The sequence below is a fragment of the Natronococcus pandeyae genome, from assembly GCF_008122205.1.
Taxonomy (GTDB): domain Archaea; phylum Halobacteriota; class Halobacteria; order Halobacteriales; family Natrialbaceae; genus Natronococcus; species Natronococcus pandeyae.
Genome location: NZ_PHNJ01000009.1, coordinates 55665 through 113335 on the forward strand (window position 1 = coordinate 55665; position 57671 = coordinate 113335).

Annotated in this window: 47 protein-coding genes and 1 tRNA gene (1 of these 48 only partly in view); 28 read left to right on the top strand and 20 right to left on the bottom strand. The window is 63.7% G+C overall.

The genetic code is table 11. The features are described from left to right. The first annotated feature begins 221 nt into the window (after positions 1–221). The 3 genes from CV102_RS16100 to CV102_RS16110 all read left to right on the top strand — a co-directional run bounded on the left by CV102_RS16100 (position 222) and on the right by CV102_RS16110 (position 3582). Positions 222–575: a hypothetical protein gene (locus CV102_RS16100; protein WP_148859037.1), complete on the top strand. Its 354-nt coding sequence runs from the start codon at positions 222–224 to the stop codon at positions 573–575. Positions 576–931: 356 nt separating this feature from the next. Further along, positions 932–1417: a helix-turn-helix transcriptional regulator gene (locus CV102_RS16105; protein ID WP_148859038.1), complete on the top strand. Its 486-nt coding sequence runs from the start codon at positions 932–934 to the stop codon at positions 1415–1417. A gap of 188 nt (positions 1418–1605) precedes the next feature. Beyond that, a complete protein-coding gene (locus CV102_RS16110; protein WP_449289632.1) occupies positions 1606–3582 on the top strand; it encodes a DUF7282 domain-containing protein in 1977 nt (658 codons plus the stop codon). Positions 3583–3728: 146 nt separating this feature from the next. Here CV102_RS16110 and CV102_RS16115 read toward each other — a convergent pair whose 3' ends face one another. Both CV102_RS16115 and CV102_RS26655 read right to left on the bottom strand, forming a co-directional pair. Continuing rightward, entirely contained in the window at positions 3729–4232 is a 504-nt protein-coding gene (locus CV102_RS16115) for a DUF7344 domain-containing protein (protein WP_148859040.1), read from the bottom strand. Positions 4233–4431: 199 nt separating this feature from the next. Beyond that, the gene (locus tag CV102_RS26655; RefSeq protein WP_148859041.1) at positions 4432–4623 is read right to left on the bottom strand and encodes a DUF7563 family protein; all 192 of its coding nucleotides are present in this window, start codon (positions 4621–4623) and stop codon (positions 4432–4434) included. Between the two features lie 523 nt (positions 4624–5146). Here CV102_RS26655 and CV102_RS16125 point away from each other — a divergent pair. The 3 genes from CV102_RS16125 (at position 5147) to CV102_RS16135 (ending at position 7219) form a co-directional block, all read left to right on the top strand. Next, positions 5147–5479 carry a winged helix-turn-helix domain-containing protein gene (locus CV102_RS16125; protein WP_148859042.1) on the top strand — a complete coding sequence of 111 codons (333 nt, stop codon included), beginning with the start codon at positions 5147–5149 and terminating at the stop codon, positions 5477–5479. Positions 5480–5679: 200 nt separating this feature from the next. Continuing rightward, entirely contained in the window at positions 5680–5955 is a 276-nt protein-coding gene (locus CV102_RS16130) for a PadR family transcriptional regulator (protein WP_148859043.1), read from the top strand. 259 nt (positions 5956–6214) lie between these two features. Then, positions 6215–7219 (top strand): DUF1616 domain-containing protein, encoded by a 1005-nt coding sequence (locus tag CV102_RS16135; RefSeq protein ID WP_148859044.1) that lies wholly within the window; start codon positions 6215–6217, stop codon positions 7217–7219. Positions 7220–7734: 515 nt separating this feature from the next. Here the strand turns inward: CV102_RS16135 and CV102_RS16140 are convergent. Next, positions 7735–8271: a DUF7344 domain-containing protein gene (locus CV102_RS16140; RefSeq protein ID WP_148859045.1), complete on the bottom strand. Its 537-nt coding sequence runs from the start codon at positions 8269–8271 to the stop codon at positions 7735–7737. Positions 8272–8688: 417 nt separating this feature from the next. On the opposite strand from CV102_RS16140, the gene CV102_RS16145 reads away from it, so the two are divergent. The 5 genes from CV102_RS16145 to CV102_RS16165 are packed head-to-tail and all read left to right on the top strand — an operon-like array spanning position 8689 to position 14002. Continuing rightward, positions 8689–9267: an acyltransferase gene (locus tag CV102_RS16145; RefSeq protein ID WP_148859046.1), complete on the top strand. Its 579-nt coding sequence runs from the start codon at positions 8689–8691 to the stop codon at positions 9265–9267. After that, positions 9264–10463 carry a DegT/DnrJ/EryC1/StrS family aminotransferase gene (locus tag CV102_RS16150; protein WP_148859047.1) on the top strand — a complete coding sequence of 400 codons (1200 nt, stop codon included), beginning with the start codon at positions 9264–9266 and terminating at the stop codon, positions 10461–10463. Before CV102_RS16145 ends, CV102_RS16150 begins: the two co-directional genes overlap by 4 nt. Then, positions 10460–11440, top strand: a complete 981-nt coding sequence (locus CV102_RS16155) for a Gfo/Idh/MocA family protein (RefSeq protein ID WP_148859048.1) — start codon at positions 10460–10462, stop codon at positions 11438–11440. The genes CV102_RS16150 and CV102_RS16155 overlap by 4 nt, the downstream gene beginning before the upstream one ends. Then, a complete protein-coding gene (locus tag CV102_RS16160) occupies positions 11437–12924 on the top strand; it encodes a nucleotide sugar dehydrogenase (RefSeq protein ID WP_148859049.1) in 1488 nt (495 codons plus the stop codon). The genes CV102_RS16155 and CV102_RS16160 overlap by 4 nt, the downstream gene beginning before the upstream one ends. Then, positions 12917–14002 (top strand): glycosyltransferase family 2 protein, encoded by a 1086-nt coding sequence (locus tag CV102_RS16165; RefSeq protein ID WP_148859050.1) that lies wholly within the window; start codon positions 12917–12919, stop codon positions 14000–14002. The genes CV102_RS16160 and CV102_RS16165 overlap by 8 nt, the downstream gene beginning before the upstream one ends. 552 nt (positions 14003–14554) lie before the next feature. Here the strand turns inward: CV102_RS16165 and CV102_RS16170 are convergent. After that, positions 14555–15655: a DUF354 domain-containing protein gene (locus tag CV102_RS16170; RefSeq protein WP_148859051.1), complete on the bottom strand. Its 1101-nt coding sequence runs from the start codon at positions 15653–15655 to the stop codon at positions 14555–14557. Between the two features lie 226 nt (positions 15656–15881). Here CV102_RS16170 and CV102_RS16175 point away from each other — a divergent pair, with 226 nt between their 5' ends. Continuing rightward, the gene (locus CV102_RS16175) at positions 15882–16844 is read left to right on the top strand and encodes a glycosyltransferase (protein WP_148859052.1); all 963 of its coding nucleotides are present in this window, start codon (positions 15882–15884) and stop codon (positions 16842–16844) included. 56 nt (positions 16845–16900) lie between these two features. Continuing rightward, the gene (locus CV102_RS16180; protein ID WP_148859053.1) at positions 16901–17179 is read left to right on the top strand and encodes a hypothetical protein; all 279 of its coding nucleotides are present in this window, start codon (positions 16901–16903) and stop codon (positions 17177–17179) included. Positions 17180–17249: 70 nt separating this feature from the next. On the opposite strand, the gene CV102_RS16185 is transcribed toward CV102_RS16180, so the two are convergent. From CV102_RS16185 to CV102_RS16200, 4 genes are all read right to left on the bottom strand, one after another. Beyond that, the gene (locus CV102_RS16185) at positions 17250–18218 is read right to left on the bottom strand and encodes an NAD-dependent epimerase/dehydratase family protein (RefSeq protein WP_187433000.1); all 969 of its coding nucleotides are present in this window, start codon (positions 18216–18218) and stop codon (positions 17250–17252) included. After that, complete coding sequence (locus CV102_RS16190; protein WP_233710712.1) at positions 18218–19153, bottom strand: DUF362 domain-containing protein; 936 nt, start codon at positions 19151–19153, stop codon at positions 18218–18220. Before CV102_RS16190 ends, CV102_RS16185 begins: the two co-directional genes overlap by 1 nt. Beyond that, the gene (locus CV102_RS16195) at positions 19150–20253 is read right to left on the bottom strand and encodes a Gfo/Idh/MocA family protein (protein WP_148859162.1); all 1104 of its coding nucleotides are present in this window, start codon (positions 20251–20253) and stop codon (positions 19150–19152) included. Before CV102_RS16195 ends, CV102_RS16190 begins: the two co-directional genes overlap by 4 nt. A gap of 138 nt (positions 20254–20391) precedes the next feature. Next, positions 20392–21345, bottom strand: a complete 954-nt coding sequence (locus CV102_RS16200; protein WP_148859055.1) for a polysaccharide deacetylase family protein — start codon at positions 21343–21345, stop codon at positions 20392–20394. 268 nt (positions 21346–21613) lie between these two features. On the opposite strand from CV102_RS16200, the gene CV102_RS16205 reads away from it, so the two are divergent. Beyond that, positions 21614–23209 carry an alkaline phosphatase family protein gene (locus CV102_RS16205; protein ID WP_148859056.1) on the top strand — a complete coding sequence of 532 codons (1596 nt, stop codon included), beginning with the start codon at positions 21614–21616 and terminating at the stop codon, positions 23207–23209. Positions 23210–23328: 119 nt separating this feature from the next. Further along, the gene (locus CV102_RS16210) at positions 23329–23721 is read left to right on the top strand and encodes a hypothetical protein (protein ID WP_148859057.1); all 393 of its coding nucleotides are present in this window, start codon (positions 23329–23331) and stop codon (positions 23719–23721) included. Positions 23722–23845: 124 nt separating this feature from the next. Here the strand turns inward: CV102_RS16210 and CV102_RS16215 are convergent, their stop codons facing one another. Both CV102_RS16215 and CV102_RS16220 read right to left on the bottom strand, forming a co-directional pair. Continuing rightward, complete coding sequence (locus CV102_RS16215) at positions 23846–24589, bottom strand: hypothetical protein (RefSeq protein ID WP_148859058.1); 744 nt, start codon at positions 24587–24589, stop codon at positions 23846–23848. A 153-nt stretch (positions 24590–24742) separates the two neighbouring features. Then, positions 24743–26050, bottom strand: coding sequence for a hypothetical protein (locus CV102_RS16220; protein ID WP_148859059.1), 1308 nt, complete (start codon positions 26048–26050; stop codon positions 24743–24745). Between the two features lie 439 nt (positions 26051–26489). Between CV102_RS16220 and CV102_RS16225 the strand changes: the two genes are divergently transcribed. The 3 genes from CV102_RS16225 (at position 26490) to CV102_RS16235 (ending at position 32065) form a co-directional block, all read left to right on the top strand. Further along, positions 26490–28280 carry a hypothetical protein gene (locus tag CV102_RS16225; RefSeq protein WP_148859060.1) on the top strand — a complete coding sequence of 597 codons (1791 nt, stop codon included), beginning with the start codon at positions 26490–26492 and terminating at the stop codon, positions 28278–28280. Positions 28281–28901: 621 nt separating this feature from the next. Beyond that, positions 28902–29846 carry a hypothetical protein gene (locus tag CV102_RS16230; RefSeq protein ID WP_148859061.1) on the top strand — a complete coding sequence of 315 codons (945 nt, stop codon included), beginning with the start codon at positions 28902–28904 and terminating at the stop codon, positions 29844–29846. Between the two features lie 407 nt (positions 29847–30253). Further along, entirely contained in the window at positions 30254–32065 is a 1812-nt protein-coding gene (locus tag CV102_RS16235; RefSeq protein ID WP_148859062.1) for a hypothetical protein, read from the top strand. A gap of 588 nt (positions 32066–32653) precedes the next feature. On the opposite strand, the gene CV102_RS16240 is transcribed toward CV102_RS16235, so the two are convergent. Then, a complete protein-coding gene (locus CV102_RS16240; RefSeq protein WP_148859063.1) occupies positions 32654–33250 on the bottom strand; it encodes a DUF7344 domain-containing protein in 597 nt (198 codons plus the stop codon). A 737-nt stretch (positions 33251–33987) separates the two neighbouring features. Between CV102_RS16240 and CV102_RS16245 the strand changes: the two genes are divergently transcribed. Further along, positions 33988–34947 carry a transcription initiation factor IIB gene (locus CV102_RS16245; protein WP_148859064.1) on the top strand — a complete coding sequence of 320 codons (960 nt, stop codon included), beginning with the start codon at positions 33988–33990 and terminating at the stop codon, positions 34945–34947. On the opposite strand, the gene CV102_RS26065 is transcribed toward CV102_RS16245, so the two are convergent. Continuing rightward, positions 34940–35116, bottom strand: a complete 177-nt coding sequence (locus CV102_RS26065; protein WP_187433001.1) for a hypothetical protein — start codon at positions 35114–35116, stop codon at positions 34940–34942. The genes CV102_RS16245 and CV102_RS26065 overlap by 8 nt on opposite strands. A gap of 105 nt (positions 35117–35221) precedes the next feature. Here CV102_RS26065 and CV102_RS16250 point away from each other — a divergent pair, with 105 nt between their 5' ends. Then, positions 35222–37144, top strand: a complete 1923-nt coding sequence (locus CV102_RS16250; protein ID WP_148859065.1) for a DEAD/DEAH box helicase — start codon at positions 35222–35224, stop codon at positions 37142–37144. On the opposite strand, the gene CV102_RS16255 is transcribed toward CV102_RS16250, so the two are convergent. Both CV102_RS16255 and CV102_RS16260 read right to left on the bottom strand, forming a co-directional pair. After that, positions 37141–37479, bottom strand: coding sequence for a hypothetical protein (locus CV102_RS16255; RefSeq protein WP_148859066.1), 339 nt, complete (start codon positions 37477–37479; stop codon positions 37141–37143). The genes CV102_RS16250 and CV102_RS16255 overlap by 4 nt on opposite strands. 2 nt (positions 37480–37481) lie before the next feature. Then, positions 37482–37554: transfer RNA gene (locus CV102_RS16260), tRNA-Glu, on the bottom strand. Between the two features lie 473 nt (positions 37555–38027). Here CV102_RS16260 and CV102_RS16265 point away from each other — a divergent pair. Further along, complete coding sequence (locus tag CV102_RS16265) at positions 38028–39716, top strand: ATP-binding protein (RefSeq protein WP_148859067.1); 1689 nt, start codon at positions 38028–38030, stop codon at positions 39714–39716. A gap of 99 nt (positions 39717–39815) precedes the next feature. On the opposite strand, the gene CV102_RS16270 is transcribed toward CV102_RS16265, so the two are convergent. Further along, the gene (locus CV102_RS16270) at positions 39816–40235 is read right to left on the bottom strand and encodes a hypothetical protein (protein WP_148859068.1); all 420 of its coding nucleotides are present in this window, start codon (positions 40233–40235) and stop codon (positions 39816–39818) included. A 258-nt stretch (positions 40236–40493) separates the two neighbouring features. Between CV102_RS16270 and CV102_RS16275 the strand changes: the two genes are divergently transcribed. Beyond that, positions 40494–42119 (top strand): alkaline phosphatase family protein, encoded by a 1626-nt coding sequence (locus CV102_RS16275; RefSeq protein ID WP_148859069.1) that lies wholly within the window; start codon positions 40494–40496, stop codon positions 42117–42119. A gap of 2 nt (positions 42120–42121) precedes the next feature. Continuing rightward, positions 42122–43132 (top strand): lipid II:glycine glycyltransferase FemX, encoded by a 1011-nt coding sequence (locus CV102_RS16280; protein WP_148859070.1) that lies wholly within the window; start codon positions 42122–42124, stop codon positions 43130–43132. 72 nt (positions 43133–43204) lie between these two features. Here CV102_RS16280 and CV102_RS16285 read toward each other — a convergent pair whose 3' ends face one another. Continuing rightward, a complete protein-coding gene (locus tag CV102_RS16285; protein WP_148859071.1) occupies positions 43205–43462 on the bottom strand; it encodes a MarR family transcriptional regulator in 258 nt (85 codons plus the stop codon). Positions 43463–43942: 480 nt separating this feature from the next. Here CV102_RS16285 and glmM point away from each other — a divergent pair, with 480 nt between their 5' ends. Continuing rightward, positions 43943–45277 (top strand): phosphoglucosamine mutase, encoded by a 1335-nt coding sequence (gene glmM / locus CV102_RS16290; protein WP_148859072.1) that lies wholly within the window; start codon positions 43943–43945, stop codon positions 45275–45277. A gap of 92 nt (positions 45278–45369) precedes the next feature. Here the strand turns inward: glmM and CV102_RS16295 are convergent, their stop codons facing one another. Next, a complete protein-coding gene (locus tag CV102_RS16295; RefSeq protein WP_148859073.1) occupies positions 45370–45579 on the bottom strand; it encodes a DUF7563 family protein in 210 nt (69 codons plus the stop codon). A 381-nt stretch (positions 45580–45960) separates the two neighbouring features. Between CV102_RS16295 and glmU the strand changes: the two genes are divergently transcribed. Then, on the top strand, positions 45961–47142 hold the full coding sequence (gene glmU / locus CV102_RS16300) for a bifunctional sugar-1-phosphate nucleotidylyltransferase/acetyltransferase (protein ID WP_148859074.1): 1182 nt from the start codon (positions 45961–45963) through the stop codon (positions 47140–47142). Between the two features lie 325 nt (positions 47143–47467). Here the strand turns inward: glmU and glmS are convergent, their stop codons facing one another. Then, the gene (glmS, locus tag CV102_RS16305; protein ID WP_148859075.1) at positions 47468–49282 is read right to left on the bottom strand and encodes a glutamine--fructose-6-phosphate transaminase (isomerizing); all 1815 of its coding nucleotides are present in this window, start codon (positions 49280–49282) and stop codon (positions 47468–47470) included. An 807-nt stretch (positions 49283–50089) separates the two neighbouring features. Here glmS and CV102_RS16310 point away from each other — a divergent pair. From CV102_RS16310 to CV102_RS16320, 3 genes are all read left to right on the top strand, one after another. Then, positions 50090–52159 carry a cation:proton antiporter gene (locus CV102_RS16310; protein WP_148859076.1) on the top strand — a complete coding sequence of 690 codons (2070 nt, stop codon included), beginning with the start codon at positions 50090–50092 and terminating at the stop codon, positions 52157–52159. A 126-nt stretch (positions 52160–52285) separates the two neighbouring features. Further along, the gene (locus CV102_RS16315) at positions 52286–52468 is read left to right on the top strand and encodes a DUF5786 family protein (RefSeq protein WP_148859077.1); all 183 of its coding nucleotides are present in this window, start codon (positions 52286–52288) and stop codon (positions 52466–52468) included. A gap of 201 nt (positions 52469–52669) precedes the next feature. After that, positions 52670–53776, top strand: a complete 1107-nt coding sequence (locus CV102_RS16320) for a hypothetical protein (protein ID WP_148859078.1) — start codon at positions 52670–52672, stop codon at positions 53774–53776. Positions 53777–53790: 14 nt separating this feature from the next. Here CV102_RS16320 and CV102_RS16325 read toward each other — a convergent pair whose 3' ends face one another. Both CV102_RS16325 and CV102_RS16330 read right to left on the bottom strand, forming a co-directional pair. Then, on the bottom strand, positions 53791–54516 hold the full coding sequence (locus CV102_RS16325; RefSeq protein ID WP_148859079.1) for a helix-turn-helix domain-containing protein: 726 nt from the start codon (positions 54514–54516) through the stop codon (positions 53791–53793). Between the two features lie 226 nt (positions 54517–54742). Next, on the bottom strand, positions 54743–57671 hold the 3' portion of the coding sequence (locus tag CV102_RS16330) for a bacterio-opsin activator domain-containing protein (protein ID WP_148859080.1). 203 nt of this gene lie beyond the right edge of the window; 2929 of the gene's 3132 nt are visible here — the last part of the coding sequence; the start codon falls outside the window, past its right edge; it ends in the stop codon at positions 54743–54745.

Here is a 57671-nt window from a genome sequence, read left to right on the forward strand (position 1 = left end):
CACACCTTCTCGAACGATCGGCTCACCCTGCGCAAGTGAACGGTTTCCCGCTGAAACCCTCTGCTCGCTGTACCTGTAAGAGCCACTTTACACAGGTATCTGGAGATTGTGCCCCTCAGCGACCGAAACCGGAAGAATCGATGTACAGCAGTCGGTTCAACGTCCCTTCGCATTCGCGTAGGTGAGAGATAACTAACGGTTCCGACATCCTTCGGTCACTCATGATAGAGAGCCTCATCGTATTCCTCGTCAGCCTCCTGATCGGTGCGTTCGGCATCTTCCTCGGTGCGAAGGTCGTCGTCGATACCGAAGACTACACGTACGCACTAATCACCGCCCTGATCGGTGCAATCGTCTGGGCCCTCGTCGGGTTCTTCTTCGGCTGGATTCCACTCCTGGGTCCGCTCCTGGTCTTCATCGCGTATCTCGCGGTCATCAACGCCCGCTACCCCGGCGGCTGGGTGGATGCCGCTGCGATTACGATCGTCGCCTGGCTCTCCGTGCTGGTCGTCCTCTACGTGCTCGCGTTCTTGGGCGTAACCGGATTCGAGGCCGCCGGCGTGCCGGGCGTCTGATACTATCTCTCCGTTCGCTACGGAGACGCGATCACCGTCTCGCAGAAACTGACGAAGCGATCGGCGAAAGTGAACGAACGGTGAGTGTTTTCTGGCGAACACTGGAACCGACAGCTAATCCATAGAGTCGGTGGTCGTCGCCGTTGAAAGAACACTGCTCGGAAACGGTTGTGTTTCGTTTCAGTCTTCACTCATGTTCGGTCGGATCGGCTGAGACTACGTTTTCTATGACATAACGATGAAACAATAACAATATATGAATTATAAAAAATACTTTGTGCGGTGCTGTCGACGGTTCTCCGTAAGACGACCACTCCGCGGTACACAGTGACCACCCAATGATCTACCCAGATACCATGAGCAACCACCTCCCTGTTCCCCTCGCGCACGTACCGTCGACCAGTGGATCAACCAACCCGGCATCCGTGTCAGTTTCCGACGGCACCGTTTTCTCGACAGTTCTCCAACTCACCTGGAATCCACACTTCGCGGCCGTCGTCGGCATCGTCGCGCTCGCACTACTCGGTGGGGCCCTCGCGGCTCGAAATCGGCTCCTGGAGAGCAGTTCCATCACGAGCGATTCGGAGCCACAGCAACACGAGGACTTCGTGACAGATCGGGAGAGGGTTCGTCAACTGCTCAGCGAAAACGGCGGACGAATGAAACAATCGAAGATCGTCGACTCGGTCGACTGGTCGAAAGCGAAAGTCAGTCGTCTCCTCGCTGAACTCGAGGACGACGACCAGATCACGAAGCTTCGTCTCGGGCGGGAGAACCTGGTCTGTCTACCGGGCCACGAACCGACGGCGTCGAAATCTCCCGAACAGCCGAAAAACGAGTAGGATCGTTCTATCTGCAATCGTGGTTTTCCCGTCGTAGCGGTGACGCTGTAGATCATCAGCTCGACAAATTGTATACTTTCCAGACGAGACGGTTGCAGCACTTTATGCGTTCGACCGCTGACTGGCGATTGCCAGTATGGCATAATATGAACGCACGCAATCAGTTACTCGTACTACTCACTGTACTGATGTTGGTGAGCTCGAGTGGGGCGATGGTCGTCGGCGCGACAGCCGCGACGACCGTCGACGAGCACGACACTGACGCCGGTGAGGACGAGACCGAGGTTCCGGACGAAGAGTCGGACGAAGAGCAGGATGAGACGGCCGAAGGCGAAACGGACGATGCTGACGAGGTACCGGACGATGAACCCGACGAACAGCAGCCTGCACACGTAACCTTCGAAGATCAGGAGAGCGACGGTGAGAGCGTCGTCGTCGACGAGGTTTCGATGGTCGACGGTGGCTTCGTGACGATCCACGACAGCAGCCTGCTCGCTGGTGACGCACTCGGAAGCGTCATCGGTGTCTCGGAGTTCCTCGAGGAAGGCACCCACGAGGACGTCGAGGTCGCACTCGACGAGCCGCTCGAGGAAGCGGAAACCCTGATCGCGATGCCACATCGCGACACGAACGATAACCAGGAGTACGACTTCGTCGAGACCGAAGGCGAGGAGGACGGTCCGTACCTCACGGCTGACGACGAACCCGTCACCGACGAGGCGGTCGTCACCCTCGAGGAGGAGCTAGCGGAGGAGCCAGTTGAAGAAGAGCCGGTCGATGAGCCGGTTGAAGAAGAGCCGGTCGATGAGCCCGAAGAACCCGTCGAGGAGGAGCCGGTTGAAGAAGAGCCAGTCGACGACGAGCCCGTAGAGGAGGAGCCGGAAGCCGTCGATGAGGACGCGATCTCCATCCTCATCGAACGGGCGGACATCTTCACGTACGTCGAGGGCCTCGACGAGATGCCCGGTGCGGGCGAAATGCCTCACGACGACGCCGAGGCAGACGAGCCCGAAGCAGACGGCGAGGACGTGACCGACGACGAACCAGACGAGGATCGCGAAGCGCCGCCTGCTGACCACCAGATCGAACTCACCATCGAACAACCGACGATTACGCCGATCGGTGACGACACCGTCGACGCGTCCGAGGAGGAGTTGATGAACGACGTTTCGATCGGACAGGCGACCGTCTTCGTCGTCGTCCACGAACTCGGAGAGATGCCGATGGAGGACGACACTGGTGACGGTCTCACGATCGAACGCGCGACGATCTTCGTCGTCGTCGACGACGTCCAGCCGGCTGACGAGACGGTCGGCGACGAAGCCGAGGCGGACGATGAGATCGAGGACGAAGCCGCTGACGACGAAGAACCCGATGCGGACGAGGTCGAGGACGACGCGGATGCGGTAGACGAGCGACAGATTACCATCGAACAGGCGACCGTCTTCGTCGTCGTTCAGGACGGCGCGATGAACGGTGAGATGGCCGACGACGACCTCGAGGAGAACGGCGTCGAAGACGATGCGGCCGATGACGAGTACGACGCCGACGACGAGATGGCCGATGACGACGAGGCGGCTGCGGACGACGAACTCGAGGACGACGCCGACGACCAGCGCCTCGAGATCACGATCGAGCAGGCGACCATCTTCCTCTTCCTCGACGAGGTCCCGGTTACGGAGGACCCAGTCGACGAACCGGTTGAAGAAGAACCAGTCGAGGAAGAACCGGTTGAGGAAGAACCCGTGGAGGAAGAGCCAGTCGAGGACGAGCCCGAAGCGGCCGTCTTCGAGGTCGCTGATCTCGAGCCCACGGACGTGACCGTGACGCAAGGCGACGTCATCGACGTCTCGGCGACGATCACGAACGCCGGCGAGGAGGAAGCCACACAGACGGTCGAGTTCCGCGTCGACGGTGAGGCGCTCGCGAGCGAGGAGCTGACTCTCGGTGCGGGTGACAGCGAGACGATCACCTTCGAGGAGATCGATACGGCAGCACTCGAGCCGGGTGACTACACCCACGGCGTGTTCACCGAGGACACGGAGCAAACCGCGACGCTAACCGTCGAAGAGGGGCCGGCTGACGAGGAGGATGCAGACGATGCGCCAGCTGAGGACGACGAGGACGACGTCGAGACCGCCCTCGGATTCGCCGGCGCGGTCTAGGTCGTTATCGTCCAACGGACGGCACGTTTTTTATGTGGCGCTGACGGAGCGCCGACTCTCAGTACGAACCCAGGAGTACGACCCGAGGAAGATTTCAAAAACCGACCGAGTGGTGTTGCGTTATTTCGAGCCGCCGCGCTGATCGCTTACCCCAGCAGTCGGTAGAGGCTGCTCGCGGCGACGGCGAGCAAGACGAGCACGCTCGAGAGGACCGGATCCAGACTCGAGAGCGGCAGGGCGTCGACCCCGGCGAGGGCGATCAGGAACAGCCCGAGCAGGCAGAGCCCGAGGTGGAGTTGCAGGATAGACGAGTGGTTGGTCGTGCTCCCGTCGACGTACCCGAGAACGTCGTCGAAGTTCGGACCGGGTCGGATCGTCTTCGCGTCCGAGTCGTACTCGATGACGGCGTCTTCTTGCAGCTGTGGCAGGTGTGTCTGCTGCAAGGAGACGTAGACGCTCTTGTAGAGGTTGTTCGGAACGGGTGTCGAGTCCGATTCGGCCGCCGCGATCTCCGTTGCGACGTCGGAAACGTCGACCTGGCCCGACTCCTCGGCGAGTAGTTGGACGATCGACCGGCGTCGGTCGTTGCCGAGGATGTGAAACACCTCGCTTTCCTCGAGCGACTCAGTTCGGTTCGTCTGGACAGACATTGATCAAGCAGAACCCGAAAACGCGCTCTCGTCAACCGTTCCACCACCCTCGGACATATACGTACCTTTTCGCTGACCACTAACTTTAACCTGAGGTATTAATTCCCGAATCATCAGATCAGAAACATTGTCTTCCATCAAACAGTACCGATGCAGAAATGAATTATTGGAACGGACGAAATAGCGTGCTAGCAACTACTCAGTCACCCGGAAGGTGACCGCCGGATTGCATCTCTCGATACGTCGTGCAGGCGGGACAGCCGTGGACGACGTCGCCGTTGTCTCCAAACACACGAGCGAACTGCTGAGTCACGTGTGTCCCACAGTTTCGACAGCGGGCGCCTGCTGTCGACGATTCCATCGGTTTCCAGTCGTGCTGTGTGGATCTCATGGATTGATAGGGGGTGTGTGTACGCGGACGGGTAGCGGTATGACCTGCCGTGACCATCGTTACGCCGCTCGTCCGGCCTCAGTTTGGTGCAGGGGGGTAGATGCGAATAAAGGACGTTGACTGTTCACTCGATGTCCGGGTCTAAAATCCTGGAAATCCGTTGTTTCCTGCCGTATATCAGCAGCAGGAGCCTCGAACCGCCGATTCTATGATACGGAACAGTGTCAGCCTCAACGTGAATTCAATCGTATTGGCTTGCATTCTTTACCGATCGTCGTGAGCTATCGTGTTTCGTGATGGTCGAAATCACCTGTTTCTCAACCGAAATCAGAAATTTCCTCGAAGACGGATTTTGCAACTCGGTGTAAGGTCCATCGTTATAAAATACCGTTATCGCTTACTGATCGTCTCGCTAGAGCGTGGCGGAGATTCCCGCGACGGCAGCATGCCACGGGTCAACCTGCTGGGATCGCCCCCCTCGTCAGCGATCGAACACGACCCGGAAAAATGGGTGAACACGACTATGTCAACACAAGCGAGCAATACACGAACGGAATCGACTCCCGACCCTTCGGCGCAGCTCGACGTTCTCGGCGACGACTGCGCCCGCATGATCCTCGTCGCGACGAGCGACGGACCGAAAACAGCGAAGGAGTTGACGAAGCAGACGGAAAGCTCCTCGGCGACCGTCTATCGGCGGATCAACAACCTTCTCGAGAGCGACCTCCTCACGGAGTGCGTGCGGTTCGAGGAGGACGGCTCTCATACGACCGCCTACGAAGCGACGGTGGACAGGCTGCGTGTACAGATCGACGCGAGCGGGATCGACGTTTCGATCTCGAAGGTCGACGGCTAACGGCTGTATCGATCGGCTGTTCCGGTCGGTTTCGTCCGGAGGGTCGTCCGTTCGACGGCTGGTGGTGATGTTCTCGAATCGGTGGCGTTCACGAAAATACCATTTTAATTCGGGTGAACAATTCTGAAAGGAGTACTAACAGAGCTGTATGATACGGATAACAAATATCCACTCAATGGAACGGTCACTGTGATTGAGCAATGCACGATCTGACCGGCTTCCAGCGTGACCTCCTGTACGTGATCGCAGGCGCCGACCAGCCGTCCGGGCAAACCGTCAAGGACGAGGTCGAAAAGTACTACAGCTCCGAGATCAACCACGGTCGGCTGTATCCGAACCTCGATACGCTCGTCAACAAGGAACTCGTCGAAAAGGGGCAACTGGACAGGCGAACGAACTACTACGCGATCACGGATGCCGGCCGACAGCAGATCGACGATCGGCGCGAGTGGGAAGAACAGTACGTCGAGTTCTGACCCTGGTCGGGTAGTGCCTCTCAGATCGATCTCGCTGGCAGAGCATCCGCGCTCAGTCGACTGGAGCGCCGCGAATCGACACCGATTCGAGATCCGCGGCTCGTCCCCTCCTTCTTTAGGAGCGAAGATCACCGTCAGAACCCGGTAATACGGGCATAACAAAGCAACAGAGGGCGAATTAATTCAACGATTCGAGAATGGTTTCGGCATCCTTAGCCGTCGAGTCGAGTCGTATTCGATCAACCGTGGTGTGTCGACAATGAGCCACCCAACCAACACGGAGACTCGGTTCGGATTTCTCCGTCGATATCCGTTCGACCTCGCCGTCGTCTCGCTCGCCGCGATCCTTTCGTATTTCGTCGTCGTTTCGTTCGACGCAGGAACGCTCCCCCGCCTGCTGGTGATGTTCCCGATCGCGCTGTTTTTTCCGGGGTACGCCCTCGTGTCGATGCTGTTTCCGGCCAGTGAGCGGACCGCCCGGCAGACGGCCCCGGTGGCGACCGACCGCCGACCCGGCGGAATCGACGGGATAGAACGGCTCGGTCTCGCGTTCGCACTCTCGCTCGCGATCAGTCCCGCCGTCGTGATCGCACTTCCGTTCGCCGGTTGGGGACTCGATCCGGCCGCGATCGCGGGCGGCCTCGCGGTCGTCACCGTCGTCCTGGCGCAACTCGGCGTCATCCGGCGACTGCAGACACCCGAACGGGAACGGTTCTCCGTCTCGCTGCGATCGTCGCTCGAGCGACTGCGCGGGACCGAGAGCCGTGCCGCGATGGTGTCGTCGGTCGTCCTGACGCTGGCGATCGTGCTGGCGGTCGGTGCCCTGCTGTTCGCGTTTCTGATGCCGGCGTCGACCGGCGGCTACGACCAGTTATCACTCTACACCGAGGACGAGGACGGCGACCTCGTCGCCGGTGAACTGCCAGACGAGGTCGCACCGGGAGAGTCGGTTCCCGTAACGATCGCAGTCGAAAACGGCGGTGACGACGACCGCGAGTACACGATCGTCGTCCAGGAGCAGACTATCGAGAACGGGGAGGTCGTCGACCGCACGGAGCTGGGACAGGTCGATGCGAGCATCTCGGCGGGATCGACCGGAACCGGCGAACAGATGATTACGCCGGCCGCCGAGAGCGGGGAGACCGTTCGGATCAGCGTGCTCCTTTTCGAGGACGAACCACCGACAGAGCCGACGAACGAGAACGCAGACGAGGACACGTACTTCTGGGTGACCGTTACCGACGACCCGGAATCTGACGATTGACATTCTCCCCGCACTACAGCCGAGGATTCCTCCGTTGGGGGATTCGGCTATGGCGATCGGTTCGAGAGAGCTTCGCTCTCTCGTCACGAAGCGGGAGTGTCGCTCCCGCGAGGTCCGCGGATCCGAAGGGGTCTCTCGATCACGAGACGGCGTCGCCGTCTCGAACGACCACGGAGGCAACGTGCGGGTTCGTGTGCACTTTCTGAACGGTGTTCGTGAGATCGCGGTGACTCCGACCAGTCGTGGTCGTCCTCCCTGATCGCACGGACCGTCCCATCGGCCCGACCTCCATATCGCTGTGTTCTCGACGGAACGCCGCTGACGCCACAGCACGAACGGATCGGCCTTGTTCCGGCTCGTTCGAGTGAGACGACGATAGGCATCGGTCACTGTCAGTCGCTGTCGTGCCGAGAGAAGTCGATTCACAGCGCTGTCACGGTCGGTCGTGATCGACAGACGCAGGATCGGTCCGGCTGCCGGAACCGTCGGTCAAATCGTTTCGAAGGAGAGGCAGGTTACCGGCTCGTGGTTCCAAACGGCAGGCGAAGGTCGGGTCGCCTCGAGACGTGCTGAGCGACGGACACCGCGAGGATGGCGAGACAGAGCGCCAGTGCGACGAGTGGTGCAACGGCGGTCGTCACCGGTCCGACGGAGAGCCACGAGACGACGAGTCCGATCACGCCGAGCGCCGTGACTGCCGCGTAGAGCCGGTGCCAGGGACGCTGGTGGTCCAGCCGGCGATCGAGGTACGGCTCGAACACCTCGTTGCTCGGAACGAGTTCGATCGCGTGCGCGTCCGGATCCCAGTCGACGATCCCGTGATCCTCGAGCATCGGCAGGTGGGTCTGGTACAGCGAGATGTAGACCCGACGTCGCTGTGTGCGCGTTACCTCGTCGGATCCGATATCGTTCTCCCAGGCGGCGACCTGTTCGACGAGCGGCGCGAGATCGCACTCGCCGCCCTGTCGTTTCAGGTACCTGACCGCCTGGCGTCGTCGCGCGTTGCTAAAGACGTCGAACAGTTCGGCTTGACTGAGTTCTCGGTCACTCATGGCTGCCCTCGCGATCCGGAATCCCGTGCCCGTGAACCGGGTGTAGTCGGATAACTCACAACACCGAGTGCCACACTGTGGCCCTTTACTATCTCGCGGCTACCCTCTCGAAACCGATTTGTACCGGTTGGGACTCGTGACTGACGTCTCTCTCAACGGTTTCGGGTAGCTGACCGGGTCTGACGCCAGTGTTCGACTCCGACAGATCCGATCGATATCGACCCGCGTCGCGTCCCTCGGCGCCGGTGTAGTTCGGGACTACGGAGCCGTCAGGCCGGGGATAACAAAGCCTCGTTACCGGCTGTATTCGGATGATTGCCCACGCGGGTATCGAGTATCTATGATAGACCAACACGGACACAGCGGACGAGTTCTGGGACGTCTCACGACCGATTCCCCGAACGGAGGTGCGCGCTCGTGAGCCGATTCGTTTCCGACGACGGCTGTACGATCGACGACGGTGCGACGGTCGACCACGGCGAGTTCGACGAACCGACCAGAATCGGTGCTAACGCGACGATCAGGGCCGGTTCGATCGTCTACGGTGACGTAACCATCGGTGAGGAGTTCACGACCGGCCACGACGTTCTGATCCGCGAGGGGACGACGATCGGTGACGACGTGCTCGTCGGGACGAAGACGGTCATCGACGGCCAGACGACGATCGGCTCACACGTCAGTCTCCAGACGAACGTCTACGTTCCGACCGAGACGACGATCGGGAGCAACGTCTTCGTCGGTCCCGGTGCCGTCCTGACGAACGACGAATACCCCGTTCGGACCGACGACGGTCTCGAGGGACCGACGATCGAGGACGGCGCGTCTGTCGGCGCGAACGCGACGGTACTCCCGGGCGTGACGATCGGTGAGAACGCGTTCGTCGCCGCCGGCGCCGTCGTTACGGAGGACGTACCGGCTGACAGTCTCGCCGTCGGAGCGCCGGCCAGAGTGCAGAGGCTGCCCGACCCCCTGAAGGGACCGAATCAACTCGTATGACCGACGCTGAAACGAACTCGAAGATCGACGCTGAGACGGGTATCGAAGCGGAAACCGACATCGAAGCGACCGACGCGACTGACGGCGACGATCGCGTGCCGATCGCCGACCCCGAACTCAGTGCGGACGCCACCCAGCGCGTCCGGTCGGTACTCGAGAGCGGTGCCCTCGCCGACGGCCCCGAAGTCAGGGCGTTCGAGCGCGAGTTCGCGACCTTCTGTGGCACCGACCACGCCGTCGCAACCTCCAACGGGACGACCGCGCTGGTGACCGCGCTCGAGGCGCTCGGTCTCGAGGAGGACGACGCCGTGGTCACCTCCCCGTTCTCGTTCGTCGCGAGCGCGAACGCGATCCGACTCGCCGGCGGGACGCCGGTTTTCGCGGATATCGATACCGAGACGTATACGCTCGACCCCGCGGACGTCGAGCGCGTCGTCCAAGAGCGAGACGATGTCGTCGGCCTGCTGCCGGTCCACCTCTACGGGCTCCCCGCCGACATGCCGGCGCTGTGTGACCTCGCGGACGCACACGACCTGTTCGTCCTCGAGGACGCCTGCCAGGCCCACGGGGCGAAGTGTAACGGGAAGCGAGCCGGATCGTTCGGCGACGCCGCCTGTTTCTCGTTTTACCCAACCAAGAACATGACCACGGGTGAGGGCGGCGTCGTCACGACCGATCGCGACGACGTCGCCGAGCGTGCGGCGCAGTACGTCAATCACGGTCGAGGCGAGACCGGGACCGGCGACTACGATCACGTCGAGCTCGGGCACAACCACCGGATGACGAGCGTCGAGGCCGCCATCGGCCGCACGCAACTCGAGCGGCTTTCGACGTTCAACGAGGCGCGCCGGGAACACGCGGCCGCCTACGACGAGGCGTTCACCGAGTTGCCGCTCGAGACGCCGACGGAGCCGCCGCGGTATCGCCACGTCTACCACCAGTACACGATCCGAGCCGCGGATCGTGACGCGCTGGCGGCATCGCTCGAGGACCAAAATATCGGAACGGGAATCTATTACGAGACACCGATCCACCGCCAGCCAGCCTACGAGACCATCAGCGCGGCCGCGGCGACGTTCCCGGAAGCGGAACGAGCCGCCGACCGCGTGCTTTCGATTCCTGTCCACCCGAACGTCTCGGCTGACGACCGGCGGACCGTCATCGAGGCGGTGCGGAACCACTACGACCAGCAATGACAGACCAATCTACCGTCAGGGCCGGCGTCATCGGCGCCGGTTCGATGGGCGAGAACCACGCGCGGGTGTACAGTGAACTACAGAACGTCGACCTCGTCGGCGTCGCCGACCGCGACCGCGAGGTCGCACGCCGGGTTGCCGGCGAGTTCGGCACCGAGGCCGTCACACTCGAGGGACTCCTCGGGCAGTGTGACGTCGTTACCGTCGCGGTCCCGACGCACGTACACGTCGACGTCGTCTCGACGTGTCTCGAGGCCGGCGTCCACGTTCTGGTCGAGAAACCGATCGCGGACTCCCTCGAGGGAGGACGCGCGCTCGCCGATCAGGCTCGGGAGTCCGATCTCGTCTTGCAGGTCGGTCACATCGAGCGGTTCAATCCGGCAGTTCAGATGGTACACGACCTGATCGACGACCTCGACGTCATCAGCATCGAGGCGGAGCGACTCGGCCCGCCGATCAACCGAACGGCACCCGGAAACGTCGTCTTCGATCTGATGATCCACGACGTCGACATCGTCGGCTCGCTGCTCGACGAGCGCCCGACGTCGATCTCGGCCATCGGGACGGCCGACGGCCGGTACGCGACGGCGACGATGGAGTACGACGACGTGGTGGCGACGCTGACCGCGAGCCGAGTGACCCAGAAGAAGGTTCGAAAACTCACGGTGACCGCTCGCGAGTGCCTCGTCGAGGTCGACTACCTCGAGCAGTCCGTGCTGATCTACCGGGACTCCTACCCCGAGTACCTCACGGACGACGGGCAGAACCGCTACCGTCACGAGAGCGTCGTCGAACGACCGCGAATTTCCGTCAGCGAACCGCTGCGGTGCGAACTCGAGTCGTTCGTCGAGGCCGCCAGGACGGGTACCGAACCGGAAGTGACCGCCGAAGACGGGATCGACGCGCTCGAGACGGTCCAGGCGATCGACTCGCGGATCGAGACGACACCGCGAGAACAGGAGGTGAACGCCCGATGACCGGGACGCCCGAACTGTACGGCTCGACGCTCTCCGAGGAACTCCTCAGAGAACAGTTGGCGGACGGCGAGATCCCGGTCGCTGTCTACGGCCTCGGAAAGATGGGCCTCCCCCTGGCGAGTGTCTACGCCGAGACGACGGGCAACGTAACCGGCGTCGACATCGATCCGACCGTCGTCGAGCGGCTGAACGACGGCGAGAGCCACGTCGTCGGCGAACCCGGCCTGGGCGACCTCGTCGCCGACCAGGTCGAACGCGGTCGGCTCGGAGCGACGACCGACGGATCAGCAGCCGCCGAGGACGCCCGGATCCACGTCATCATCGTGCCGACGCTGCTCTCAGAGGACCACGAACCCGACCTCACGACGGTCGAGGCTGTCGTCGAAGACATCGCCGCAGGACTCTCGCCGGGCGACCTGGTCGTCGCCGAGTCGACGCTGCCGCCTGGCTCCTGCCGGGACGTCCTGCTCCCGCACCTGCTCCAGGAGAGCGATCTCGAGCGCGGCGAGTTCGGCCTCGCGTTCTGCCCGGAGCGAACCAAGTCGGGCAGAGCGCTGCAGGACATCCGCGGGGCGTACCCGAAAGTCGTTGGCGGCGTCGACGCGGAGAGCACCCGCGCGGCCGAAATCGTTTACGACGAACTCTCGAGCAACGAGATCCACACCGTCTCGGACGCGACGACCGCGGAGGCCGTGAAGGTGTTCGAGGGGGTCTACCGCGACGTCAACATCGCGCTGGCCAACGAGCTGGGTCGGCTCGCTGACGAACTCGAGATCTCCGTTCGGGAGGCCATCGACACCGCGAACGGACTGTCGGTGTGTCAGCTCCACGAACCCGGCCCCGGCGTCGGTGGCCATTGCATTCCGTACTATCCGCACTTCCTGCTCTCCCGGCTCGAGGAGCCGATGCCAGTGATGCAGACGGCGCGGGATCTCAACGACCGAATGCCGTCGGTCGTCGTCGACAGGCTCGCGGACGAACTCGCGGCGACCGGCACCGACCTCGTGGACGCGTCGGTCGTCGTCCTCGGCGTCACCTACCGTCCCGGCGTCGAGGAGACCCGCGCGTCACCGGCACTCGGCGTCATCGACGCGCTTTCGGTGGCCGGCGCGGACGTCGCCGCCGTCGATCCGCTGGTCGACCCGGCCGACTACGGCGCCCGGCCCGTCTCCCTCGAGGAGCTCCCGGACGAGTCGTTCGACGGCGCGATCGTCGTCACACCCCACGAGGAGTTCGACGGGATTCCGTGGGAGCGACTCGAGCCGATGGTCGTCGTCGACGGCCGGGACGCGCTCGACCTCTCGGAGACGCCCCACCGCCAGTACACGTTCGCGGGATCGCACGACGGCTCGGCCCCGACGGTCGACGCTCGAGGCGGCGATCTGGGCGGCGACGACTCGGACGGGGAAGCGGCATCGGCGCGACGCGAGACTGGCGAACCGGAACCCGAACCCAGCAGAACGGACGGAGGGGCCGATGTATAAGGGACAATCCATCGGCGTGGTCGTCACCGCCTACAACGAGGACGCGTTCGTCGGCCGAGTCATCGAGACGATTCCATCGTTCGTCGACCGCATCTACGTCGTCGACGACGCCTCCCCGGACAACTGCTGGGACGTCATCCAGGACGTCGCCACCCGAATCAACGAGAGAGAAGCTCTCGAACCGGAACGAGCGGTGGCCGACGGCGGCGACGGCCGGCGGGTCGTGCCGATCCGCCACGACGAGAACCGCGGATACGGCGCCGCGGTCAAGACGGGATACGAACGCGCCGTCGCCGACGGGATCGACGTGGTCGCCGTGATGAACGGCGACGGCCAGATGGATCCGGCGATCCTCGACCGGATCGTCGACCCGGTCGTCACCGGCGAGGCGGATTACGCGAAGGGGAACCGGCTGCTGACACCCGAGGATCGCGCGTCGATGTCGACGTTCCGGTTCGTCGGGAACGCCATGCTCACCGGGCTCTCGAAGTTCGCCTCCGGCTACTGGACGATCTCCGACCCCCAGAACGGGTACACCGCCATCTCGAGCGAGGCGATCGAGGAACTTGATCTCGAGTCGGTTACGGATAACTACGGCTTTCTCAACCACGTTCTGACCCACCTCAACGTCAACGAGTTTCGAGTGGCCGACGTCCCGATGACGGCGGTCTACGGCGACGAGCAGAGCAGTATTGGCTACTCGTCGTTCGTCCGGTTCGTCTCGATGCTGTTGCTCCGGAGTTTCCTCTGGCGGCTGAAAACCAGCTACGTCGTCCGGACGTTCCACCCCGCCGTGATCTTTTACGGGGCCGGAACGGCCGGACTGGCGGGCGGTACCTTCGGGCTGATCGCCTCACTCGCCCGGCGCGTGCGCGGGACCGAGAGCTTCACCGCTGGCGTCGCGTCGTTCGTCGCGTTCTTGATCGGGACGGTCGCGCTCGGGATCGCGATCTGGCTCGACGCCGAGGAGAACGCCCATCTCGAGGTGACGAAGTACGAACAGGACGTCCCGGACGAACGGACGAGTGACCGACCGGCCGACCAGTTCGAAGAGCCGGCGCCCCAGTCGGACGACTAGCGTCGTCCCGCGCCGCACGCACTGTCGGTGCAGAATTCGATCGATCGCTACTCGAGGAAACCGAGCGGCTCCCGCGCGGTCCTTTTTTATCCAAGATTTCTCGTAGCCACTGACGTCGATGCACTCCCATCGCACGACGGGAGCGCGGTTCGGAGTGAGCGCGGTTCGGAACGTGCGCGGTTTGGAACGAACGAAGTGAGTGAGAACCGCGAAGCGAACGGGGAGGAACGACCCGTGAGCGCGAAGTGAGTGAGAACCGCGGAATGCGAACGAGAACCGCGGACAGTGTGACCGGTGTGTAATTCGTTTCAGTTGGTACTCTCGTCCGGTAGCAACTCCGTCACGCGCGCGCGTCGGTCCCGACGCGCGCCATCACAGGAAGGTTTATTGCTCCACTGGGGGCAGTGCACCTGTTCACGACGGTGTTCAGAGTACACCGACTCGCTGAGAGAATCGAACACCATAAAAGGGGCTTTCGTGGTGGTCTCACCGGAATCGGAGTACTCACGGTAGTAGTTGAATACGGCCCTGTTCACGCGCGTAAGACCAATATTACATCGACTGCGACCGCGGTCTGATCGACTGTCTCGTCGAGGAACTGAGCCGATCGACCGCGCCGCGAGAGGTCGCGACCTCGACGAGCAGGTCCGTCAGGTTCACCAGGTCCCCGGCGTACTCCCGGCGGCGCTCCTGCCAGCGGGCCGCGGCGCCATCGTCCTCGAGGATATCGAGCGAGCGATCGCGGATCGCTCCGTAGTCGTCGAACTCCTCGGCGAGTCCGGCCCGCTCGAGTTCCTCGAACTCACCGTACTCGTGCTCGTCGTTGCCCCGGTAGCGGAACGCAGGTGTGCCGAGCAGCGCGGCCTCGGTGGCCATCGTCCCCGTATCGGCGACCAGGAGGGACGCCTCCGACATCGCGTCGTGGATCAACGCGGGGTGGAGGTCGTAGGGGCGGGCGGGGTAGTCTCGCAGGTCCATGTCGCCGCCCTCGTCGGAGACGAAGACCGTCGCCCGCTCGCTCAAGTGCTCGATCAGATCGCGACGCTGTTCCCTGGTAAAGCCCTCGAGGTCGGTGTCGTGGAGCGCGTCGAGGGCGTTGAACCGGACGAGCACGTACGGCTCGTCGGGGTCGACGCCGAGGTACTCGCGGACGTCGGCGTCGGGTTCGAAGACGTCGGGGTGGAGATACGCACACTCCTTGAACCCCTCGAACGTGTAGTGGTCGTCGCCGAGATCGCGGCGCGTGACCTCCGGCGAGAGGATGCAGTCGGCGAACGGCCGCGAGACGGTGTGGTTGAAGTCGCCGGGCTCGTCGTCCAGGACGAGCACGACCGGCGTGCGCGTGACCGTTCCCGCGAGGGCGGCGTACGGACCGCGGCCGAAGACGACGTCCGGCCGGAACCGAATCGATTCCCGCACGATCGTTCCGAACTGCCCGCCGAGTTCGCGGGCGAACCGGAGCTTCGAGTACGCGTCGGTTCCGTGGTCGCCGTACACCCGGTACGGCAGCTCGAAGAACTCGAGTAGGTCCGTCGTACAGGCGTACTCGCGGGTCAGGACGAGAACGTCGTGATCCGCTCGTTCGAGTCTGTCGACGGCGTGGCGGTACAGGTGGACGTGGGCAGGCGTATTCGCGAAGACGAGAATCCGCATCGATTCTTCGTATCCGGTGGCGACCCTTTGTAATAGTACAGCTACCGATAGCGGACGTGACGGAACGGGGCGCCGTCTCGTGGTTCGGAACAGTCCCGCGAAACCGCTCGAGCCGCCGCGATTCGGGGGTTTCGATCCCGTAACCGGCTGTACCCTCCCCGTAAACACCGTAGGGTCGAAATTTTCGCGCGAATAACAAACCGTCGGGAGACTGTCCGTCCAGGCAATGAATGTCCTGATCCTGACGGCGAACGCCGACGCCCCATTTATGACCCAGCAGGTGGCCGCGCTCGAGGAGCGCGGCGTCTCGTTTTCCACGCTGCCGGTCGCTGGGGAGGTCAGCACCGACACCGACCGCAGCCCGCTCGACTACCTCCGGACGGTTCCGCAGGTGATCCGGGAGGCCGGCGACGGGTACGACCTGGTTCATGCCCACTACGGGCTGACGGCGCCGATCGCGCTCGCCCAGTTTCGAACGCCGGTCGTCCTCTCACTGTGGGGATCCGACGTTCACGGCCCGATCGCACCCGTAAGCAAGGCCTGCGCGCCACTCTGCGACGAGGTCGTCGTCATGTCCGAGGAGATGCGCTCGGTACTCGGTCGGGACTGCGAGGTGATCCCCGACGGCGTCGACTTAGAGCGGTTCCAGCCTGAATCGAAGTCGCGTGCTAGAGCCGCCGTTCGCTGGCCCGACGACGAGTACCACGTGCTCTTTCCCTACGCTCCCGCACGCGGGGTGAAGAACTATCCGCGGGCCCGGCGGGTCGTCAACGCTGTGAGCGGGCTGGTCGATCGGCCGGTTCGACTGCAGACCGTCTTCGGGGTCGACCACGACGCCGTTTCGACGTACATGAACGCCGCCGACGCGCTGTTGCTGACCTCCGACAGCGAGGGGTCGCCGAACTCGGTGAAGGAGGCGCTGGCCTGCAACGTCCCCGTCGTCGCGCTCGATGTCGGCGACGTCGCCGAGCGACTGGCCGGCGTCGATCCGTCGTTCGTCGCGACGAGCGACGAGGAACTGATCGACGGACTGCTCGAGGTCATCGAGCGCGGCGAACGATCCAACGGCCGCGAGGCCGCCCGCGAGGTGAGTATCGAACGAACCGCGGATCGGATGCTCGAGGTCTACGAGCGTGCTGCCGGAACGACGATAGCGAAGCGCGAGCGGACGGTCGTTTCTCCGGAGTAGTAGCCATCGCCCTGCACGGTACGTTTATGATTTTCTGGAGTCTGTTATTCTTGGTTTTGGTTGACACTATCGCACCGTTGCACTTGCATACCCTCTGGAACGGACTCGTCACGGCTTCCGTTCTCGGGGTCGTGCTGTCGGGATTCTTCTGGGTGTCAGTGCTACTCGCAACGCTACTCGGTTATCTCGACTGGCAGTATCTGGACCCCGTCGAACTGACGCTCTCTCTGGGGTCTTCAGTTCCGGCATCGCTGGTGGACTCATCCTCCGGAGGCTGCGACGCGATCAACGGCGGGAACAGCCTCGAGAGGCGTCGGAAGAATGACAATATTTGAATGGGACCGACGCAGGACGATCCAGACTGCACTCCGTACACCACCCTCGTCGGACGACCGTCGCCAAGCGCTACTGGAGTTCCTCTCGGTACCAGTCCATCGTCTCGGGGAGGTGCGCCTCGAGCGGCCGGTAAGTGTACCCCAGCTCCTCGTGGGCCTTCCGCGAGCTGTAGAACAGCCGCTGGGTCGCGAGTTGGGCCATCTGGCGGTCGAACGGGAACAGCCGTCGGTTCGTGACGGCGCCGACGGCCTCGGCCACCGGCCCCGCGGCGTGGATCGCGGTGGCCGGAACCGGAATCCGGGCCGGCGAGCCGTCGACGTGGTCGGCGATCCGCGAGACCGCCCGGTCGTAGGTGAGGTTCTCGCCGCCGAGGATGTAGTGTTCGCCGCGCTCGCCGCGCTCGTAGGCCGCGAGCAGGCCGTCGACGACGTCGTCGACGCCGACGATGCTCAGTCCGCCGGGAAGGTAGGCGGGCATCGTCGGTTCGGCTCCCATCGCGATCAGTTGAGCCGTGAAGTTCTCGTCGCCGGGACCGAAGATCGAGGTCGGGTGAACCGTCACGGCGTCCCCCGTCGTCTCCGCGTATCGATCGACGAGCTGCTCCGCGCTCGCTTTCGAGGACTGGTAGGCTCCGATCGGCTCGGCGACGTCCGTCTCGTCGGCGACCGGACCGGACCCGTTGGACCGTCGCGTCCCCGACGTGCTCGTAAAGACCAGTCGGCCGGCATCGTGCTTCGCACAGGCCTCGATCACGTTCCTGGTCCCGTCGTGGTTGACCCGGTGGACGGTTTCGGGACCGGCGCTCCAGAGACCGATTCCGGCGAGGTGGAAGACTGCGTCGGCGCCGTCGGTTAGCTCCTCGAGCGTCTCGTCGTCGAAGAGGTCACCGACGTACCAGTCGACGTCGTCGAGGCCGTTCCGGTCCGAGGTGGGTCGACTGAGTCCGCGGACGTGCCAGCCCTCCTCGAGCAGGCGTTCGCAGAGGTGCGATCCGAGGAAGCCGGTCGCACCGGTGACGGCTGCCGTTCGTTCCTCCATCATCGTCCCTCGAGCTGTGGTGGCACCGCGTCGCCGCTCGCCGCCGCGTAGATGCGGTAGGCGGTCGAAACGGCCGGATGGGTCTCGTCCGTCGGCGGCAGCTGTCCGCCGGAGAGTCGCTCCCGAATCGACGCGAGATCCACCTCGTCCGGGTTCTCGACGGCGACCGGCGTCTCACCCTCCTCCAGGAGTGTCGAGAGCGCGTCGTTCTCGTCGGTCTCACGGCCGAGCAGTGACGTTCCGACCGCGTCGACGGCCGGCACCGAGCCGGAGAGGAGGACGTTCGCCGCGACTGGATCGCGTCCGTACGCGATCGTCCCGTCGAGGAGGACGAGTTCGGGGTCGATCGCTCGAGTCGCAGCGACCGCCGTTCGCGCTGGGTCGGCGGTGCAGTTCACGAGCGATGCGAGCGTCCGCATCGCACCCCCAGCAGACCCGTCGGCACTCGGTCGAAGCGTCGGGACGACGATCACGGTCCGATCGAGCAACGGTTCCGGCACCGACAGGGCGACCGACCGGCCATCGGCTGCCCGGTACTCGTTTCGCTGCGGAACCGATTCGTCGGCCACGTCGACGACGTCTGTGCCGAACCGGTCGAGGACGCGTTCGTAGCCGAGGTACGACGCCGTTCGGTCGAACGCGATCCGGTCGTCGCTTCGTCCGACGACGGTGAGATCGGTGTCGGTTTCCCGGTCGAACCACGCAGCGATCGCGCCGACCACCGCAGGGTCGGTCACCATTCCAGTCGACGGGTGAAACGGGTAGTGAACGTCGGGCGCGATGGTCACGCGGTCGGTGGCTGCGATCGACTCCCGATGCCGATCGAGAAGCGATGCGATAGCCGACTCGAGCGTCGCCATTCTGGTGTCGATTCCGGGCCGCCAGCCGCCGCGGCGGTCCGCGCCGTCGACCGCGGCGAGGCGAACGGCGTTCACGACATCACCTCCGGGGCCTCGAGTTCGTCGGTCTCGGTCTCGGCGGCCAGATCGTAGGCGGTTTCGGCGAGCGCGAGCGAGCGCCGCCCGTCGAGTCCGCTGATCGGCGGCGTCTCGTTCTCGCGGATCGCGTCACAGAAGTCCTCCAGCGCGTCGTAGTGTGCCTGCAGGTAGAAGGTCGGTCCGAAGACGTTCGGCTCGCCGTCCCGGAACCGGCTGGCGACGTTCGAGAGCGCTTCGCGGGCCGCGCTCGCGTAGAAGTTCCCGGGAAGGTGGTCCCGGTTGCTGATCGTGCCCGTGATTCCTTCGAGGCGAAGCCGCGTGTTCACCTCGGGGAGCTCCTCCCACTGGTAGGAGCCACAGTGGAGCGTGATCGTCGTCTCCGTCTCCGGCGCCCGGAGGAGCACGGTCGCAGCGTCCTCGACGGGTATCTCGAGCGTCCGACCCATCGTCGCGTCGCGAACCTCGAGGTCGCCGAACAGCCACTCGAGCACGTCGAAACAGTGGATACCGAGTTCGAGCAGCGAACCGCCGCCGACGGCGTCGGGGTCGAGCGGCCAGGAGGGTGGTGCGGCGTCGGCGGGGGGCCGTCCGAGCGGTCCGTCGTTGAGCCGCGTGATCGAGGCGTAGGGAACGTGGCCGACGCCGCCCTCGACGTAGGCCTCCTTCACGCCGACCATATCGGGCTGGTAGCGGAGGGTGTGATCGACACCGACGGCGATCCCCGCCCGTTCCGCGGTCTCGAGCATCCGGTCGGCTTCCTCGGTCGAGCGAGCCAGCGGTTTCTCGACGAAGACGTCGATCCCGTACTCGGCGGCCCGCTCGACGGCCTCCGCGTGGAGAAACGGTGGGAGAGCCACGATTGCGGCGTCGATATCTTCCGACGCGAGCAGCGTCGCGTAGTCGTCGTACGTTCGTGGGACCCCTGCGCGTTCGGCCCGGTTACGGTTCTCGGGAACCGCATCGGCGGCTGCGAGGACCTCGACGCCGGGCATCGCGAGCGCCGATTTCAGGTGCACCATGCCGATGTTTCCAACGCCGAGTACGCCGATCGAGAGCGCACTCGAGGCGGTCCACCGACTGCGAAACTGTGAGAGCATCTGCCCGAGAACGGGGTGGCTGCGGGCTTTGTTATCATCGACGTACCACCACGGGACGTCGAGTAGACTACGCATTCTGTGGGAATTCGGATGGTAAACGCGGTCGAAGGAGGAGTTAGCGGCACTCTGCGGTCGCAGTCAGTACTGTCTCGCCGTCGCCTGTCCGTCGACGCCCTTCGCGGGGCCGTCGATTCCGTCGCAGTCGTCGACCTGTCGAGCAACGTCCGCCATCGTCTCGACGGTGAGATCGGTTTCGGCCCGGCGCTTGTCGATGTACGCGAGGATCGCTTCCATTCGGCGGTCGTCGCGCTCGTGCGTGAGATTATTTGGATGGAGCCACATGTGGAAGATACCGTCGGACGCGGCGGCCTCGTCGATCCCGCGTCGGGCCAGGACGACCATCGGATCGTTCCAGATCGACTCGGCGACCGTTCTGGCAGTGCCCTCGAATCCGAACAGAAAGAGCGACGCCGGCACGTTCACCAGGCCGTGCTCGTCGACCGTCGGATCGACGACCATCGACCGGTCTCGGAGGGTCGAATCGAAGACGCCGCGAATTCCGTCACGAGTCGGCGACCGTCCCCGATAGGCGCTGACCCCGGATTCGGCGAGGACGTCGCGGTGACCGACGTCGTTTCGTGGATACACGAACGAGTCGATCGTCTGGTCCCACTCCGTAGCCAGTTCGATACTTCGGTCTAGTTCGGCGACGGCGAGCTCTCGATCCGTCTCGGGCCGACCGAAGAGCACGTGAGAGAACGAGTGGCTGGCGAACTCGTGGTCGACATCGGAGTCGATAATTCCGCGCACGAGATCGGGGCCGAAGCGGAGATCCTCGCGATCCCGCCACTCGCTTCGTTCCCGGGCGAACCACCCCTCCGGTGACGGGTGATCGGCGTGCGTTCCGTCACAGGACTCGAGCATGAGGTGACCGACGACGGCCCAGGTCGCCGGAACGTCGTACTCGGAACACAGTTCGAGCATAACCGACCACCCGCGACGACCGGACTCGACGCGATCGATAGGCGGCGACTCGAGATCGTGGAATCCCCAGCCAAGTTCGGCATCCAGCGAAATCACAATGCTGCCCACAGTTCCCACCACCGTTGGATCCGTCTCATGTACGAGTCGGTAATCGACTGGACTGTTTTGTTATGGGTCACATTCCGGGGATGTGTCGGAGCGGTCCCCTACAGTAGGCCGAGAGATACTTTACGAGCGAGAACCGTGGAGGCAATCCAGTTAGGCGGAGCGAACGAGACGGCGATCGGTCCGACAGTCGCCGAAGTCTCTCTATAACAAAGCCGTCGTCGGGCAACCTCCAGCACAGTAGGCGTCTCGGACGTCTCATTAATCAACTATGAGCGGATCTTCCCCAGCATCCGAGCGAGCGTTCGTGCTCGGACTCGACGGTGTGCCGTGGAGACTTATCGAACAATGGACCGACGAGGGCGAACTCCCGAACTTCGCCCGGATGCGCGAGGAGGGTGCCTCCGGCATCCTCGAGAGCACTCGCCCGCCGACGACGCCGCTCGCGTGGCCGTCGATCGCGACCGGCGTCTGGCCGGACAAACACGGAATATACGGGTTCCAGAATCTCTCGTCGGAGTACTCCCAGCGGATGTACACGAGCCACGACCGCAGACAGCCCGCACTCTGGGAGCAGCTATCGCCGGCCCACGTCGGCAACGTTCCGATGACGTATCCGGCTCGAGAGATCGACGGGACGATGGTGACCGGGATGATGACCCCGTCGACCGAGCGGGAGTTCACATATCCACCCGAATTACAGTCGGAGATCGATCGACGAATTCCCGACTACGAAATCAGTCTCGACTATCCGGACTACGCCAACCGGATCGACGAGTTTCCGGATGCCGTCGACGACATCCTCTCGAAGCGACGCGAGCTGATGCGCATCCAGATGGAGGAGGCGGGTGACGACTGGCAGCTGTTCTTTTTCGTCTACACCGCGCCGGACCGGTTCCAGCACCTGGTCTGGGAGATGGACCTCCTGCTCGAGCACTACAAGCGTCTCGACGACGTTCTCGGCGAGGTGATGGAGTACACTGACGAACACGACGCCGACCTCTACGTCGTCTCCGACCACGGCTTCGGCCCCATCGACCAGCTGATCTACGTCAATCACTTCCTCGAGCGGGAGGGGTACCTGTTCCAGCAGGAGGACGAGGGGGCCCGTGGCGCCCTCGCGAGCCTCGGCATCTCCCGGGACAAGATCACGAGCACGCTCAACCGCGTCGGCATCTCCGAGGAGATGCTCGTCTCGACGCTCCCCCGTCGGTTGGTTGACTCCGTCGCCGAACAGATTCCCGGCGATCACGCCCTCTACGACGTCGACTACGAGCGAACCGTCGCGTTCGTCCACGGCGCGGGCAACTGTTACATCAACGACACCGAGCGCTTCGAAAACGGTCTCGTCGATCCGAGCGACGTCCCCAGGATCAAAGACGAACTGGTCGACGTCTTCGAATCGGTGACGGACGAGGACGGGGCGTCGATTCTCCGGGTGTTCGACGGTGACGAACTGTTCCCGACCGACGAGAGATCGCCGGATCTGGTGGTCAACGGCCGGGATGGCTACGAGTCGCGAAACTCCATCACGAACGAACCGTTCGGGGACACGGGCCCGACGACGGCGAGCCATCGCAGTAAGGGGATCATGCTCTGTCGCGGCCCCTCGATCGACGACGGGGCGACTCTGCGCGGCGCCCGTGTCGTCGACGTCGCGCCGACGCTTCTCCACGGCATCGGCGAACCGATCCCGGAGAACGCCGACGGTCGCGTCCTCTTCGATGCGTTCGACGAGACCGCGACTCCCTCGACCACGAAGGTCCAGCGTACCACCGTGTCGGCAGGGAAAAACGAAGGGGACGAGGTCGACGAGGACTTCACCGACGTCGAGGATCGGTTGAAGGGCCTCGGCTACATGGAGTAAGGGTTCGACGCGAACGAACGGACACGCTCGATCGAGTACGCTGCTTCTGCCGTCACTCCTCAAAAGTGCCGATCCATGCAAGCACAGCGACTACTAGTCGTCGGGTTAGATTACTTCCTATGGTTGACGAGGATCTCGAACTCGAGCGAGACGTCGGTGAAGCGACGATCGTCTACGACGAACCGGACGACGGGACCGTCGAGAAGACGGTCCCCAACGAGCACATCGCCTACTTCCAGGACCACTGGATCATCAAGACCAACGAGGACGAGGAGGGACACGACATCGTCCGCCGGATCCCCTCGAGACGGGTCCACTACGTCGAGCGATCCGTCGAGGAGTTCGAGGAGGAAGTCCAGACGCTGGTCGATCAGGTTCAGTCGTTCGCCTCGGATCTCCGAACGAAGATCCCGGTCGGTTCGGGCGGCGAGAGCGAACGCAACGACGAGGCCGTCCAACCGATCAACGTCGACATCGACGACTCGGACGAGGACGCCGACCTGAACCGATAACTCGCGACTGACGCCGTACTACCAGCGGTCGGAAGACTCCTTCGTTATTTGATACTCCTCGAGATAACGCTTCGTTACGGTCAAATCAAAGAGGTAACGGGCGCCTTGGTATGTGATTCTCCTGCTACGATACAGGGGCTTCTCTCGGAAGCGGCCCTATCTCGACCGTTCTATCCCGAGTGACGTATATTCCAACCCCTCTCGATTGGTCCTGAACGTCCCATTTGAACGTCTCCGAGTCCCAGTTACGCGTCGCTGAGTGGTCGCCATCATTCAGTTCGACAGCGAGTTCATACTCTGTTCCCACCGTCAGATCAAATCGCCTTTCGACGCCTGTTTCGCCATCGAGCGCGTACTCGCTGGCACGTATTTGCTTCTCCTTGGAGTCAGTGTGAGGAGTAATGGTGAGGACGAGTTCGTGTTCGGTAGCAGCGAAGTTGAGCATTCGAAAGACGTAGTCTGCACCCTGCCGCACATCCCTATCGACTTCGACACGTTGGACATGTTGCTCGTTCACTCGATACGTTGGTGCGTAGGTTTCGTAGTGGCCAACAGACGCCGAACCGAACAACGGTTCGTGGGTAGCTGAACCTCCGCAACTGGTGATGACGTAGAACGCAGATTCCACCTCACGGTCGAACACGGCATCACAAACGACGTTGATCGAATCGACGCGAGATTCGTTTTCGAGAATGTAGTTATGCTGTTCGGCTGTCTCGTATTCTTTCACGAAGTCAACAACCGTCTCTCGTGTGAGGGGTTCAGGAATCTCGGGGTATCCCTCCGGTTCGACGGAACTATTTAGACAGCCTGCTGCCGAAAATAAGAGGGCAGTTCCAGTGCCAGCGAGGACTGTTCGGCGCTTCATGTAAGTTCATATTGTTGATGTGTTTAAGTACCTTCTCCAAAATTAACCACGAATTGATCCATGCAGTCCGTTCAGTGCGCGCTCGTCCGCAACGAACCGCTCCTCCGGATTCAATCTCGAGACTGAACGACGAAACCGCGTTCCTCACTACTGCTACCGATCCGATCGAACCAATCGGAGCCCCGCTTTCGCCGTCGTCCAGGCGGGATACAGCGCATTGTAGACGCTGTTCGGGGCGTTTCTTGCGCCCGCTCGAAGGAGTCGATGGGTCAGCGGCGGCCCCGACTCCGAGACGAGGTCCTCGAGATCCGCTTCCTCGAGCCACTCGAAGAAGGCCCGTTCGGCGGGCGACGTCGGATTAGTCTCTCGCGCGCGCCCGCGAATGTCTTCCCACATGTAGCGCTCGTCCTGGCCGAGCACCCACTCGCCGCCCTCGAGAGCCGCCCGGATCCGCTCGTAGTCCCGATCGCTGAAGGGATAGCCGTGCTCGCTCGGCTCGAGCCCGGAGAGTCGGAGGCCGACGGCGGTCCGGTAACACTTCTCGCAGCGGCCGCAGTTGCCGTCCATTCGCACGTTGCAGGTCTGGAGGTCGAGTCCGGGCGCGTCGCTTTCGACGTAGTCGGCGATGGCGTCGAGTCGCTCCTGGCGGGTGAGTTCGTAGCTGTCGTGGTGACACTGCGTGCCCGTCCACCGGACGTTGTCGTCGATATCCGGCCGCGACCCCCACTCGAGGTCGATCCCCTCCCAGTGGGTGGCGGCGACGTAGAGGTCGTCCATTCCGCGGGCGTAGGCCATCGGAGCGCAGAGCCCGAGCAGCCCGAGTCCGTGGCCGACGGAGCTGTACCAGGCGCCGTCGACGTGGCGCTTGTAGTGGGCCAGCAACATCGGGTGGTCGAGAAAGGAGAGCATGTTCGACTCGACGAACGCCGTCTCGAGACCGCGCTCGGCAGCGAACCCGGAGACGCGGTCCGTGAGGTGTCGCCAGTCCTCGTCGTCGGCCGAATCCGGCGTGATCGTCCAGCCGCGGATGCTGACGAGCGTCGGGGACTCCTCGCGGTGGCGGACGTACGAGCACGTCGAATCGACGCCGCCGGTGAACAGCAGCCCGCTCTCGCCGCCCGCCTCGGGTTCCGGATCGATGGTCCGACGGGCGTAGAGCGTCCCGCCCTCGAGGAAGTCGTACATCCCGCAGAGCGTCTCCTGGACGTCTTCGAGCGCGCGGGCGAACGTCGCGTCGACTTCGTCGACGTAGACGTCGGCCCCGTTCGCCCAGGCGACGGGACAGACCTGCGCGAGGACCGGAATCACGAGGATGCCGTCGGGAACGTCCTCGATCGAGACGTCGTAGTCGGTTCGAAACGGTTGGTTCGTGAAGAAGCGCTCGAGTTCGGGCGACGTCCGCACGTCGCACTCGAGGGTCGTGTCGTCGACGGTGAGTCGGTCGATGGTGATGGCAGTCATAGTACGTCGCTGCTCTCTCCTCGAGGACATCACGAACGGACACAAAAAGGATCAGAATAGTTGATCGTCCGAGAGCGGAGAAATGGATCCGTAGCCGACCGTTCGGATGCGACAGGGAACACATACCCGACGAGCGCTGGCTGTCGAATCACCGGAATCGAACAGATTCACCAGTGGAGCCACGCTCCGGGGATATTTCGCTTCGCGAGAGCCGGCGATGGCGATCGAGGCCGCGTACTGATCACAGCGGTGGATGGACCGTTGTGCGTAGAGAACCGGTCTCGTCGAAACGTGCACGCAAAACGTACAGTGGAGCCGCGTAATACGCCCGAGATCGGGTCTCACCGTAGGAGCTCTATAACAAACCCCGCTACCGACGACACTCGCGTCAAGTCATGTGTATCGACGCAAGATCGGGTAGACCCGGTATCGCGTACCTATGAATCGAGCGACACTCAACTGGACGTTCACCGTCGGGTTCGTCGCTCTCACGGCTGGTATTCTTCTGGCGAGAGCCAACCCCGCGACCGCCTACGAGGCGTCGATCTACACGGGGACACCGACGGCGACGTGGGTCGGGTTCGCGATCGCGATGGCGATCGCCGTCAGCGCGGCGCTCACCTGCCACGGCCGACAGCAGGCGATCGGCCTCGGCCTCGGTGCCGCGACGGTCACGTCGATCGTGAGCCTTCCCGCGATACGAAACTACTACTTCAACGGGATGGGCGACGCGCTCTCACATCTCGGCTGGACCAGGGACATCACCAGCGGTCAGATGAACGCCCACGAACTGTTCTATCCGGGACTGCACTCCCTCGGGGCGGCCTTTCATTTTCTCGGCGGGGTCCCAATCGAACGCGCACTCCTGTTCGGTATCGTCGTCCTGTTCGTTCCGTTCCTGGTGTTCGTACCGCTCGTCGTCCGGGACCTGAGCGGGAACGCCCTCGCGGTCGGCATCGCCGGAGTCGTCTCGTGGATGGTGTTGCCGATCAACAACATCGCGACCCACATGGGCGTTCATACGAACTCGAACGCGCTGTTTCTGGTTCCCGTGGTCCTCTTCGCACTGGTTGCATATCTTCGTCGCCGGGCGACGATCGAACGCCTTCCGTTCGGACTGTCGCCGTTCAGCGTCCTCCTGTATACCTCGGCGATCGCCCTCCTGCTGGTCCACCCCCAGCAGATGGTCAACGTCGTCGTCCTCGTCGCAGCGGTCGCCGGGGTCCAGTACTTCGCGCATCGGCGCTACGACGAGCACCCGATGCTCGAGCATCCGACGATGTACACGCCGACGTTCGTCCTCGGCTCGATCTTCGGCATCTGGGCGGTGAGCAACGCGCGATTCCGCGAGGCCGTCGAGGGGTTCGTCACCGGAATATTCTCTGACGACGTGGGTGCTGACGCCGAAATCGACCAGCAAGGGAGTTCGCTCACCGAAATCGGCGGGAGTCTCGCCGAACTGTTCGTCACGATGTTTCTCGATGCCGCCCTGATCGGCCTCATCGTCGGCTTCTTCGTGCTACTGACCTGGATCGGACGGACGAGACTGGACGGCGAGTCACGGGCGCTCGTCACCTACTTCGGGTTCGCGCTCGTTCCGCTCGGCGTCATGTTCGCCCTCTACTTCGTCGGGACGATGAACATGGCGTTCCGGCAGATGGGGTTCATCTACGTCGTGCTGACGATCCTCGCGGGGGTCGCGATCGCACACGCAGTGGGCGGCCTCTCCGGACTCATCTCGACGCCGGGTGCCAACGCCGTCGCGGCGGTGGTTCTCGGCGTCTGTCTCGTTCTCGGGCTGATGACGGTGTTCGCATCGCCCGTCATCTACAGTCCGGGACAGCACGTTACCGAGGAGAAGTACAACGGCTACGAGACGGGAATGGAACACGGCGCTGGCGACACACCCTACGTGGGACTGGGCTACGACCCGTTCCGGTTCGACCACGGAATCAACGGACTCGACGGTGATGATGCACTCACCGGTGGGACCGCCGAAAGTGGCGAAGTAGACGGCGACGAGTTCAACGAGGGTAATTACACCGGTGCGTACAACGACGTCGACTACTACCTCATGGTCTCCGAGTTCGACGAAACCAGGGAGTTCGGCGTCTACCAGGAACTTCGCTACAGCGAAGCCGCACTCTCCGGCGTCCAGTACAGCCCGCACGCCGACAAGGTGGTCTCGAACGACGAGTTCCGGATGTACGCCGTCTCGAGCGACGACTGAGAGAGCGGGCTTTCGAGCGCCGCCTCGAGTCCGAATCTGTCGCTGACGGGTCTGTCCGCGAGCAGCGTGTTTCCGCGAACGAGCGTCAGTCCGCGAGTGAATCGACTCCTCGTAGAACAGGTTGTGTGGAGAGGCAGTACTCGGTGAGACACTCGCTCGGATCGGGTTAGTACCGTTTCCGATCGTCCTTTCGTTCGGTGGACGGAGCATCGTCTACACACTATTTGCCTCGAAGCGGCCGCCGAGAACTATTCGTACCGGACCAGGGACTGCACCGAACCGTCGGTCGACCGCGTCCGCTCGAGTCAGCAGTCGATTACCGGCGGATAACAACTGGTTGCGCGCACGTTCGATCGTTTCGATCGATCGACACCGGCGTGAACTCGTAACTTCTCGTCGCTAATCCCTCGATTCCGTCCCCGAGAAATCACCTGTTACTCGGGAAAGATGGCGTTAGAACCTCGCTGCTACTGAACTCTCTCCGGAAGATAACTTTCGTAACTTCGTGGAGTATTCTTCATACATTGTGTCCAAATACCCAGTGTTACAAATACATTCCGTAAATTTAACCCAAGATAACAAAGAAAGGTTTATGATCCGTAAGGCACGGTTACGATTTGTATGGCGCAGAATCCGCGTACACCCGATGCGAGTAATCCGTCTAATAACGGCCGTAATACGCCGTTAACCCGACGAAGCTACGTTCAGTCGCTCGCAGCGGTTGCAACTGCAGCAGTCTCCGCCGGCGCGGCCGGCACGGTTGCTGCAGATAACGAGTACGAGGTTATCGAAGCCGAGAACCAGACCGTCACGATCGACGATGGCGAGACCTGGGAGAACAAGCTGATCGATATGACCACTGGCCAGGACATCATCATCAACGCCGAAGGGACGGACTGGACGATCCGGAACGTCGGCTTCCACGGCGAGAACACGTCCGGCACCGGCTCCGCCACCTTCGGCGTCGCCGACACCGGCGGAAACACGAGCACCGTCGAGAACGTCTACCTCGGCGACGGCGCCGCCGAAGGGAACCAGGCTCCGAACGGTCACGGCCAGACCGCGTTCTGGGTCAACCCCGACCACTCGGGCCACCTCGACTTCGAGAACGTCAACATTCAGGAGTTCGCGGACAACGCGATCTACGCCTCCGCGCCCGGGAACGCCGGCGGCGGCACGATCCACATCGATAGCTGTTACGCCGCGAACTGTTACGTCTCCCACTTCCGACTCGCGACGGAAGGCAGCAAGGTGACGAACTCCAGCGTCCTCGTCGACGGCGACGGATACGAGGGCCGCGGCATCTGGGCCTGGGCGCCCGGCACCATCGAGGTCGACGGCTGCCAGATCGAGATGAACGGCGCGAACACGGCGATCGACGCCGGCGCGAACGGAAACGGAACGGAAGTCGTCGTCAGCGACACCGACTACGACGACCAGGCCGGCGTCGCCGAACACGACGGCTCGACCGTCCAGCTCGAGGACGACGTGGGTACCGACCCCGAGGCGTTCGTTCCGGACGGCGTCCCGACCAGCGCCGAGGAAGCCGCTGGCGCCGGAAATTAACGAAATTCCACTGACACGGCCCTCCATTTCCGCTGACGCGCCCCTCCACTCCCGCTGACGCGCCCCTCCACCACGAATATCGCTGACGCGACCCTTCACCGCTCTTCTTCGCTCGGCCCACCCGACCGAAGAGCGTCTCGCTCGTTCAGAAACAGCGACGCTCTCGCTACCAGACCTGCTCGCTTCAGGAGTAATCATTGTTTACTGTGGCTGGAGCAACGGTTTTCGAGGCTGAGTTGCGGTAATATGTGATTACTCGAGCGACGTAGTGGAACTACGTATATAAGATTCCATGACCTAAAATAGAAAATCTACGTAACAAATCGCCACTTCGGATTGAGTGTCTGTTAATTTTAGGCGTAGAAGAGGGGAATCTTTATACGGGTAGTCCAGAATTACTCGATTGCATGGCACGCGAACCTTCGGTACTGGATACGGAGCGGTCTGTCGAGAGCGACGACGAACACGCGGAAAGCACCGGTAATACGGGATTACTGGATCGGCGTTCCTACATGAGGCTGGCGGGAGCGACGACCGCGGCGGCAGCGTTCACCGGCATCGCGAGCGCGAACGCCGAGGAGTACGAGGTCATCGAGGCGAACGGACAGACGATTCAGATCGGGCAGGGAGAAACGTTCGAGAACAAACTGATCGACCTCTCAACCGGGAACGGCATCCTGCTGAACGTCACCGGCTCCGACGCCGTTATTCGGAACGTCGGGTTCGAGGGACTCTACCGCGGCGATGGGTTTATGATCTCGATCAACACCAACGCGGGCGACGTCCTTGTCGAGAACGTCTACCTCGGCGACGGCTCCACCAAGGAAGGGGAGAGCTTCGTTCACGGTCCCGGTGCGGTCTTCATGCACCGGAACAGCAACGCCGACGCCACCTTCCGAAACTGTAACGTCCAGGGGTGGCCCAACAACGGATTCTACTGTTCCAACACGGCTCACGGCGGGAGCGTCCGCTTCGAGTCGTGTTTCGGCAAGAACAACGGCGTGTCGACGTTCCGATGTGCGAGCGGCAACGACGAGATCGTCGACTGCGTCGCGTACAACGACAACACCGACTACGGCGACGGCTACGGCAATTTCAGCGAAACCGACGGCCGTCCCGTCTGGGTCTGGAACGGCGGAACCGTGACGGTTCGTGACTCCCACTTCGCGGCCGGATCGTACCCGCACGCGTTCGTGGCCGGCGCCAACGGCTCGGCCGGCAACGCCACCGTCGAGGGCGGCGCTATCGGCGGCAACGTCCAGAACGCGGACGGGTCGTCGGTCAACATCGCCGACAGCGTCTCGAGCGAGCCGGATCTTTCCGTCCCCGAGGGCGTACCGACGTCCGCCGAGGAGGCCGCCGCAGGCGGCGGAAGCCAGGGATCAGGACGGAAACCCGAGGAGGGTGACACCGAAAGTGACGATACACTCTCGAACGTCTTGCTCGTCGACGGCGACGCCTCGGACGTGACTCGATACGAGTTCGTGGTCGACGGCGAGATCGAACCGTCGAACGCGGAGGGAGCGACCATCGACGACGGCCTTGAGATCGACGACGGCGTCGTTCACGGAACCGTCGCGGACTGGCTCGACGCGTTCCGGTTCGATGGCGAACTCGAGCAGGTGACCGTCGACGGACCGGCGACCGTCCTCCTCAACGACGAGGAGATCGACCCCGACGAGTACGGACCGGAACTGCCCCACGTTCTCGAGGTCGAGGGAACCGGCACGGCGACGAGCTACGAGATCACGGTCGACGGCACGATAGAACTCGAGTCTGACGACGACCCGGAGGCTGACGCGACGACGATTTCGGGATCGACCGTTCAGAGTTCGGTGACGGAGGAGACTCAGATGTACCGGTTCTCCGGTGCGCTCACCGACGTTACGTTCACCGAGGGCGAGGCGACCGTTCGACTCGACGACGAGAAGATCGACCCGGACGAGTACGGTGATCAGGAACTGCTTCCCCACGCGCTGGTCATCGACGGCACCGACGCCGACGGCCCGAGCACCTACTCCTTCGAGGCCAGCGGCGCGGTCGTCGAGTCCGACTGTCGCACCGCTTCGATCGACGAGGCAGATCTCATCGAGGGGGAGGCTGTTCGCGCTGTCGTCGATAACTGGGCAGACGTCTACTGGTTCGACGGCGAAATCGAGGCGTTCCGACTCGTCGGTCACGCGACAGTCGACGTCCAGCACAACGCGCGCAACCAGTGAGCGTCACTCGCGCGTTCGCACACTGCTAATACGACGTTTTTCGAGAACGGCATCCACTCGTTCGGTTCCGTCGGACGCGTTCTTCACTCCACGTCGAATTTTCCGGTAGCTTCGCCGCCAAATCGTAGCGACGCGGTTTGGCGTGCGAGCGGGCTGTGGTGACGAACCGGATTGCAGACGGTACTGCCGGAGATCGTGAAAACCGAGAACTGGGCTACTCGTTACACTCACGTTTTCGGCGGGAGCTCTGAGAAGGTGGCTCCCGCGTCAGGAACAGCAAGCTGGCACGCGAACTGTTCCGGTACTGGATGACGGTCTCCGGGAGCCAACCGTCACTATGAGCGGGATGAATAAAAGTCCTTCTCGAGCGCCGACGACCGCTCGAGGATCGCCACGGCTCGACGGCCGCGGCAGTCGGACGGCCGCGACAGCCCGACAGCTGTGACAGCCCGACGGCCGCCGCAGCGAATGGGCGAACAGCCGTACCGAATGCGACGTCGATACCGGACGCTATCGGTGGCCGCACGCCGCGGTCGAGGTCGGACGGACCGAACGCGTACTGAGGGGGCGCTGTCGCTATCGGTCGACTTACTCGATTCGCGATAGTTTGCCGTCGACGGTACGTTCTTGACGGCGGTTCGTCACGAGGTGGGCGATCGTCAGCAGCGAGAACGCACCCACGACGACGCCGGCGAGGGCGAGGGTCGAAACGATGTTGAGCGGCGGGACGCCGAGAAACGCGGCAGTGACGATGGCGACACCGATGACGCTCAGCGTCGCGTACCAGCGGTCCCACCGGTCCTGCCGGTGGGCGTCCGTATCGAGATACATCATCAACAGGTCGGCGTTATCGGAGAGGGTAATCAGCCCACGGTCCTGGTCGTACTCGACGATCCCGGCGTCGTCCATCTTCGGCAGATGGGTCTGATACAGCGCGACGTACACTCGTTTTCGTTGGTCGGAACTGAGAGCGTTGACGTCGGTGTCGTTCTCCCAGGCCGCGATCTGTTCGGCGAGTTCGCCGAGGGTCACGGTTTCGTCAGCCTCCAGAAGGTACGAGAGGACTTCCCGGCGGCGACGATTCTTGAGGAGTTCGAAAATAACGTCTTTCGAGAGACGACCACCGTCGTCGGACTCCGCGACTGACGCGATCTCGTCGGGGAGTGAGCTGTCGATCGACGACATTATTCTGCCCCTCCGGCGCCTGTACTTCGGTACTGGCCGGGGTTCGTTCTGAGGCAGTGTTCGAGACTCCGGCCGGATTGCCGCGTCGACAGCAACCGCTGCACTTTCGAGACGAATATTGCGATCACGATTGACACACCAAGTTGTACGCCAACAGTGACTCTCTTAAGCACAACCACGTTTCGCACCGTCTGCAAAGCCGCTATGGTTCCACTTCTGGACACGACTCCGGACGGGACGAACGGTCGCCTCGAGGGGAGTCGCTGGGATCGGTCGAGTGCGTGTGGTATCGTTCGATTGGACGTGTGTAGCGACTGCGTACACCGGTGGCGAGCGGGCGATCGGCGGAGACGAGCGGGTCGGCAACACGACACTGGTTCGCCATCTTCGGCCGCGAGGCTATAAAGTCAGCCGACGGTTCGAACCCGAAAATGGGGGTTACGTAATGAACGTCGGATTTACATTGTGTTCTCGCTGAAACGATGGAACCACTTCATGTGCTATGTTGACGTTGGACGCAATGGGCCGAAGTGATACGATAGATTGCTTCGCCCTGTACGGACCGTTGGGACACGGCTCGGTACGACCGTCGGCCGCCTCGTCGGAGGCGGGTGGGACAGCAGTGTCGGTCCTCGTTTTTCAGCTCTTCACCGCCGGAGCGCAAAATTCGTAAGTCGGGGTTTCCCGCGAAACCATGTGAACCCCTTACAGTGTCGGGACGGCTCCTTCCGGTACTGATGACGCGGTCCATAATCGAACATGCCAGAGCCGAATCGGAGTCGCGAGAACGGGAGACTGGACTGTGTCCTGACTGTGAGACCGATACGATCGTTCACGACCCGGACCGCGGCGAGCGGGTCTGCGAGGACTGTGGACTCGTTCTGACCGAAGATCCGATCGACTACGGCCCCGAGTGGCGAGCGTTCAATGCCCAGGAACACGACGAACTCTCTCGCGTCGGTGCCCCGCTCACACAGTCGATGCACGACCGTGGGCTGACGACGACGATCGACTGGCGGAATCGTGATGCTAACGGTCACTCGATGTCCGCCGACAAACACGGACAGCTTCACCGCCTCCGTGTCTGGCAGGAGCGAATCCGCACGAAGAACGCCGGCGAACGGAATCTCAAGTACGCCCTCTCGGAGATCGATCGGATGGTTAGCGCACTCGGGGTCCCGAAGCCGGTCAAAGAGACGGCAAGCGTCATCTACCGACAGGCTCTCGAGCAGGATCTTATCCGCGGCCGCTCGATCGAAGGCGTTGCGACCAGCGCGCTCTACACCGCGTGCAGAAAGGAGGGCATTCCGCGGAGCCTCGAGGAGGTAACCTCCGTTTCCCGCGTCGACCAGCGAGAGATCGGACGGACCTACCGGTATATCGCCGACGAGCTCAACATTAATCTGGAGCCGACGAACCCGCGCCAGTTCGTTCCGCGATTTTGTTCCGAGCTAAACGTCGACAAGAACGTCGAAACGAAGGCGATCGAGATCATCGACGAGACGACCAATCAGGGATTGCACTCGGGGAAGTCTCCGACTGGGTTCGCCGCCGCGGCGATCTACGCCGCCGGACTGCTCTGTGACGAGACGATTCCACAGCGGGCGGTCGCCGACACTGCCCAGACGACCGTCGTCACGGTCAGAAACAGGTACCGCGAGCAACTCGAGGCGATCGACCAGCGTCCGGCTACATGATCGAGCGCTCGTCTTCGTTGTATACGTCCTCGTCGATCAACGCGTTCAGGCTGGTGTAGGGCACGAACGCGATGAACTGCTCGTCCTCGTCGTAGAGGTCGACGCCCTCGTCGTTGCGGTCGTACTCCTTGCACACGATCTGGCCTTCGGAAAGGATCGCGCGGAACATACGGAGTGGTATACGCTCTCGATCCGCATATAGTGTTGGGCGTCTCTTCCCCGAACGGGCCCGCCGAGCGTAATCGGTTTACCCGCACTCCTGTTATGACCGCCAGTGACCGACGAACGATCCTCGAGCGACGCCGAGGCAGGTACCGAGCGCGAGGTGGGCGACCGAACGGACGATCGGAGCGTATCCTCTTCCGACGAGAGCCCCGATGCCGAGGCGGCGAGCGAGGACGGGCTGACGATCGCGGATTTCCACGACGCCTCCCAGCGAGAGGGATCGCCGGTGCTCACCGCAGCGGCCGTCGCCCGTGCCCTCGAGATTCCGCACGAAGCGGCCAGCGAGCGCCTCGAGGACCTCGCATCGCGGGGGGAACTCGAGCGCCTGTCGGTGTCGGCGGATCCCGTCGTCTGGTATCCGACGGAGTTCGAGGATTTGACCGACCGGGAGCGGGTCGTCGTCTTTCCGAAGCGCCGGGAGATCGTGGTCGACCGTCCCGACCAGTTCACCCGCGCCCAGCTTTCGCAGTTCGCCCACCTCGCCGACGCCAACGGCGAGCAGGGGTATCGGTACGTCGTGAGACCGGAGGACGTCTGGCAGACGCCCCACGAGTCGTTCGACGATCTCGCCAGAACGATGCGCCAGGCGCTGGGTCAGCGCTCGGAGGCCCTCGAGGACTGGGTCGAGAGCCAGTGGGATCGCGCCCACCAGTTCCGACTCGCGACCCACGAGGACGGCTACACCGTGCTCGAGGCCCAGACGGCGGAGATCATGGGCAACGTTGCCCGGCAGAAACTCGGGGAGGAGCACGTCCACGCGCCGATCTCGGAGACCGAAGACTGGGTCCGCGAGGGGGCGGAAGCCGCGATCAAGCGCGTCCTCTATGAGGCCGGCTACCCGGTCCAGGACCACCGCGAACTCGAGTCCGGGGAGGACCTCGAGATCGATCTCGAGGCCTCCCTGCGGGACTACCAGCAGACCTGGGTGGATCAGTTCGCCGAAGCCGGCGAGGGGGTCTTCGTCGGCCCGCCGGGCAGCGGGAAGACCGTCGCTGCGATGGGAGCCATGGCCCACGTCGGCGGGGAGACCCTGATCCTGGTGCCGAGTCGGGATCTGGCCCGCCAGTGGTCGGAGACGATCCTCGAGTACACCTCGCTCGAGGCCCACCAGATCGGGCAGTACCACGGCGGCCAGAAGAACGTCCGACCCGTGACGATCGCTACCTACCAGATCGCGGGGATGGACCGCCACCGCTCGCTGTTCGACGACCGCGAGTGGGGGCTCGTGGTCTTCGACGAGTGCCAGCACGTCCCCTCGGACGTCTACCGGCGGAGCACGCACCTCCAGTCGCGCCACCGTCTCGGCCTCTCGGCGAGCCCGATCCGGGAGGACGACCGCCAGAAAGAGATCTTCACGCTCGTCGGGCCGCCGATCGGCACCGACTGGGAGGCGCTGTTCGAGGCCGGTTTCGTCGCCGAACCCGAACTCGAGATTCGGTACGTGCCGTGGGGCGACGAGGAACAGCAGAACGCCTACGGCTCGGCCGACGGCCGCGAGAGGTACCGGATCGCCGCACGAAACCGGGGGAAGGTCGACGAGGTGCGGTACCTGCTGTCGGCCCACCCCGGCGCGAAGGCACTCGTCTTCGTCGACTATCTCGAGCAGGGTCGCGACATCGCGGCCGCCCTCGACGTCCCGTTCCTCAGCGGGGAGACGCCCCATCACGAGCGCCGGCGGCTGCTCGAGGAGTTCCGGCGTGACGAGAGCGACCTGCTGGTCGTCTCCAGGGTCGGCGACGAGGGGATCGACCTCCCGACCGCGGACCTGGCCATCGTCGCCTCGGGACTCGGTGGCTCCCGCCGGCAGGGAACGCAACGAGCGGGTCGCACGATGCGGCCCGCAGGCGGTGCGCTCGTCTACGTGCTCGCCACTCGAGGAACCCGCGAGGAGGAGTTCGCCCGTCGACAGCTTCAGCATCTCGGCCGCAAGGGGATCACGGTTCGAGAGCAGACGGTCGACGCCGAGAACTAACCGGTCCGAACTCGCTCGGTTTCGGCCTCGACGACGGGCGGATCGCCTTCCACCGAGTCGACGGCGTCGACCGCGAGGACGCCCACGCCGGCCTCGAGGTCGCGTCTCGCGAGCGCCTCGTCGTGGTCGTCGCGGGCGAGAGTGATGCGGACGCGACAGTCGACGGTCGTGTCGTTGAGACCGGGCGAGATGCTTCGGACGGTCACGGCGTCGGTGCTGTCGACGGCGTCGATTCGATCGACGACGCTCGCTGCGCCGTCGACGAGGCTACCGGAGGCGTGCAGCGGCACCCGAACGGTGAGCGTCGCCGCCACAGTGGTGACAGGTCGGTTCATGAGGCCCCCGTCGAGAATCGAACTCGAGGCTCGGACCCGAAGGGTCCGCGTGTTGGCCAGCGACACTACGGGGGTGTCCCCGCACGGATCACGCTGGCCGAGTGCCGACGATCGCGACCGGTCTACGAAATGCATCCCGGAAAAGATCTGCCGTCCGGCCGAGCGCGAGCGTGCGCGGCGCGGACGGGACGACGGCGGTGAGCCGTCAGCGACCCCGTCCACGACCATCGGTCGCGAATCCGTTCGGATACCGAACGGATCCGCTGACTCCCATCCCGTGCTTGGCAAGGGACGGAAGCTGAATCGATGGTGTGGTCGAGGTCATCGGTGCGTGTTCCTATCGTCTGGGGGAACTGACATAACTGTTTCCTCGGTGTGTTCACATGGAACACGGACCGAGTCGATGCGCGACCTCCGTCGAGCGGAGTCGGTGCTCGCTCGCCGCGAAGGGGGTGTCGCGCATCCGACGTGAAGCCAATATTCAAGGTCACGTGTTCGGACTGTACTGTTAACATGAGCGAGTCGCGCGCAGCGACGGTGGTGGGGCGGTGAGCGACCAGCAACGCGAGGTGCTCGTCGGCGAAACGGACGACGGAGCGGATCTGAAACTGCCCGTGGTCGAACTGCTCACCGGCCGCGGGTTCGTCACCGGCAAGTCGGGTTCGGGGAAGTCGAACACCGCGTCGGTCATCGCAGAAGAGCTGCTCGAGGCGGGTTTTCCCCTCCTCATCGTCGACACGGACGGCGAGTACTACGGCCTCAAAGAGGAGTACGAGATGCTCCACGCCGGGGCCGACGAGGAGTGTGACATCCAGATCGGGCCCGAACACGCCGAGCAGATGGCGACGCTCGCCCTGGAGGAAAACGTCCCGGTGATCCTCGACGTCTCGGGCTACCTCGACGAGGACGTCGCGGACGAACTCCTGCGGGAGGTCGCCCGACAGCTGTTCGTCAAGGAGAAGAAGTTGAAGAAGCCGTTCCTGCTGGTCGTCGAGGAGGTTCACGAGTACATCCCGGAGGGCGGTGGCGTCGGCGAGACCGGCAATCTGCTGATCAAGATCGGCAAACGCGGGCGCAAACACGGCCTCGGCATCCTCGGCATCAGCCAGCGGCCGGCGGACGTCAAGAAGGATTTCATCACGCAGGCGAACTGGCTCGTCTGGCACCGCCTCACCTGGGACAACGACACGAAGGTCGTCGGTCGAATCATCGACACCGAGTACACCGAACGCGTCTCCGACCTCAACGACGGCCAGGCGTTCGTCCAGACCGACTGGACCGAGGTCGACGTCCGCAAGGTGCAGTTCCGGCGCAAGCGCACCTTCGACGCCGGCGCGACGCCCGGCCTCGACGACTTCGAGCGCCCTGACCTCAAGTCCGTCTCCGACACGCTCGTCGGCGACCTCCAGGAGATCTCCGAACGAAAACAACAGGAGGAGAGCCGGGTTCTCGAACTCGAGAACGAACTTGAGAAGAAGGAGAAACGCATCGAGACCCTGGAGGACGAACTCGAATCCGCGCGCGACGTCTCGATGGCGGCCAAACAGATGGCCGACGCGCTGACCAGACCGGAGACGACCCAGTCACAGCTTCCCGGGAGCGACGACGAGATGCGTCGGCTCCACGACGAGATCGTCGACCTCGAGACCGAACGCGACGAACTCGAGGCGACGGTCGAGGAACGGAACGAGCGAATCGAGCGGCTGGAAGACGAACTCGAGTCGCGGACGGACGAGCGAGACCGACTGCGAACCGAGAACCGGCGACTGCAAAACCGGATCGACGAACTCGAGGACGAACGAGCTGACGAGGGCACAGCCGATGAGAGAGAGGATGGCGAGAGTACGGAGATCCTGCAGGTCTCCGGCGACGATCACGAATTCGGCTACACGGATACCGATCCGTCCGGCGAATCGACCGACTTCGTCGTCGCGAACGAGGAGCACGACCTCGAGGGGCTGCTCGAGACGGCGTGGCTCGACGCCCGCCTCGAGCGCGCGTGTGACGACTCGCTGTGTTCGATCGAGACGGCCAGACGTGTACTCGCCGAACTCGTTCGCGAGGGGCCACTCGAGACAGAGTGTATCGCCGCCCGGGTCGACCGGTCGACGATCGCCGTCCAGAGCCTCGTCTCGGAGCTTCGCACGCAGTCGGTGCTCGAACGGACCGAGGACCGGACGTACGGCCTCGACGAGGAGGTCCGATCGAAGATCGCGTCGACGGTCGAGAGCGACTGATACGGTCTGTTGTAACGATTTATCGGTGCAACCGCAGACGTGTCGCGGTTGCACCGGCAATGACTTACAGCAGACCGTATGAGACCACCCGACCACGCCTCAGCGGCGAAGGCTCTCTCCGGCAGCGTCGATCGACGACGGCCCGAGGTGCTGGTGGACCGGGAGGACGACGGTCTCTCGAGCGAGGGTGGTCGCCGTCTCGTGGTCCGGATCCGTGCGAACGGGTTCGGAGAGTCGCGGCCAGGTATGGGCGTCGTGGACCCCGGCTCCTTCGAGTTCCGCGAGGAACTGGTCCGGCTCGCCCGTTCGAACGGGGAACACCTGCGGACAGATTCCGTCGGGGAGTGACTCCCAGCGGCCCTCGAGATCGTCCCGCGAGGCGAGCACTCGCCCCCCGATTCGGTAGTTCTCCCGTCGAGTGGACCGGATCACCTCCGGATCGGAGCTGTCGACGGGACGCACCGAGAGCTTCGACATCGGTCGCTTCCCGGCCTCGTATCGGTCGGCGGGACTCGCCACCGAGAGTGGACCCTGTCGGTTGGCGACGGGTGCGTCGACCGACCGGGGAACGCTGGTGTCGAGTTGAGGACGTCGGCGGCGAAGGACCTGGCGACGAACTGGTAGTCGTCGGCGTCGAACCGCTCGTGAATGCCGGCGAAAGTCGGCGCGTATCGCCCGCGAGAGACGTTTGATCAACCCTGGCCGGAAAATTATAGTGAGCGCCTACACCGCGCCAGCGGTTGCATAACAAAGCATGGGAGGACACCATACTCGCCTATGGATGGTTCGACCGACGGAGAGGACCTTCGTCTACTCGTCATCGGCCTCGACGCCGGCTGTCGCCCGGTACTCGAGCCACTGTTCGAGGCCGGCGAGATTCCAACGTTACAACGGCTGTTCGAGACCGGAACCAGCGGCCCGCTCGAGTCGCAGATTCCGCCGTGGACGGCCAGCGCCTGGCCCTCGATGTACACCGGGAAGAATCCCGGTAAGCACGGCGTTTTCGACTTTCTCTCGTTCGACGGCTACGACTGGAACGTGGTCAACTCGACGCACGTCCGCGAGCGACCGGTCTGGGAACTCCTGAGCGAGCACGGGATCTCGAGCGTCGTCGTCAACCTCCCCGTAACGCATCCGGCGCGGGAGTTCGACGGCGCGTTGATCCCGGGGATGACCGCGCCCGAGGAGCCGGACTGTCATCCGGAAGGGATCCTCGAGGACGTCGAGAAGGCCTGCGGCGAGTACCGGATCTACCCCCAGAGCGGTCCCGAACCGGACCGATCGATCGAGGGCTACGAGCGGACGGTCGAACTCCGGGGGAAAGCGTTTCGCTATCTCTGCCGACGTTTCGAGCCCGAGTTCGGGTTCCTCCAGTTCCAGCAGACCGACTCGATCTTCCACGAACGCCCGGGCGAGAAAGACGTCGTCGAGGCCGTCTACCGCGAGGTGGACCGACAGATCGCGGAGACGATCGAGCGCCACGATCCGGAGAACGTGCTGATCGTCAGCGATCACGGGATGGGAAAAGTCACCGGCCACGAGTTCCGGGTCAACGAGTTCCTCCGCGACGACGGGCATCTCACCGGACGGAAGGGCGGCGAGGGGATGCCCGACTGGTCGCGTGCCTGGGAGAACGACCTCCTCGAAGGCGAGGACGCGGGCGAGCACGAGACGAGTCCGCTCGAGCGGTCGATGAACGTCGCCGCGAAATTCGGGATCACCACCCAGCGTGTCGCCAACGCGCTCGACCGGGTCGGACTGAAGGAGCCGATCGGCCAACGCGTGCCGAACGACGCGATCCGCGCGGCCAGTATGCAGGTCGACTTTCCGAACTCTCGGGCGTACGTTCGCTCGAAGAGCGAACTCGGGATCCGGATCAACCTCGAGGGGCGCGAGCCGAACGGTCAGGTGCCCCACTCCGAGTACGAGACCGTCCGTGAGGAACTCATCGAGAAGTTGGCGGCGGTCCGAACGCCGGACGGCGAGCCGATGTTCGACGCGGTCGAACCGCGGGAGCACTACTTCAGTGGTCCATTTCTCGACAACGGCCCCGACATCGTGACCGTCCCCGCCGGGTTCGACAACGCGATCGCCGCCGATCTCGACCAGCCCACGTTCGGTGAGCCAATGGAGCCCTGGAACCACAAGCAGACCGGCGTCGTCGCGGCCGCCGGTTCCGCGTTCGACGAGACGGCGTCGCTCGAGGGAGCGACGATCTTCGACGTCGCGCCGACGATCTGTTCCCTGTTCGACGTTCCGATCGACACGGAGATGGACGGAACGACGCTGCCGGTCGTCGAGGAGAGCACGGTAACGAAGTACCCGGCCTACGAGCCGGAGCCGATCACCGTCACCGACGATGCGGCCGTCGAGGATCGGCTTTCAGACCTGGGGTATCTCTGAGAATGAGCGTCGAAATCACCGTTCTGGATCCGGTCGACGACGCCGACGAGTGGAACCGCTACGTCGAGCGCTCGGAGGGCTCGAACCCGTTCAATCGAGCGGAAGCGCTCCGACTGCAGGCCGACGACACCGAAACGACCCTCCATCTGCTCACCGGTTTCAAGGGACAGGAAGCCGTCGGGATCTTTCCGGTCTTCGAGTACGTCAAGGGGCCGATCACCGGTGCCTTCTCGCCCGCCCCCCGTTCCTGGTCGTGTTACGTCGGACCGTCGGTGTTGAACGTCGGGAAGCTCAAACAGCGCAAGGCCGATCGGCGCATCCAGCGGTTCGTCGAGGGCTGTCTCGAGTGGATCGACACCGAACTCTCGCCACAGTACGCGAGGTTCTTCGCCGCGGAGTTCGACGACATCCGTCCGTTCGTCTGGAACGAGTACGACGTCGAACCGAGCTGTACCTACGTCGTCGACCTCGAGGGAAGCGAGGACGAACTGCTGAAACGGTTCAGCAGCGATGCACGGAACAACGTCCGGAACGCCGACGAGGACGCCTACGTCATCGAGGAGGGCGACAACGACGACGTCGAACGCATCGTCGAGCAGGTCGCCAACCGCTACGAGAACCAGGGTCGTTCGTTCCAGTTGAACCCCGACTTCGCTCGTGCGGTGCACGAACAGCTTCCCGACGGCGCGATACGGCCGTACGTCTGCCGGGTCGACGGCGAGTTCGTCGGCGGCATCCTGGTCGTCGAATCGCGAACCACTCGGTACCGCTGGCAGGGCGGCGTCAAACCGGACACCGAGATCGACCTCCCGATCAACGACCTCCTCGATTGGCACGTCATGCGCGACGGGCTCCGAGACGGCCTCGACCACTACGACCTCGTCGGTGCCGGCGTGCCGAGCATCAACCGCTACAAGGCGAAGTTCAACCCGCGACTCGAGACCAACTACACGATCACGTCCGGTTCGTACGGGCTCGACCTGCTGATCGACCGGTACCGAAAGCTCCGCTAGCGTCTTTTTCGCCGCTACCGAGATCGGCCGTTAGAGAACAGTCGTCGTCCCGTCTCGCGTTCTCGAGACTGATTACTCCTCGATCCAGTACTTCGACTGGCGCGCGTCGGTGAGACTGACGCGACTGGCGACCAGGCCGTGGTCCTCGAGTTTGCCGAGCGCGTACCGGACCGTCCGAGGACAGAGCCGGGACTCGGCCGCGATCTCCTCCTGGGTCATCGACTCCTCGTACTCGAGAACCTTGTAGACGAGTTTCGAACTGGGCGGAAGCTCCCAGACAGTGGAGTCGGCATCCGTCTCCTTTTCGGCGTCCTGTTCGGTCGTACTCATCGGTGGCGAGAGCGACCGGTAGCTCCGGTTCGCTCGGATACGGGGGTGTTCGTCGCCTCGGTACGACCCTTGAGGACTCGAAACGTCGGAAACCTCGCGTGTGGGCGGGAAGCGTCTCGCTCTGCGTACATTCCTGTTTCGACGTAGCGTCACGGCGACGTATATACGATAGCGACAGTTCAAAACCATAGGGGGTGACTACCGTCGACTCGACGGCACAGTCGAACCGGAATCCGTGCTTACTGCCGGACAGAAGTCAGTGAGACGTCGGTCGCGAAATTCCGGCCGCTACCGCTGGTGACGTCCGAGATCGAGCGACCGATCTTCGAATCGTTCTGTCCGGCAGTATACTCGGTAGCGACCGAACCAGGATCTGATGGCCGACCGACGGCCGTCGAGACGTCATTGCGAGCGAGTGATCGACGGAGGACGGACGGTAGTCGACACATATTAACCCGGTGGCCATCGTCACGAACGTGTATGTTCGGGACCAGTGGTATTCGTGGAACCGTCGGAACGGACGTTACGGCCGAACTCGCACTCGCTGTCGGCCGCGCGGTCGCGTCCGATGGATACGAGCGCGTCGTCGTCGGCCGCGACGTTCGTGACAGCGGGCGGACGCTCGTCGACGCTCTCGCCGCAGGACTCGCCGAGTGTGGCGCCGACGTCCTCGAGGTCGGCGTCGAGGCGACGCCGACGGTCGCCCGATCGATCGAACACCTCGAGGCCGACGCGGGGATCGTCGTTACGGCCTCGCACAACCCCAAGACCGACAACGGGATCAAACTCTGGACGCCCTCGGGGAAAGCGTTCGGTCCCGAGAAACGGACGTCGATCTCCCGCCGCGTCCGCGAGGACGACTACGACCTGGCCGACTGGAACGGGCAGGGGCACAGAGAACACCGCGACGGCATCCGGGAGTATCACGCAGCCCGAATCGAGGAGGCAGTCGAACTCGAGGGCGAACCGAGTGTCATCGTCGACATCGGGAACGGAACCGGAGCCATTACGGCCGCGGTGCTGTCCCGACTCGGCTGTACCGTCCAGACGCTGAACGGACAGCCCGACGGCTCGTTCCCGGGACGGCCGAGCGAACCGAACCGGGAGACGCTCGAGACGCTCATGACCGTCGTCGAGGGGACGGACGCAGATCTCGGAATCGCCCACGACGGCGACGCGGATCGGATGATGGCGGTCGACGAGACGGGGACGTTCGTTCCGAAGGACGCGTTGCTCGCCCTGTTCGCCCGCAACGCGGCAGGCGAGGGCGACCGGGTCGCAGCACCCGTCGATACGAGTCTCGCGGTCGACGACGCGCTGTCGGCCGTCGGTGCCACCCTCACCCGGACACAGGTCGGGGACGTCTACGTGGCGGAACGAACGACCGAGAAGGACGTCGTCTTTGGCGGCGAACCGAGCGGGGCGTGGATCTGGCCGGAGGAGAGCCGCTGTCCCGACGCGCCGCTGGCCGCCTGCAAACTCGTCGAACTGGTCTCGACGGATGGACCGCTTTCGGCACTCGCCGACGAAATCGAGCAGTATCCGATCCGACGAGCGTCGGTTGAGGTCGCGGATAAGGGTGCCGTCATGGACGAAATCGGGACGGTAGTCAGCGACCGATACAGCGATGTCGATACGCTGGACGGTGTACGCGTCGAGACGGACGACGGCTGGTTCCTGATTCGTGCGAGCGGAACCGAACCGGTGGTTCGGGTGACGGCAGAAGCGCGGGACGAATCCGATGCAGACGCGGTGTTCGAGACCGCGACGGATCTCGTACGGAGTGTAGCGGACGCGGCTCGTTCAGCCGAATAACGCTCCCGACGCAGGGAAGAATCGTCTGACCCGACAGAACGGTCAACAGGCGCGGGCGCGGTACGAGCGGGCGCGAGGTCAGTGCTAATCGCCTATCGACGCTCTTCCGGAATGAAGTCGGATGTCTTCATCTCCCGGTACGTCGCGCAGTCGGGACAGGCGTGGACGACGTCCCGGTTGTCGCCGAAGACCCGTGCAAACTGCCGAGTAACCTGGTTATCGCAGTTCACACAGCGCGGCGCGGTCGTTTGCTGCCCGGACGACATCGGAGTCCACTTCACGTCGGTTGATTCCGTCGACATCACCAGCGACTAATCATAGAACGGTATTTAATATAGACGGCATAACGGATTCACTGAAAATTAGTCCGATATTTCACCCACATTTGGTCTGTAACAGGGGTAACGAGGGGGTGTGCCGAGATCGGCGTCGTTACGGGTTCGATCCGTGGAAATTCTACCTTTCTGAACAGTAATGCACCCGTTAACGAGGCAGAAACAGCGATATCGGGGAAACCGGGCACCGATCGCGTCCGAGGTACCGGAGGTGTACTCGTGCCAGGCCGGGGAACGCGGTCGTCGGCTCCGTCGTGCTCGCAGTCTCGGCGAGACCGACCGACATCTCAGCCCGGCGGACGATTAGCGTCTGTATATTAATCGGGGCTATCCAACAATGCAGATGCAATGAAAGCTGTCGTTCTCGCAGCAGGACAAGGAACGCGGATTCGACCACTCTCTGCCTCAGTACCGAAACCAATGCTGCCCGTCGCCGACCGCCCCCTCGCCGCCCACACCGTCGACGCCGCCGTCGACGCCGGTGCGGACGAAATCATTCTCGTCATCGGCTACGAGGCCGAGACAGTCGAGGAGTACTTCGGTTCCGAGTATCGCGGCGTCCCCGTCTCGTACGCGATCCAGGAGGAACAGGCTGGGACGGCACACGCCGTCAACGCCGCCAGCGAGCACCTCGAGGGTCCCTTCGCCGTACTCAACGGCGACAACCTCTACGACCAGGCGGCGATCGACCGGTTGTTTGCGGAGTGTCCGGCGATCTGTGCCATCGAGGTCGAGGAACCGAGCAACTACGGCGTCCTCAGCACGAACGACGGAGTGATCACCGACATCGTCGAGAAGCCGGCAGATCCACCGACGAACCTCGCGAACGCGGGAGCCTACGCGTTTCCGGCGGAGGCGAAGAAGTGGCTCGACGTCCCCGCGAGCGAACGCGGCGAGCACGAGATCACGGACGTGGTCGCGAAAGTGATCGATCAGTTCACCGTCTCGCCGGTCACGCTCGAGCGCTGGATGGACGTCGGCCGCCCCTGGGAGCTGCTCGAGGCCAACGAGTGGAAGCTTGGCGAACTCGAGGGGCGTATCGAGGGAGACGTGAGCGACGCAGCCCACCTGGAAGGGAACGTGGTCGTCGAAGCGGGAGCGACCGTCAAGCCCGGCGCCCTGATCGAGGGGCCGGCGCTAGTACGGTCGGGCGCGACGGTCGGCCCGAACGCGTACGTCCGCGGTGCGACACTGATCGGGGAGGGGGCGAAGGTCGGGAACGCGGTCGAGGTAAAGAACAGCGTCGTCTCGCGTGACGCGTCGATCGGTCACCTCTCGTACGTCGGCGACAGCGTCCTCGGACGCGACGTTAACTTCGGTGCTGGGACGAACGTCGCCAACCTCCGGCACGATGACGGCGACGTGAAGTTTACTGTGAAAGGTGACCGGGTCTCGACGAACCGCCGAAAGTTCGGCGTGGTCGTCGGCGACGGCGCCAAGACCGGAATCAACACGAGCCTGACGCCCGGACTGAAACTCGACACCGGTGCGACGACGATGCCCGGCGAAGTCGTCGAACGCGATCGATAGGGGCCAACACCGGCGATATCGCTCCGTTTCCTCCCGTTGCATCGCACACAACCATTATAACTCGGGTGAAGGGTTTATGTCCTTGTGCATTGCTAGCTCGTCTGGAGGGTGGTGATCGAGCCCGACACTCGATGGCCGCGGGCCCTCCACAGACGATTCCAATCGCGTTCGGGTACGGGCCGCGAGAGCTGCCGTCGGGGGCGAGACGATGGGGGTGGTCTCGAGCCCCGATCTCTCGGCGACCCGTTCGCGAGCCGGCAGGCGCCGAATCAACGGCGCGCGGAGGAACTGTTCTGTGTAACTCGTGAGTCGTGACCGCGGACTGTTACTCGACGGTCACGCTTTTCGCGAGGTTTCGCGGCTTGTCGATCGGGCGATCGAGGAAATTCGCGGCGTGATAGGAGACCAGTTGCAACTGGACGTTCGCGAGCAGTCCCGCGAGCGCCGCGCTGGTATCGGGAATCTCGAGGTGTGCGTCCGCTATTTCGACCGCCGGATGGTCGTCCGGACAGACCGCGATGAGCGGTGCACCGCGAGTCTGGGCTTCCTCGGCGTTTTTCAGCGTCTTCTCGTCCTCGTCGCCGGTGAAGACGGCGAACACCGGCGTCTCCGACGTCACCAGCGCGAGCGGTCCGTGTTTGAGTTCGCCAGAGGCGAATCCTTCGGCGTGCTCGTAGGTGATCTCCTTGAACTTGAGCGCGCCCTCGAGCGCGACCGGATAGCCGAGACCCCGGCCGATGAAGAAGTACGACCGGCTTCCCCGGTAGCGGTCGGCGATCGACGCGGCATCAGACGATTCGAGGACCCGCTCGATCTCGTCGGGCATCGCCGCGAGATCCGGCAGGAGCGACTCGAGGTCCGCCGGCGGTTTCCCCCGCCGGTCGGCGGCGATCCGCTGGCCGAGCAACGTGAGCATCACGGCCTGCGAGGAGAACGTCTTGGTCGCGGCGACGCCGATCTCCGGCCCCGCGCGGATGAACAGCGCGTCGTCGGCCTCACGCGCGGCGGTCGAGCCGACGACGTTCGTAACCGTCACCGTGTACGCGCCGTTCGCCCTGGCCTGGCGAAGCGCGCTCAGGGTATCCGCGGTCTCGCCGCTCTGGGTGACGGCGACCACGAGCGTTTCGTCGTCGACCGGCGGCGCGGCGACGCTGTACTCGTTGGCGAGCAGCGCGGTCGAGTGGACGCCGGCCTGGTTGAGCGAGAGCGAGCCGTACAGCGCGGCGTGATAGGAGGTACCACAGGCGACGAACTGGACACTCGAGACGTCCGCGAACGTGCCCGGCCCGAAGTCGGCCAGCGCGATCCGGCCGTTCTCGGGGTCGATCCGGCCCTCGATCGCCTGGGCGAGCGACGTCGGCTGTTCGTGGATCTCCTTTTTCATGTAGTGGTCGTACTCGCCCTTGCCGGCTTCTTCGGGATCCCACTCGACGGTCTCGGGTTCGCGGTCGACCGGGTTCCCCTCGAGGTCCGTGAACTCGACGCCGTCCTCGTCGACGATTACGACGTCGCCGTCCTCGAGGTAAACCACGCTGTCGGTGTACTCGAGGAAGGCGGGGACGTCGCTCGCGAGGAAGTACTCGCCGTCCTCGATCCCGACGACGAGCGGCGACCCCTGTCGGGCCGCGTAGAGGACGTGTTCACCGGAGAACATCGCCGTAATCGCGTAGCTTCCCTCCAGTTCCTCGATCGCTCGCCGGAAGGCCGCCTCGTTCTCGAGTCCTCCGTCGAGATAGTACTGGATGAGGTGCGGAACGACCTCGGTGTCGGTGTCGCTCGTGAACTCGTAGCCGTTGTCTTGCAGTCGGGACCTGAGTGCCGCGTAGTTCTCGATGATCCCGTTGTGGACGACGGCGACGTCTTCGGTGCTATCCGTGTGCGGGTGGGCGTTCTCGTCGGTCGGCGGTCCGTGCGTGCTCCAGCGGGTGTGGCCGATTCCGACGGCGCCTTCGAGCGACTCGTTTTCGATCGAGTCGATCAGCGTCTCGACTTTCCCCGAACGCTTCTGGACGTCGATACCGGAGCCGTTCTGGACGGCGACGCCCGCCGAGTCGTAGCCACGGTACTCGAGATTCTCGAGGCCGGTGAGGAGCGTCTCGAGCGCGTTGCCGTCACCGACGCGGCCGATGATTCCGCACATCAGCGGATCGCTGCCCCCCCGGACCGCCCGGTGTGGCGGCCTCCATCTGCTCTCGCATCGAGTGTCGTCCTCGGTTTTTGTTGTGGGCGTACAGTCCGTCGAATGGTCCCCCGTATCGGTCGTGCTCGTGTCATAGGTAGTCGTTCGTCCGTGACGATTGTTCGAAAGAGCGAACGAGACACGGACATGAGACACGCTAAACCCACCTGAACCCATTACTATAGACGGACTACCGGAACCTGTAGCAGTCGAATACTTCGTTCGTGACGTTTCGGTACTGATCGCCACCGCCAGTAGCTGTGTTGTCCACACATTCAGAGATGTCTGAACAAGTGTTTGATTCTGTACCGACACGTTCGAAGACGGTGGCCGAATTCTTCGAGAGACATCGGTATGTCAACCGAACGCACGAACCGATCGGTAGTATGGCGGGGAAAACAGCGAGTATCGGTCGATGAACTGCGGGTATGCCGAGCGAACGATCGCGGCAGAAACTGTCGAATCACGCGCTCGGAAAGAACAAACCACGAGACCCGACGAGGTGAACGGATGAAAGTGAACATTTGACTACCAAATACCTAAAGGGACACGCTTACTTCCTCCTTTTTTCGTTGTTGCATCGAACTCGTTACTCCTCCCCGCATCAAAGTCCGATATCCGACATTTTATTACCTGTCCTCACTATCTCTCGCTCACGACTACTCTACACGGAGCCAGATCGGCCCGACATTCGTCTCCCCTGCCACTATCGATGTCACGACACGTGCGAACGAACCCGCAAGCCGCCGACAGCCAGTCGTCCTCACAATGATTACGCCAGTTATCTCGTTCGTCGCCGACGGTGTTGGACTTCCACTCGAGCAGCCCGTGCTGATCTTTACGCTCGCAATGCTGATCTTCCTGGTTGGACCGCTGCTCGTCAAGCGACTCGGACAGCCGGGGATCGTCGGAATCGTCGTCTTCGGAGCGATCATCGGGCCTGGCGCGACCGGAATCGTCGAACACTCCGACGCGATCGAACTGCTCGGCGAGGTCGGTCTGATCTATCTGCTGTTCACGGTCGGGCTCGAACTCGATCTCCAGGGGTTCAAGGAGGCTCCCGAGAACGCCGCGCTGTTCGGTCTGACGAGCTTCTTCCTGCCGTTTACCGTCGGGACCATCGCCACCTACACGATTCTCGGCCTCGACATGTGGGCGGCACTGCTGCTCTCGTCGGTGTTCGCATCGCACACCCTGCTGGCGTACCCGATCGTCAACCGATTCGGTGTCACGAAAAACCGGGCCGTTACGGCCGTTTTCGGCGGGATTCTCTTCACCGACACGCTCGCGCTGGTCGTGCTCGCTATCGTCATCGGCGCCGTACAGGACGGGCTCTCAGCCCTGCTATTCGGCCAGATCATCCTCTCGCTCGTTCTCCTGTTCGGTGGCGCCTGGTTCCTTCTTCCCCCGGTCTCGCGGTGGTTCTTCCAGAACTTCAGCGAAGAGAGTTACTTCGAGTTCCTGTTCGTGATGGTCGCGATCTTCGCGGCCGCTAGCCTCGCCGAGGTCCTCGACCTCGCACCGATCCTCGGCGCGTTCGTCGCCGGACTGGCGCTCAACCAGCTCATTCCCGGCGGGGGAACGCTGATGAACCGCGTCGAGTTCGTCGGGAACGCCTTCTTTATCCCGTTTTTCCTGTTGCACGTCGGCATGCTCGTCGATCTCGGAGTCATCTTCGACGGACCGGAAACCCTCCAGATCGCCGCGCTCGTCACCGGAATCATGATCGCGACGAAAGGCGCCGCGGCGTGGGTCGTCGCACAGGTCCAGGGCTACACCAAACACGAGCGCGACGTCATCTTCGGACTCTCGACCGGCCAGGCCGCCGCCGCGCTCGCGATCACGCTCATCGGGTTCGAGGCCGGACTGTTCAGTTCGGCGATCCTCAACGCCGTCGTTCTTCTGTTACTCATCACCGCGCTCGTGAGCCCGTGGATGACCGAGCGAGCCGCGAACCGACTCGCACTCGAGCGCGAAGTCGAAGGTGAGGACGACAGCGCGAGGGATCCGAACATCCTGCTGCCACTGTCACACAACGCGGAACTCCAGCGACGGCTGCTCGAGCTGTCGTTCGTAGTCAAGGGTGAGGGGGGAACCAACCCGGTTCACGTGATGACCGTGGTCCAACCGGACACGGGTCGGCCGACCGAGCAACAGATCGCGAACGTCCAGGCCGAACTCGACGAACTCGCGGCCGAGGGAAGCGCCGCCGAAGTTCCCATCGAGACCGAAGCCCGCGTCAATCACAACGTCGCGTCCGGCGTCGTCCAGGGCTCGGTCGAAGTCCAGGCCGACCAGATCATCATGGGATGGGACGCGACCCAGAGCTTCAGTCACCGGATCTTCGGGAGCATCATCGACCAGGTGCTCGAGCGAACGAACCTGCCGGTGCTCATCTCCCGGCTCGGCCACCCGATCAACACGACGCGGCGAATCTTCGTGGTCGTCCCGATCGGCGCCGACCACCACGAGGGGTTCTACGAGGCCGTCCACTTCGTCAAACGAATCGCTGCGAATCTCGGTGCCGAACTGAACGTCCTCGTCGTCGAGGGCTCCGGACACCAGTTCGAACAGCTGTTCAGCCTCGTCGAGGAGGACGTCACCGCCGAGTTCGATTCGATCAGTGATTGGGGGCGGCTGCTTCCGACGCTCGAGGAGGAAACCGAGGACGACGACCTCATCGTCGCCATCTCGCCGCGCCGGGGAGACGTCGGCTGGCACAACGAACTCGAGGACCTCCCCGCTCGGCTGGCCGACATGCCGCCGGAGTCGTTCATCACGATCCATCCACGCCAGGGCGAACCGGAGTACGACCGGCAGTACCTGCGACTCAAGTAACCGCCTTCGTGCATTTCGTTCGCGTGCGCGTATTCTTCGGTTTCCGAGCCGAGAACCGGATGTGACACCAACCCACTGGCGAACTGAAACGCCACGCCTTTTCGGGAACGTCCCCCAGTTGCTGCTATGGGTTTTGGTAGCTACGACGAATCCGAGCAGCAACAACAGCAGTCGAACGACGACGAGATCGACGCCGTCAGCGTCCACGAGAACGACCACGACGGACAGCTCTCGTTCGAGTCCGACGTCTCGACCGACCAGCTGGTCTCGCAGCTGGGCGCGATGAAGGACGAGGAGTCCGAGGAGTAACCCGCCGCTCGAGCGAAACCGTGGTTCCGTACCCGGGCGATCGATCGTGACGGGAACGGGTGGGTAGCCGGTCTTCGCAGCGTGGTTTCGTTCGATCGTTCGCGGGACGCCGATCGGGCCGACCGACCGACCCTTCAGAAATCGTCTCTCGAAGCAGGATAGTGTAAACGGTTTTACGTTATCGAGTCAATAGGTGGAACGATGACCAGCACCGTGCTCCGGATCGCCCTCTCCGCGGGCTTCGTCGTCGGAGTGACGGCCGGTCACTTCCAGTTGCTCCTTTCGTACGGCGGTCTTATCGCCGCGTACGTCTCCGAAATGCAGTTCCTCCTCGTGTCGTTTCTCGGAATCGCGCTCTCGACGTGGATCCTGCTGAGCGTCGTCCCCATCGAAACGGAGGTGTTCGTACCGATCGCGGTCGTGCTTCCCCTCGTCGGAGGATTCAGCGTCCACGTCGCACAGGGTGGTGGCAGTGAACTCCACCCGGCGGTGCAGATCCTGCTCGTCGGCTACGTGCTGAGCTTCCTCGCGGGGCTCGGCCTGCGACAGCTGCTCGCCCGCCGCGGTGATCGAGGCGACCGCGTCGTCGCTCCGATCGCCCGACGGAAACGGGAACTCGTCGCGGGGGGAGCACTGCTGTTGCTCGGCGGGGCGGTGGTGAGCGCCGCCCGTCAGCCCACCGTCGCGATCAGCGAGACGCGGACGACGAACGAGCACGCGAGCGTCTCCCTCGAGGTCGAGGTCGAAACGACGGATCCGGCATCCCTCAGGCTCGTCCTCGAGACGCCGGCCGAAACGTTCGACGGGTGGATTCCGCGTTCCGATATCGAAAACGGCGTCGGGACGGGAACGGTGCGGCTGGCTCGACCGAGCGCCACGCCGCCCGTCGGCGGCTACGACCTCCGTATCGAGACGGTCTGGCGGAGAACCGTGGCGACCGCGTCGTTCGACATCGAAGACGGCCCGCTCGTCGACGTGGTCGGGGTTTCGGTGGGTCGCTCGGATACCGACTTCGGGACGGCGACGTCGATCGCGTTCGACGTCGAAAACGACGGCGACGCTCCGGGCGTCGTCTGGGATCACAGCCTCGAGATCGACGGCGAACCCCACCGGGTGATGCACGAGACGGCCGTCATCCATCCCGACGAATCCGCGACGATCGGCGGCCCGATCGGGACGCACAGTGCCGACGACGGTCGGTGGGAACCGACGCTACTCGAGGAGGGGGAGTACGCGCTCGTCCTGCAACTGGAGTCACTGGAGCAAACGCTACTCACCTACGAGACGACCGTCGAAGTCGATGGCTGAGCGAAACGGCCCGCTCAAGAGAACGTCGAGGCACAGAGTTCGGCGATCGCCCGTCGCAGCCGCTGGGAGATAGCCGACTTCGAGACGTCGAGCCGGTCGGCGAGTTCGTCCTGGGAGATCCGCCGCGGCACGTCGAAGTAGCCTTCCTCGTAGGCGACGGCCAGCAGCTCCTGTTGTTTTGCCGTCAGGGAAACGACGCCCTCGCACTCTTCGTCGGCGAGTCGGAGGTGTTCGACGGTCACCGAGACGTCGAGTTCGCGACAGCGCGTATTGAACGCGACGAGCGCGTCCCGGCTCGGGAACCGAAGCTGGAACTGCCAGCCGTCTCGAGAACTCGAGCAGCCGCGTAACCGGCCGCCGACGGCGGCGGTCGCTTCGACGAGCGTGATCGCCCGATCGGTGAGCGCGACGCGGTAGATCCGCCGATCTGGATAACGATCCACGAGAACGGGATCGGTGACGGTCGGATCGATCTCGAGGGCCGTCTCGAATCCGTCGAACTCGGGGCCGTAGGCCGTAAAAAACAGGACCGTCCGCCCGGCGTCGCCTGCGGTCCAGTAGTCGGGTTCGATGGTGATCGCGGGCGCGCGGCGAAGCGACGGGCGGAGAACGAGATCCGAGTGCTGGAGACAGAGCTGTGCGACGATGCCTCCCTCCGCCTGCGACCGGACGCCGGTGCGATCGATATCGGCTCGCTCGACGTCAGCGGCGAGGTCGAGGCTCACGAGTCGATCCGCCATCCGGGGAGATGACAGCAATAAGACGACGTTACCGGATCCGTGCTCATCGAATGGCTGATTCGAGCGTAAGCACATGGTGGTAGTGGCTAGATGCCAATACCGGGTCCCCAGACGAACGCTATAACTATTCATCCATCACGTGACCGGAGTGTCACCGCCGGACGAACGCGCGACCGTAGTCGAACGATACTGGCAGGTAATATCTGTGTACTGATCCGACTCGGGCTCACTCGAATGCGTCGAACTCCTCGAACAGCAGCGAGAAGAGCTTCCTCTGGGCAATCCGCACGTGGCGACTGAACGTCGGCTGCGAGACGTCGAGCGAGTCGGCGATCTCCTCGCCGGTACTCTCGCGTGGCCACTCGAAGAAGCCGCCGTAGTAGGCGGCCTCGAGCGTCCAGCGCTGTCGCTCGGAGAGTCGTTCCTGGAGCGCCGCGCCGAACGTGTGTTCGTCCTCGAACGATCGCTCGCGCTCGCGGCGAGCGACGAGTTCGGTGCTCGGATACCGCCGCTCGAGCATCCGGACGAACGAGCGGACGTCGACCGTACCGGAGAGTTCCAGGACGAGTCGGACCCGATCGTCCGTCGGCGTCAGTGTTCGAACGACCCCACCGTGGTCGGCGACGGCTGTGGCGATCGACGATTCTTCGAGGACGAGTTCGACGAGCGTGTCGTCCGCTCGCTCCCCGACGGGGCGAACCGACTCGACGACCTCGACTCCGGCGAGCGCGTCGGCGATCGACTCCGGATCGCCCGCCGCGACGGTCGCGAAGACGACCGATCCCCCCGACGACCGCGGGACGACGGATCGCACCTCGAGCGGCCGGTCCAATCGGGTCGCAACCGACGACAGCGGCTCGCTCTCGTCCCGAATCACGAGTTCGAGTTCGGTGACGTCGTCGGAGAGCAGCGCGGTCCTGGTTTCTATCGCACCGATGACGGACGCGCCGACCGCCGCGAGGTGTTCGATCGCACGACGACTGCGTTCGTCGAACGCGTTCGGCTCGTTCGCGTAAACCGTGAGGGTACCGTAGAGAAAGTCGTCGAGGACGAGCGGGACGCTCAGGGCCGATCGGAACCCCTGCTCGAGTGCGCGTTCTCGCCACGGTTCGTCCGTCCCGTCGGCTATCGCCTCGACGAGCGTCGGCTCCACGGTCGCCGCCGTTCGGCCCGTCGGATCGCCGACGGACGGATCCCGCGAGATCGAGACCGACTCCAGGTACGTCTCGCCGTCTCCGGCCAATTCCCGGGGACGGATCGTCTCGCCGCCCCTCGCAGCGTCACCTACCCAGGCCAGTTCGACCGACCCGTCGTCGAGTTCGAGCGACGCGAGCCCCTCGCAGAGCCGCCGATCGATTCCTTCACGGGTAGTCGCACGGAGCAGTTCGCGTTCGATCGACCGAAGCTGCCGGAGTCGATCCAGGGCCGTCTCGAGCGCCGCGGTCTCCCGTCGCCGTTCCCTCTCTCGCGAGGCGCGTTCGAGTTCGTCGAGCGCGACGGCGGCGATCCCGGCGAGCGTCTCGAGCGGTCCGAGATCGACCGGGTCGAACGCCAGCGGTTCGGTGCTGGTCGCGAACAGAACGCCGTCCCCGACGGGGACGGTCACGATCTGCTCCGCGCGGACGCCGGATCGGGAGAGAAAGGACTCGAGCGGCCGACGGTCGTGGATCGACGCGCCGCCGTCGCGGATCGACTCGACTGGAACGACCGATCGGTCGACGGACGGGAGGTCGGTCGACGACGGGTCTCGCGTCGCGACTGCCGCCGGTCTGAGCGCCGCCTCGTCGACGAGGTAGAATCCCGCGAACTCGGCGCCGGTAAGCTCGAGCGCCGTGTCGGCGACGGTCTGGCGGACGGTCGATCGCGAGTCGGCGTCGCGGATCGACGCGACTGCCTCCTCGAGCGCCGACAGCGCACCGGCGGACGAGCGGCGCCTGTCACGAACGATGCAGAGCGTCCGATCGTCGTCCGGGATCGGGGCGACGAAGACGTCGACCGGACGTCGGTCACCGACGACGAGGTCACCTGGGATCGGATCCATCCATCTGACGACCGACGATCGGCCGCGTTCGCGAACCGCCGCCGCCAGTTCGTCGTCGAACAGGTCCTCGACCCCCCGTCCGACGAGCGTGTCGGCTCCGGTCAGTTCGAACAGCGTCGCGTTCGCCAGCGCGATGGCCGACCCCTCGAGCACGACGATCCCGTCTTCGAGCGCGTCGACGACCGACTCGAGGAGCGCGAGGCGATCCCGGTCGGTCGTTGCGCCCGACTCTTCCGCTTCCGTCGATTCGTGCGCGTAGACGGTAACACCGCGATCCGACGGGAAGGCCCGGATCCGAAGCGGTCCTTCCAGGTCCGGATGTGCCGTCTCGAACGCGACGGCGGATTCGGTCGTCCGAGCCTCCTGGAGTCGTTCCGCAACCGTGGGCCGAACCGTTTCGGGCAGAACGTCCCAGACGACGGTCCCTGGCTTCGGCTCACCGTCGAGCAGTGCGGTCGCCGCGTCGTTGGCGTACCGAAGCTCCCACTGCGGCCCCAGCGCGAACAGCGCGTCGTCGAGTCGGTTGAGCGACTCGCGGGCGTCGTCGGCCGGCAGCCGATCCGGGCTGGTCGAGGTGACCGTCACGACGACGCCCGAAACCAGCGGATCTTCGAGCCGGTTGACCGCACACAGGTCGGTCACGCGCCAGGTTTCGTCGGCGTGGCGCAGCCGAACCGTAACGCGTTCCGTCGCGCCGAAGGGACCGCTCGAGATCGTCTCGAGTGCGTGGCCCACGTCGTCACGGTCGTCGGGGTGGACGAGCCACGTCGGTCGTCGTCCCTCGAGTTCGTCGGTCGTCACGCCGAACCTGGACTCGACGGCAGGGCTCGCGTACGTGATCTCGCCCTCGGCGTCGAGCACCCAGACCACCGCGTTCGACCCCTCGAGTATCGACCGGTATTCTGATGCAGAACTCTCCGCGGCGAGCCGGTAGCGTTCCCGTTCGGCGGCGGATCTAACGCGAGCGGCGACGACCGGGTCCGGTTCGTCGGGGGTGACGACGTCGGTCGCGCCCGACTCGATAGCGCGCTCTGCGGCGTGCTCGTCGGCGATAGCGACGATCGGTAGTGATTCGTCCCGCTCGCGGAGGCGGTCGACGGTCGATCGACCGTCG

Bases quoted from the DNA above. Each gene is read 5' to 3' on its own strand.
- CV102_RS16175 (WP_148859052.1), top strand. From the start codon at position 15,882: ATGAATGTCCTGATCCTGACGGCGAACGCCGACGCCCCATTTATGACC.
- CV102_RS16280 (WP_148859070.1), top strand. From the start codon at position 42,122: ATGAGCGTCGAAATCACCGTTCTGGATCCGGTCGACGACGCCGACGAG.
- CV102_RS16115 (WP_148859040.1), bottom strand. From the start codon at position 4,232: ATGTCTGTCCAGACGAACCGAACTGAGTCGCTCGAGGAAAGCGAGGTG.
- CV102_RS16275 (WP_148859069.1), top strand. From the start codon at position 40,494: ATGGATGGTTCGACCGACGGAGAGGACCTTCGTCTACTCGTCATCGGC.
- CV102_RS16295 (WP_148859073.1), bottom strand. From the start codon at position 45,579: ATGTCGACGGAATCAACCGACGTGAAGTGGACTCCGATGTCGTCCGGG.
- CV102_RS16105 (WP_148859038.1), top strand. From the start codon at position 932: ATGAGCAACCACCTCCCTGTTCCCCTCGCGCACGTACCGTCGACCAGT.
- CV102_RS16255 (WP_148859066.1), bottom strand. From the start codon at position 37,479: ATGAACCGACCTGTCACCACTGTGGCGGCGACGCTCACCGTTCGGGTG.
- CV102_RS16170 (WP_148859051.1), bottom strand. From the start codon at position 15,655: ATGCGGATTCTCGTCTTCGCGAATACGCCTGCCCACGTCCACCTGTAC.
- CV102_RS16310 (WP_148859076.1), top strand. From the start codon at position 50,090: ATGATTACGCCAGTTATCTCGTTCGTCGCCGACGGTGTTGGACTTCCA.
- CV102_RS16185 (WP_187433000.1), bottom strand. From the start codon at position 18,218: ATGGAGGAACGAACGGCAGCCGTCACCGGTGCGACCGGCTTCCTCGGA.
- CV102_RS16160 (WP_148859049.1), top strand. From the start codon at position 11,437: ATGACCGGGACGCCCGAACTGTACGGCTCGACGCTCTCCGAGGAACTC.
- CV102_RS16320 (WP_148859078.1), top strand. From the start codon at position 52,670: ATGACCAGCACCGTGCTCCGGATCGCCCTCTCCGCGGGCTTCGTCGTC.
- CV102_RS16215 (WP_148859058.1), bottom strand. From the start codon at position 24,589: ATGAAGCGCCGAACAGTCCTCGCTGGCACTGGAACTGCCCTCTTATTT.
- CV102_RS16230 (WP_148859061.1), top strand. From the start codon at position 28,902: ATGGCGCAGAATCCGCGTACACCCGATGCGAGTAATCCGTCTAATAAC.
- glmS (WP_148859075.1), bottom strand. From the start codon at position 49,282: ATGTGCGGAATCATCGGCCGCGTCGGTGACGGCAACGCGCTCGAGACG.
- CV102_RS16155 (WP_148859048.1), top strand. From the start codon at position 10,460: ATGACAGACCAATCTACCGTCAGGGCCGGCGTCATCGGCGCCGGTTCG.
- CV102_RS16195 (WP_148859162.1), bottom strand. From the start codon at position 20,253: ATGCTCTCACAGTTTCGCAGTCGGTGGACCGCCTCGAGTGCGCTCTCG.
- CV102_RS16240 (WP_148859063.1), bottom strand. From the start codon at position 33,250: ATGTCGTCGATCGACAGCTCACTCCCCGACGAGATCGCGTCAGTCGCG.
- glmM (WP_148859072.1), top strand. From the start codon at position 43,943: ATGTTCGGGACCAGTGGTATTCGTGGAACCGTCGGAACGGACGTTACG.
- CV102_RS16130 (WP_148859043.1), top strand. From the start codon at position 5,680: ATGCACGATCTGACCGGCTTCCAGCGTGACCTCCTGTACGTGATCGCA.
- CV102_RS16205 (WP_148859056.1), top strand. From the start codon at position 21,614: ATGAGCGGATCTTCCCCAGCATCCGAGCGAGCGTTCGTGCTCGGACTC.
- CV102_RS16235 (WP_148859062.1), top strand. From the start codon at position 30,254: ATGGCACGCGAACCTTCGGTACTGGATACGGAGCGGTCTGTCGAGAGC.
- CV102_RS16315 (WP_148859077.1), top strand. From the start codon at position 52,286: ATGGGTTTTGGTAGCTACGACGAATCCGAGCAGCAACAACAGCAGTCG.
- CV102_RS16220 (WP_148859059.1), bottom strand. From the start codon at position 26,050: ATGACTGCCATCACCATCGACCGACTCACCGTCGACGACACGACCCTC.
- CV102_RS16210 (WP_148859057.1), top strand. From the start codon at position 23,329: ATGGTTGACGAGGATCTCGAACTCGAGCGAGACGTCGGTGAAGCGACG.
- CV102_RS16140 (WP_148859045.1), bottom strand. From the start codon at position 8,271: ATGAGTGACCGAGAACTCAGTCAAGCCGAACTGTTCGACGTCTTTAGC.
- CV102_RS16325 (WP_148859079.1), bottom strand. From the start codon at position 54,516: ATGGCGGATCGACTCGTGAGCCTCGACCTCGCCGCTGACGTCGAGCGA.
- CV102_RS26065 (WP_187433001.1), bottom strand. From the start codon at position 35,116: ATGTTCCGCGCGATCCTTTCCGAAGGCCAGATCGTGTGCAAGGAGTAC.
- CV102_RS16285 (WP_148859071.1), bottom strand. From the start codon at position 43,462: ATGAGTACGACCGAACAGGACGCCGAAAAGGAGACGGATGCCGACTCC.
- glmU (WP_148859074.1), top strand. From the start codon at position 45,961: ATGAAAGCTGTCGTTCTCGCAGCAGGACAAGGAACGCGGATTCGACCA.
- CV102_RS16110 (WP_449289632.1), top strand. From the start codon at position 1,606: ATGTTGGTGAGCTCGAGTGGGGCGATGGTCGTCGGCGCGACAGCCGCG.
- CV102_RS16225 (WP_148859060.1), top strand. From the start codon at position 26,490: ATGAATCGAGCGACACTCAACTGGACGTTCACCGTCGGGTTCGTCGCT.
- CV102_RS26655 (WP_148859041.1), bottom strand. From the start codon at position 4,623: ATGAGATCCACACAGCACGACTGGAAACCGATGGAATCGTCGACAGCA.
- CV102_RS16135 (WP_148859044.1), top strand. From the start codon at position 6,215: ATGAGCCACCCAACCAACACGGAGACTCGGTTCGGATTTCTCCGTCGA.
- CV102_RS16165 (WP_148859050.1), top strand. From the start codon at position 12,917: ATGTATAAGGGACAATCCATCGGCGTGGTCGTCACCGCCTACAACGAG.
- CV102_RS16245 (WP_148859064.1), top strand. From the start codon at position 33,988: ATGACGCGGTCCATAATCGAACATGCCAGAGCCGAATCGGAGTCGCGA.
- CV102_RS16100 (WP_148859037.1), top strand. From the start codon at position 222: ATGATAGAGAGCCTCATCGTATTCCTCGTCAGCCTCCTGATCGGTGCG.
- CV102_RS16150 (WP_148859047.1), top strand. From the start codon at position 9,264: ATGACCGACGCTGAAACGAACTCGAAGATCGACGCTGAGACGGGTATC.
- CV102_RS16125 (WP_148859042.1), top strand. From the start codon at position 5,147: ATGTCAACACAAGCGAGCAATACACGAACGGAATCGACTCCCGACCCT.